Genomic DNA, 56,264 nt, shown 5'->3' with positions numbered 1-56,264 from the left:
GATGACCGATTCCCGATCCCGCAGGACGATGAGCAGGCGTGGGGCGCTGAGCGGCGCTCTCGCGGGAACGCTCGGCGGCGCGGCGATGGTGGCGGCCGCGCGGGCGACCCCCGCTCGCGCCCAGCAACCTGCGCCTTCGGGCACCTACCGGATCGACCTGCACGCGCACTTCCTCCCGCCGGACTATCGCGCGGCGTTGCTCGACCACGGCCACCTCACAATCGGCGGCTACCCGACCCCGGATTGGTCGCCGGAGCAGGCGCTGGCGTTCATGGACTACTACGGGATCCAGGCGCAGGCGCTGTCGGTGTCCGACCCCGGCGTGTCGTTCCTGCGCGGCAAGGAGGCCGCCGATATGGCCCGATACTGCAACACCTACGCCGCGGGGCTGTTCCGGGCGCATCCCGGACGATTCGGCGCATTCGCGGTGCTGCCGATGCCCGATATGCCCGCTTCCATCGCCGAAGCCGTCTACGCGCTGGACGAACTGCATCTCGACGGTGTGGTCCTGTTGTCGGCCTATGCGGGCGTCTACCTCGGCGATCCCCGCTTCGAGCCGTTGCTGATCGCGCTGAACCAGCGCAACGCCTACGTCTTCGTGCACCCCGCCGCGATCCCCGCCGACGCCAAACCGGAACTGCCGCTGCCGGACTTCCTCGAAGAATTCACCTTCGACACCACCCGCGCGGCGACGTTGATGATGGCCACCGGGGTGACGCAGCGCTACCCGAACATTCGTTTCCAGCTGGCGCACGCGGGCGGAACGCTGCCCTTCCTGTCCCACCGCATCAGCGTCGCCTCGCAAACGGTGATCGGCGAGTTCTGGCCCGAAGATCTGCCGCGGCCGTCGATACTCGATACGCAACGCCAGATCGCGAACTTCTACTACGACACCGCGCTGAGCGGCTCGGCCGCGGCGATGGCGAGTGTGCTGGCCGTCAGCAAGCGCGAGCACGTGGTCTTCGGGTCCGACTGGCCCTTCAGCGCGCTCACGCTTCCGCAGTCCGGCACGCACGATCCGGCACCCGGGCTCAGCGACGTCTTCGACGCGGACCAGCGGATGGAGGTCGAACGGATCAACCCGCTGCGGCAGCTGCCCCGGCTGGCCGCGGCTGTCGACGGGTGAGCGACTGTCGCGCGCCATCGGGTGGGCGCACGGTTCCCGGCGAAACTCCGAACCACGATCCCCGGATGTCCGCGCGCACGGGTGAAGATAACCAAGGATTCGCCGAGTAGTTCTGTGACCACCGCGAGAGGAGCCGGTCCGATGGCAGCGAAACCCACGCGGGTCCGTACCTGGACCCGCCCCATCGTCGTCGTCACGCTGCTCATGGCGTTGCTGTCGGTGATGTACCTCGGTTACGTCGTCGATCCCGAGGAGAATTCGCGCATCCGCGCCATCCTGTACTGCGAAGCCAGCGGTGCGGCGGGCCTGGAACGCGGTGTCTGGATGGCGTTGCTCGGCCTGTGCTTCGGCGCGGCGGTGACGATCTTCTACGACCGGGAAGGGCTGTGGCGCGTGGCAGACCGCGGTCGCGGCGTCGAGACGTAGTCCGGCAGTGCGCGCGCTGCTGCTCTCGCTGTGGGCCTCGGTGTGCTTCGTCGTGCTTTCGCTGGTGTGGGGAATCGCGGCGGGATCGCAGATGATCGTTTTCGACGGTCTCTATTCGCTGGTCAGCGTCGGGCTTTCGGGCCTGGCCGTCATGGCGCACCGGACCGCCGCGAAGGGCGCCGATGCCGTCTATCCGTGGGGCCGGGAGACGTGGGAGCCGGTCGCGGTCGTCGTGAAGTCGGCCGCTCTCGGCGGACTGTGCCTGTACGGATCGGTCAACGCCGTGCGGGAGATCGTGCACGGCGGCCGCGCGGTGTCGGCCGGCTCCGCGCTGGCGTACGCGGTGATCGCGTCGCTGGCGAGTGTCGCCGTCGCGATGGTGCTGTACCGCGCCGCCCGCTCCGACACCGGTCTGGTGCGCGCGGAGGCGGCGGAATGGGCAGGCGACGCGGCGCTGAGCCTGGTCACGATGGGCGGGTTCCTGATCGCTGTCATCCTGAACGCGACCGGGCGCGACTACGCCGCGCGGTACGTGGATCCGAGCCTGGTGATCGTGGTGTCGGTGATCTACCTGTGGGTTCCGGTGAGGCTGTTGCGGGAGGCGTTCCGGGAGATCTTGACCATGGCCGCCGCGGAGCCGGTCGGCTCGGCTATCGAGGAGGTGTGCGAAGAACTTCGCGCCGCGTACGGATTCGACGAATTCTTCGTGCGTGCGTCCAAGGTCGGTAGCAGGCTCGATGTGGAACTGGCCTTCGTCGTCGGTCCGAGCACGCCTCGCCGCGACGTCGACTCGTTCGACCAGGTGCGCGCGGAGATCCAACGGCGTTTCCACGCGCTGGGATTCCGCCACTCGACGTCCGTGCTGTTCACCGCACAGCGCCAGTGGGTGGACCGGGGCTCCTGACGATCTCGCCGCACACTCGCTCAGTTCTCCGCGACGGCGGCCGCGGCCGCGGTCCGGGCGCGGGAAACTGCCTCCGGTACCGGAATCCGGCCCAGATACATTTCGGCGAGAATCGGATCGATGGCGCGGAGCGCGGCCGGAAAGCCCGGTCCGCCACCGGAGGAGATGCGCGGGCCGCGCAGCACGTCGAAGAAGGGGGAAACGTCTATTCCCCGCGCGGCCCAGTAGTCGCGATAGCGTCGCTGTTCGGCGACGACTGCCGGGATGGCGCCGCCGCCCTCGGCCAGGTAGCGATTGCCCGCCCCGCTGCCCAGCCAGGCCAGCACCCGGCGCACCGCGTGCGGATGCCGAGTTGCCGCGTTGCCTGCGACGCCGATCGCGTTGTTCGTGCTCACCCGCCCGGCCGGGCCCTCGGGCAACAGCGCCACGCCCCACGCGAAGCGGGCTCGCTCGGAGATCTGTGCGAGATTGAACGTCCCGGACTGAAACAGCGTCGATTTGCCTTGCAGAAAGGCATTCTTCGCGAAGTCGGGATTGGTGTTGGTGTCCGCGGGCGAGGGCGTGAGCCGATCGGCGATCAACCGCGTCAGATAGTCGAACGCCGCCACGCCTTGCGGGCTGTCGAAGACGAAGCGGTCGTTGTCGTCCTGCAAGCGTGCTCCCGCCGAGCCCAGATAGGGCAGCTCGATGGACTGGAAGTCGTGGCCGGCGTTGTACGCCCACGGGGCGGCCGTGGCCAGCCTGCGCAGCACCGGCCGCAAGGTGTCGTCGCCGCCCGGACTCCATCGCAGCGCATTCAGCTCCGCGGGATCCACCTGTGCGGCCGCGAGCAATTCCCGGTTGTAATAGACCGCGGTACCGGCGTCGACGAATTGCGGGACAGCCCACAACTTTCCGTGGCGTGTGTACTGCGCTACCGCCGAAGGATCCCAGACTGTCGCGGCCTCGGGGCCGAGTGCCGCCCCGATGTCGATCAGCCGCCCGGTATCGGCGTAGTCCTCGTACAAGTTGGTCCAGAACAGATCGTCGGCGGTGCCTCCGGCGACGTCCAAGCGCAGCTTCTGCTGATAGGAGGACCAGGGCACCACCGTGATCCGTACTTCGATGTCCGGGTTCGCCCGCTCGAACTCCGCGAGGGAGGCACGGTAGGCGGGAACGAGACTCTCGTCCCAGATGCGCAGCCCCAGCACGGTGCGCCCGGACGCGTCGCCGCTGCGTCCGAGCCACAAGACGGCCGTGACCAACAGCGCCGCCGCCAGCGCGAGGGCGAGTACGACGCGGGTCGAAGTCCTCATTTCACTCCAGTCCACGCGATCGAGCGCAGCACTTGGCGCTGGAATATCACGAACAGCACCACCAGCGGCGCGATGGCCAGCGTCGTGGCCGCCATCACCAGGGTCCACTGCGCGTTGTAGCGAGTCTGGAGGTTCGCCGTCGCCACGGTCAGCACCTGCCACGAGCGGCCGCTGCTCGCCACCAGCGGCCACATGAAGTTGTTCCATTGCGAGACGATCGTGATGAGCGTCAAGGTCGCCAGCACCGGCCGGCTCATCGGCACCATCACGTGCACGATGATGTCGAGGGTGTTGGCGCCGTCGAGCCGCGCCGCACCGATCAACTCCTGCGGGATCGCGCGAAAGTATTGGCGCAGCAAGAAAATCGCGTAGGGCGATCCGAACACGAAGGGCAACACCAGCGCCCAGAACGTGTTCAACAGGCCCAGTTGCGCGAACATCAGATACAGGGGGATGAGGGTTACCATCGGCGGCACCATCATGGTGCCCAGATAAACCCAGAACAACGCGTCGCGGCCGGGGAATTCGGTGCGGGCGAACGCGTATGCCGCCAGCACCGAGGTGATCAACTGGCCACCGGTGACGAACACCGTCATCAGCGCCGTCACCAGCACCGCACGTCCGAACCCGTAGTCCAGCACGGTCCCGAAGTTGTCCGCCGTGGCCGGATGCGGCACGGCCAGCGGTGACCCGCTCGCGAACTGGTCGGGCGTCTTGACCGCGGTGAGGGCGCTGAGCAGCAGGGGCGTCACGGTAAGCAGGGCTCCGGCCGAGAGCACCGCGTAGGCGGCGGCCGAACGTAGGCGATCAGAACTCATAGGTGGTCCGATTCCGGAAGTAGCGGTGCTGCGCCACGGTGATCGCGAACATGACCGCGAACACCACGAGCGCCATGACGGCGGCGCGGCCCGGACGCGCCGCGTCGAATGCCTCGGAGAAGATGCGCATCGCGAGCACATCGGTGCGATCGCCCGGCCCGCCCTTGGTCAACGCGTACACGGTGTCGAAGGTTTGGAACGCGGTCAACACACCGGTGACCAGGACGAAGAACATGGTAGGGCGCAGCAGCGGCAGGATCAGCCAGCGAATCCGGCGCCAGCCGGTAGCGCCGTCCAGCGCTCCCGCGTCGAGGATCTCGCTCGGTATCGCGCGGATCCCGGCCACGAAGAACAGCGCCACGTACCCGAAGTTCGCCCACACGCTCACCGCGGCCACCGACGGCAGCGCCAGCGCCGGATCCGACAGCCATTCGACGCGTCTGCCGAGTACGGCGTTGACGGCGCCCCCGGTGGGGGCGAACATCCACTGCCACACCACGCCTACCGCCACCGGCGCGCACATCCACGGCAGCGCGTACATGATTCGCAAGCTCGTCGCGCCGCGCCGTCGAGCCAGCAACGCCGCGACCGTGAAACCCAGCACGGTCTGCGCGGGCACCACGATCGCGGTCAACGCCAGCGTCACCAGCATGGCATGGCCGAACGCGGCGTCCCCGAGCACCGAGCGCCAGTTGCGCAGTCCCACGAATTCTCTGGGCCCCAACAGATTCCAGCTGTGCAGGCTGAGCCAGGCCACTACCAGGATCGGCAGCAACAGGAACGCGCCGACGCCGATCAGGCTGGGCAGCAAGAGGACATAGCTCGTCACGATACGACGAGCCGCACGCCGGTTCATGTGCTGCGACGTTACCGCCCCCGCCCGCACCCGCACGGCGGGCGGGGCCGCGCGGTCAGTCGGTCGGGCCGCCCGCCACGTAGATCACCTGTCCGGAGACGAAACCGGCGCCCTCGCTCACGAGGAACGAGGCGGTGTGCGCGATGTCCTCGGGAGTACCGACCCGCTGCACGGGAATCTGCGAAGCGGCGGCCTTCTGGAAGTCCTCGAACGAGACGCCGACGCGCTCGGCGGTGGCGGCGGTCATGTCGGTGACGATGAAGCCGGGAGCGATGGCGTTGGCCGTGACGCCGAATTTGCCCAGCTCGAATGCCAGAGTCTTGGTGAAGCCTTGCAGGCCTGCCTTCGCCGCCGAGTAGTTCACCTGGCCGCGATTGCCGAGGGCGGAGGTGCTGGACATGTTGACGATCCGCCCCCACTTCTGATCGACCATGTACTTCTGCACCGCCCGGGTGAGCAGGAACGCGCCACGCAGGTGCACGTTCAGCACGGCGTCCCAGTCGGCGACGCTCATCTTGAACAGCAGGTTGTCGCGCAGGATGCCGGCATTGTTCACCACGACGGTCGGCGCGCCCAACTCCTTCTCCAGTTGCTGGATGGCGGCGGCGACCGACTCCTCGTTCGACACGTCGGCGCCGAGTGCGACGGCTTGCCCACCCGTCTCGGTGATGGCGCGGACCGTGCCGGCGCAGGCGGCCGCATCGAGGTCCAGCACGCCGACACGAAGCCCGTCCGCCGCCAAGCGCCCGGCGATCGCCGCACCGATCCCTCGTGCGGCGCCGGAAACCACTGCCACTCGCTCGCCCATGAGCGCGTCCCTTCGTCGGTCGGATGTCGAATCAGTCATACCGCACCGGCCTGCCGCCGGGGCGAGGACCGGCCGCCGAGCGCGCCGCTCGAATCGGCGCGGGGTGAATTAGCACAACTCTCGAGTAGAAGGCTTGCTCCGCTCCCGGCCCGATGTTTCGATCGGCACGTGACCGACCAGAACGAGCCTCCTCGTATCGTCAGCGCCAGCCGTGAGATCAACGCGGGTCCGGCGGACATCTTCGAGCTCATCGCCGATCCCGCCGAGCAGCCGCGCTGGGATGGCAACGACAACCTGGCCGAGGCCGCGACAGGGCAGCGGGTGCGGGAATCGGGGGCGGTGTTCAGCACCACCCTGACCAACGGCGCCGTCCGCGACAACCACGTGGTGGAGTTCGCCGAGGGCAGCCGCATCGCGTGGCGCCCGTCGGAACCAGGCAATCAACCGCCCGGCCACCTTTGGCGCTGGGAGCTGGAGCCGGTGGATGCCGACCGCACCCGAGTCACCCACACCTATGACTGGACCTCGCTCACCGACGAGAAGCGTCAGGTCCGCGCCCGCGCGACCACCGCGGACAAACTGTCGGCCTCCCTCGACCGCCTCGCCGAACTCGTCGAGCGGCAAGCGATTCCGCCGCGGCAGTGACCGTCGTCGTCCGGTAGCGGAGTTCCTCTCGCCGCTTGTCCGGTCACCTTCGGTAGTCGCCGTCGGTTCCCCGCGCCGCGTCGATGGTGCGTCGTTCACACCTCCTCGATGCGGATGCGGGGCCGGGCGTTCGGTGGGGCACGCACGTCCACAATGGTCCGGTAATCTTGCCCGAATGACCTCGCCACGCCGTGCGAACAGGGGGCCGAAGGCGGCGGCCGGCAACCGGGCGGCCTTGATCCAGGCGGCACGCGAGGTTTTCGCGGACAGTGGATTCGACGCGCCGTTCAGTTCCATCGCGCGGGCCGCCGGAGTCGGGCAGGGCGTGCTCTACCGGCACTTCCCGACGCGGGAGAGCATCGCGCTCGCGGTGTTCGAGGAGAACATCGACGGTATCGAAGCGGTGGCCGCCGATCCCGCGGTCACCGTCGACGACCTCCTGTCGATCATGGTCGAGCAGATCACCACCTCGGCGGCGTTCATCGCCATGATCCACCCCACCGATACCGACGATATGCGCCTGTTCGAGGTGGCGCGACGGCTGATCACCCTCATCGCGGAGAAGCTGGAGGATCCGGATCAGCGCGGCACGATCAGTGCGGACATCACCACCGCGGACGTGGTCCTGGCGCTGGCGATGCTGGCCGCCGTCCTGTCGAAGACCGACGCGCTGTCGAAGAAGGAGACCGCCCGGCAGGCATGGGCGTTGCTGGACCGCGCTCTGCGCGGCTGAGGCACGCCCGCGGGTTACGGCAACCGATCGATCGACGCCAGTTCATCGGCGACGCGCTCGAACGACCGGATGATGTGCATGAGCCCGTTGGCGAATTCGCGTTGCCCGAAATCTATTCCGGTTTCCGCCGACCAGCGAGCGAGCAACCGGTGTAGCGTGGCGTCGGCGCCGCGGGTACGCAGTCGCACCGCGGCGGCGTGTGCGTGTCGTTGTGCCGAATCGGCAACGGCGACAATGCCTTCGGCGGTGAAGACGGCGGAGTCATCGATGATATCGACCAGTTCGACGAGTTCGTCGGCGAGCCCGATCAGATCGTGGATCTGCGCGATCTCCGCGGCGATCGCCATGTGGTCGATGCAGCAGCGCAGCAGAATGCCGAGCTTGTGCAGGTGCCCGGGAAGCGGGCGGATAGGCGCACCGAGGGGCGTGAGGTCCGCCAAGCGGTGCCGGATACTGAACGGATCGGCCGGGGGAGCGCCGAATTCGGCGAGCACGATGGCGCCCGCGCGCAGATCCAGGGCTGTCGCGGTGAGCGGGTCGGCGGGATCGGCACGCCTCGTGAGCGTTCGCATACGTCTCCTGGTGATCGTTGCCGACACGCCGACTTGCCCATGCCGCCCCCCTCGGTCGCAGATGGAATCGTCGCATGGCGACACCCTCGACATGGGTTGCCGAGTGATTGCCAGAGTTATGTTCCGGACCTTTCGATGATCCGGATAGGTTTGTCCGGTAGGTAATCAGTTTGAACTATGAGCGCGGTGTCGTCAAGCTGCCATCGCAGTGCGGTTCCGGTCGGCGCGGGACTGGTATGCCGACTGTGATTCACCTGCTTGCCGGGCTGAAACAGCTGGTGTGGTGGGTTCTCGAATAGTTGCGACTGGCGGCGTTCGCTCGCGTTCCGGGTGTGGTGGGCAGGGTTCGTTCGCCCGTTCGCCGATGCGGTGCAGCCGAAAACGCGTCGTGCGGCGGTGCCGTATATGGGCTGCGGTAGGCGAACGGATGGTCTCGACCAGGCGATTGCTGGATCGGTGATATAGGTCACAATCAAGCTCGTCCGAAGTGGTGTCATCGGATCGTGGACCGCCTTAGTGTGTGTGCGGCAGAACCTTCCGGCGAGGGGCCCGGCGATCCGCTCTCACCCGCCGTCTCCGCTCTCCGGATCCTTTGTTGGTTCGGCACGCGGCCGCCCATCGGCCGCGCGGCTCGCTGATGGGATGGGAACCATGGCTCTACGATCTGTCGATTCCGTTGACCGAGGCGCTCCAGTATCGCCCTCCTTCGCTCGCTGGCGAGACCGGACGCGCCGGTGCCCGCATCGGTATCGCCTGGCGGTGGTCGCGCCGAACATCGCGGACGTCGTGCGCTGGACCGGCGGGTGGCTGTTCGATCGAACAGTCGCGGGATGGGAGGTGACGGTGCTGGTCGCCGACCCGGGAGACACCCGCCCGCTGCGCATTCTCGGGGCGACGGTGCTCGATCTCGAGCAGTTCTCGGCCGCGCCGGTGCGGGAGGCGTGGCCGCAGGCGGTCGCCGTCGCCTCCGCAACGTATCTGTCCGACAGCCGGGTTCGCGACGGCGTGCTCGAGTGTCTCGACCGGGGGCGCACCGAGGTGACGATGTGGGGCGAGGTTCTTCCTGCGGAACTCGACCATCGAGTCGGTTCGGTGCAGCACCGGGTCAGCGTTGCCGGGCGGGCCTTCAAGGGGTGCGCGTTGCGAGCGGCGGGGCTCGCGACCGAGGTGGCCGGTTCCGTCGAGGTGTTCCGGACGGGGGAGGCAGCGCGGATGTATCCGAGATACGGCCTCGATCTCGTGCCCGCGGGGTGATCGGGAGGCCGGGACGGACGGGAACCCGCCGAGACTGGGAAGGGCTTATTTCAAGTTAGCCTAACCTTATGAACGTGACCGCGGTGGTGCACGAGTCCGGCAAGCGGATCGTTCGCTCGCGCAGACGATCTCGGAAACCGATGCGGCGTGGACTGATCTCGATCCACCGCTGGTCGGCGTTGATCCTCGGCTCGGTCCTCGTGGTGCAGTCGACATCGGGCGCGATCCTGCTCTACCACGCCGAACTGTTCCGGGCCCAGCACAGCTCCTTCTACCGGCATACGGACGTGCCGCCGGTGATCGACGCCGAGCGAGCCGTCGCGCTGGTGCGTGCGACCGATCCCGATTTCGCCGTCGGCTGGGTCGGTGTGGACGGCGGTGTGATCGCGATCGGGAACACGCGATACACCGCCGCCTACTCCGTCGATCCCGGTACCGGACGCATCAACGAGCGGGTGAACCTGACCGACGGCATCCTCGGTTGGCTGGCCAATCTGCACAACTGCGCATTCGGCTGCGCGCGCTACTCGGGCGCGATCCCGATCATGGAGAACCAAGCTCCCCTCATCGACATCAAATGGGGCGCGGTCATTTTGGGCTCGCTCGGCACGCTGTTGGTAGCGCTCGCGGTGTCCGGTGTGGTCATCTGGTGGCCCTCGCTCAGGCGGGTGCGCAACGGGTTCCGAGTCCGCCTGCGGAAGGGACGCTTCGCCCGGGACCGCGACCTGCACGACGTCATCGGTGTTCTCGCTGTGCCGTTCCTACTGGTGTGGGGCATCACCGGGACCACCATCGAGTGGCCCGCCGTCCAGCGCGCTTGGCTCGTCGCCACCGGCGGCAACACCACTCTCGAACGAACCGAGAGATCCTTCGTGCCGCGCTCGGACGGCCCGGGCCGGGCCCCGCTGTCCATCGGCGAGGCGGACGCGATCGCGCGCCGAGCCGCGCCGGGCCGACTCGCCTACCTGTTGCTGCCCACCGCCGACGCCCCGTATTACCGCGCCGCCGTCGCCGGCGCCTATTCGCCCCGTGAGCACCGCCTCTTCTACAGCGGTGACGTCTTGGTCTACGTGAACGCCTACGACGGCGCCGACATCAAGGTGGTCGACGCCAGTCACGACCGGCCGCTGGCAAACACCTTCTACGCCAAAGTCTTCGAGCCGGCCCACTTCGGCTGGCTGGTGAACGGCTGGTGGCGACTGGTCTGGCTGGCCTTCGGCCTAACTCCGCTCGCGTTGGCCGTCACCGGGCTGTCGACCTGGCTGTTCCGGCGCAGAACCGAACGCCGCCGCAACGGCGCGAGGACATAGCCGTCATCCGGTCACGACGGGAAGTGGATCACCTGCCGGGAGAAGATCGCATCGGGGTTTGCGAGATGATTCGCCGCTGCGACAACTTCGACCCTGGTGTCCAGATCCGCGGGGCCGTACTCGTGGTGGCACATTGTCCGCAGCGTGTCGCCGGCGACGCTGCGGCGGCGATTCAGGCCGGGCACGATGAGTACGTGGCCGGGAGCTGGTTCGGTGCCGGAGGGCAGGTGGTTCGCCCGTTCGATCAGCAGGGCGAGGTGGTCGTCGCCGTACCAGCGCTCGGCGAGTACCGCGAGAGTCTCGCCTTCGACCACCGTGTGGTGGCCGACATCGGCCAGCTCCGGGATGTGCAGCCACGCGCCTTGCTGTATTTGGCGTTGTGCCACACCGTTGACCACTTCCCAGATCAATTGGACGCCGGGGTCATCGTGGCCGTAGTAGCGCTGGGTGATCTGCTTTCGCGCCGCGGTGGAGTCGGCGGTGGTGACGAGGTGCCGCCGCGTGATGTAGGGAATCAGGAGTTGTTGTCCGACGTCGATCGCATTCGGATCGGCGAGATGGTTCTGGCGCGCGATCGCCGGGAACAGACTGCTGTCGCCGTACTCGCGCTGCGCGATCGCGGAGAGGGTGTCGCCAGGTCGAACCTCGTACTTCTTCATCTCTTCCGCCTTTCTGAGAGTGCAGGCATTGGGAGCCGCGGACCCCGCGGGATCCGTCGTCGCCGCTGATCTCGACTCGAGCCGACTCCGGAGATCTACCGGTCACGAAGGGTTTCGCGGTATCGAATGCTCGTCGCCGATGGTCGCCTGATCGCGAGTAGGCGACTACTCGATTTCACCGGCGCTGTTGCCACTGCGATGGAGGCGAGAGCCGAACACCCGAATTCTTCAGGTGAAGCCGATCGAGTCGGGTAGGGCCGAGGGGATCACGGGGCATCCGTGCCGGGTACTGCGAGCGCGACGTTCCCGCGTGGAACACCAACTCGACCGGCGCCGGCCCGACCAGAACGCCGCCGACGACCTCATCGTCGAACACGCCGTCCTGCGGATTCAGGCCGAAATCGAGTGGCACGAAAGGGTGCTCGCCGACATCGACAAACTCGACGCACCCTTCGCGAATCGTGAACGGTGAAGTAATCATCCTGACCGGCGCGAGGCCGTTTCCGGACGGGTCCTCGGTCGGCCGACGAGGAACCGCACGTCAGCGGGCGCCGATGCGCTCTAGAGCGCGCTGGCGATAGCTTGTAAGTTACTGATTATTCTTTGTAGTACATTGCCGTGATGAGGAGTTTCGCGCCATAAGTACCAGTAGTGCGGCTGGGCACTGCGGGAGGAGCGGTGCGTTCCGTCCTAAGTTTTGAGGAGTTCGTCAACCATGAGCCATAGGACGCTCGGTCCGCCGCATGGCTCGACCGCGATGCGATCGATGTCCGGAGGTGGAGCGGGGTATGTCGTGCCGGTGCCTCCTACGCATCGAACAGTGCTGTGGATATGACAAGCCCCCAGCACGTCCGGCATATCCACATCGAATCCGGAGCCTTGGTCCTGGACTACCAAGCGTGTGCGGAACAGGCCAGCAGCGTGGCCGCCAACTTGGCGCAGAGCCATCCGGAGCTGATCGTCACCATCGACGACGACGTCCACGTCGAGTTACCCGTGCTGCCCTGCGGCGATCTGTGGAAGTGAATCCGGCCGACGCGGACACGGCCGAGCGGCGGGCCTGACGGCGTCCAGCTGCGACACGGGAGGATCGCTCGGGGCCTCGACCACGCCTTGCCCGCCCCGCGTGCCGCGGCAGCGAGCCGCCGCGGGAGACGCTGTCTACGTGAATGCGCGTACGGAAATCGCGATCGGCTGCGTCGATCGACGTAGCCGATCGCGCACCCGGGCGGAAGCGCCGGAACTCGGGGATGCCGTATTCTCACGGCATGGTTCTGCGGGCGGTGTCGCAACGGCTGTCCGCCTGGATCTCCCGTCGGCCCGCCTGGTTCCCGGATGTCCTGCTGGCGTTGTTCGTCACCGTGATCCAGGTGCAGAGCGCCGCGATCCCGGTGCCGCTCGAGCCGGCCTACACACCGGTATCGGCTTTCGGATATGCCCTGCTGATCGTCAGCGGCCTGGCCGTCGCCGCCCGTCGCAGCCGGCCGGTCGCGGTGTTCGTGGTCACGGGGCTGGCCAGCGTTGTCTATTTCGGTCTCGGCTTCCCCGACCGGCTTTCCTACCTGGGACTCTTCGTCGCCCTGTACACCCTCGCCGCCTACGGTGACGGGCGGCGGTCGCTGCTGATCGCCGGTGCGGGCATCACGGTGCTCTCCCTCGGCTGGCTGATCGCCGCGGCCGATATCGAGCCGCTGGTGGCCATCGGCTGGGTGTTCTTCCGGATCGGCGCGTCGGTGATCAGCACGATTCTCGGTGAGTCCGTCCGATCCCGCCGGGTCATCGCCGCCGACGCGCAACAACGGGCGGAACTGGCCGAAAGGTCTCGCGACGAGGAAGCCAGGGCGCGGGTCGACGCCGAACGGCTGCGGATCGCTCGCGAAGTCCACGACACCGTCGCCCACGCGATCGCCATCATCAACGTGCAGTCCGGCGTCACCGCCCACGTGCTCGACAAGCGACCGGAGCAGGCCCGCGAAGCATTGCGCACCATCGAGCAGACCAGTTCGCGGGCGTTGCGGGAGATGCGGGCCATTCTCGGCGTGCTGCGCGATGGCGACGAACGCGAGCCCTACCCCGGTCTCGGCCAGATCGATGAACTCGTCGGCAAGGCCCGCGATGCCGGGCTCGACATCGCTTTCGAACAGACCTCCCCGGTGACGCCGCTCCCGAGCGCGGTGGGCAGCGCCGCGTACCGCATCGTGCAGGAATCGATCACCAATGTGATCCGGCACGTCGGCCCGACCCGGGTGACGGTGGCGCTCGAACCCGGTGTGGACGCCCTGCGGATACGGGTGATCGATGAGGGGCGCGACGATGGGCGCGTCCCGGCGCGCGCGGGCGGCCCACCCTCGACCGGCCGCGGCATCGTCGGGATGCGGGAGCGCTGCCGGTTGCTCGGCGGTGAACTCGACGCGACGCCGCGACCCGGCGGCGGGTTCGAGGTCACGGCCCGCCTGCCCCTGACCCCGGTCGGATCGCGCTTGTGAATTCCACGATTCCGATCAAGGTTCTGCTCGCCGACGACGAACGCCTGGTCCGCTCCGGATTCAAGGTCCTGCTCGACCTGGAAGACGACATCACGGTGGTCGGGGAGGCCACCACCGGTGCGGAAGCTGTCGAACTCGCCCGTGCCACGCGCCCCGACGTCGTCCTCATGGACATTCGCATGCCGCGGCTGGACGGGATAAAGGCCACCGCCCAGATCGCGCAGGCCACCGGGATGGAGCGGGTCAAGGTACTCATCCTCACCACCTACGACACCGACGAGAACGTCTTCGACGCCTTACAAGCGGGCGCGAGCGGATTCCTGCTCAAGGACGCGGGCCCCGCCGAGCTCTTGCACGCCATCCGGGTGATCGCCGCTGGTGACGCGTTGCTCGCACCCCGGATCACCCGCCGCCTCATCAGCCAGTTCACCGCGCAGCGCAGGGCTGCCAAATCCGGGGAGGACCGGCTCGCCGTGCTGACCGACCGGGAGCGCGAAGTGCTGGCGTTGGTGGGGCAGGGCATGAGCAATGACGAGATCGGCGCCGCACTGTTCCTCAGCCCCGCCACCGCGCGCACCCATGTCAGCCGCGCGATGGTGAAACTCGGTGCGCGCGACCGCGCGCAGCTGGTCGTGATCGCCTACCAGACCGGACTGAGCGATCTCACCTCTTAACGACGAGCGGTTCCTCCTTGTCCTGGCGTCAGAGGAATCACGGTCACCGGGCAATGTGAAGTGCTGCGCGAAATCTCGCAGTTCGTCGGATGTACCTCATTGCCTCGGTGCGTGATTCGTGGACCGAATGCGCGATCGGCTACGACGACCGACGCAGCCGATCGCGATTCTCCTACGCGTATTCACGTAGACGGTGACTCCCGTGGCCGGAAGCCGAACAAGCCCGGCGAGCGCGACGATCGACGGCATGATCTTGGATCCCGAACTCGAAGCGGCTGTCCCGTTCTTCCCCCCGGCCGACCTCAGCGACCCGCTCACCGCCCGGAAACACCTCGCCGAGTTGGCCGCGATGATCCCGGCACCGGCCACCGCGCACCTGGAGGTCGAAGATCGCACGGTGCCCGGCGATGTCGATGTGCCGGTACGAATCTATCGGCCACGCGGGGCGCGGGGCGCGATCATCTGGCTGCACGGCGGCGGGTTCGTCATGGGCGATCTGGACACCGAACATCCGTGGGCCACGATGCTCGCCGAGAATTCCGGCGCGGCGGTGATCTCGGTGGGCTTCCGCTTGGCTCCCGAGCAACCTTTCCCCGCCGCCCACGACGACGTCTACGCGGCGCTGGCCTGGACGGCCGAGCACGCGGGCGAGCTCGGCATCGACCCGGCGCGGATCGCGATCGGCGGCCACAGCGCCGGCGCGGGACTCGCGGCCGCGGTCGCGTTGCGGGCGCGTGACCAGCAAGGGCCGCCGATCGCGTTCCAGCTGCTCAATCAACCCGTTCTCGATGATCGCCAGCAGGCATGGTCGGCGCGCAATTTCACCGACACACCCTTCGTGACTCATGCGAAGGTGGCTCAGATGTGGCAGCACTACCTGGGTTCCACGCCTGCCACGCCGTACGCCGCGCCGGCACGGGCCACCGATCTGTCCGGTCTGCCGCCCGCCTACATCGCCACCGCCGAATTCTGCCCGAACCGCGACGAGGACATCGACTACGCGCTGCGCCTGCTGCAAGCGGGCGTGCCGGTCGAGCTGCACCAGTGGCCCGGCACGTTCCACGGGTCGCAGGCGATCCTGTCCGCCGAGGTGTCCCAGCGCCAGAGCGCCGAACTCGCCGCCGTCCTGCGTCGTGCCCTGGCCGGGGACAGGGTTACCGGCTCGGAAAATAATTCAGCCGCAGAGTGATCGACGAAGGCCGGAGAACGATGACCACCATCGACCTCGCCGAGGCGAGGAAACCACCCACCCGACTCCCACCGGATGCCGATCCCGTGGCGCGGCGCGGCGCGACGGCGTTGCTGCGCCCTTACCTGGGCGGTTTCGCCGCCGTCGTCATCCTGCAGATCGTCGGCGCTGTCGCTGGTCTTGCGCCATTGCTGGCGGTAGTGGAACTGGGCCGAACGCTGTTGTCGCCGAACCCGATCGATCACGGCCATGTTCGGATGATCGTGCTCGCGGGTGCCGCCGGGCTGTTCGTCCGGCTGCTGTGCACGGTCGCGTCGTCCGGAATCGGGCATCTTCTCGACAGCCGGGTACAGCTGTCGTTCCGCAGGCAACTGGCCGCGCGACTGGGGCGGGCGCCGATCGGATGGTTCTCCCGCCGCCGCACCGGAGAACTGGCGAAGATCGTCGGCAAGGACGTCGATGCCGTGCACCCGCTCATCGCTCACACCCCTGGCGAGCTGGTCGCCGCATTCGTCGTGCCGCTGGTGTCGCTGATCTACTTGGGCACCGTCGACTGGCGAATGACCTTGATCACGCTGATACCGGTGGTGTTGGCCGTCGCGCTGGTCCCGCTCATGATGACCCCCACCCGGCTGCGCGAGCAGAAGGAGTTCGACGCGGGGATGGGCCGGATCGCGAGTGCGACCGTCGAGTTCGTGCAGGGCATCTCGGTGGTCAAGGCGTTCGGCTCCGGCGAACGCGCCCACCGGAGATTTCGCACGGCCACCGACGATTTCGCGGACTCCTTTCTCCGCATGGTGCACGGTCTCGCCGGGATCGGCGCGGCGATGCAGGTGGTGCTGTCGCCGCCGTTCGTGCTGCTGGTCGTGCTGATCGGCGGCACGGTGCTGATCCCGGGCGGTTCCCTGGCACCTGCGGATCTACTGCCGTTCCTGCTGCTGGGACTCGGCCTCACCGCGCCGGTCGCGGCGCTGGGCCACGGCTTCGACGATCTGCAGGCCGCGCGGCGCGCCGTCGGCCGGATCCAAGATGTGCTCGCGGTGCCGTCGTTACCGGAGCCTGCGCATCCGGTCGCACCGCAGGGTCACCGGGTGGAACTGCGTGACGTTCGGTTCGGCTACGACGCCGATCACGAGGTGCTGCGCGGGATCGACCTGGTACTCGAGCCGGGGACGGTCACCGCGATCGTCGGGCCGTCGGGGAGCGGAAAATCCACGCTGGTTCAGCTGTTGCCCCGCTTCTTCGACCCCACCCACGGTTCGGTCCTGCTGGGCGGGGTCGACCTGCGCCGACTCGGCAGCCGGGAGCTCTACCGGATGGTCTCCTTCGTCTTCCAGGACGTCCGGCTGCTGCGGGCGTCGGTCGCGGACAACATCGCGCTGGCGGTACCGCGAGCCGACCTCGAGGACGTGGTGCGCGCGGCCCGGCTGGCGAACATCCATGATCGGATTCTCGAGCTGCCGCGTGGCTACGAGACCATCATCGGCGACGATGCCGGACTGTCCGGTGGCGAGGCACAACGGATCTCGATCGCCCGCGCCCTGCTGGCCGAAGCGCCCGTTCTCGTGCTCGACGAGGCGACCGCCTTCGCCGACCCGCAGACCGAACAGGCCGTGCGCCGAGCCCTGACGACGCTGAAGGGGGATCGGACGATCCTGGTCATCGCGCATCGTCTCGAGACCATCGCCGACGCCGACACCGTGGCGCTGCTGGAGAACGGATCGATCGTCGAACGCGGCAAGCCCGCCGAACTGCAGGCCCAGAACGGGAAGTTCGCCGAATTCCGGCGATCCCACCGATCCGCGCGCACCGATGCGAACCAGACCCTCGGTGGCGTGCTGCGGCGCGAACTCGGGCCATGGAGCAGGCAGCGGAACGCGACCACGCGCCGGCCCGCGAGCGCCGTCGACCAGACCTCGCAAGGAGACGAGTCCCGATGATTCGAACGCTGCTGAGCGTGCTGGGACGCGAGTACGCCCAGCCCGTACGTCGCACCGTGGCCATGATGACGGCCACCTCGATAGCAGAAGGCCTGTCCTACGCGCTTCTGGTTCCGTTGATGCGGGCGCTGTTCGGCGATACACCCACCGACGCCTGGCCCTGGCTGATCGCCTTCGGTGCGGTGATCGCGGGTTATGCGGCGCTGCGCTATCGCAGCGATCTGTCCGGTTTCCTCGTCGGGACCACGCTGCTGCGCGGTGTCTATCGCCGTTTCGGCGAGCGCCTGGCCCGATTGCCGCTCGGCTGGTTCACCGCCCGCCGCGTCGGAGAGGTGTCGGTTCTCGCGAGCGAGGGTGTGTTGCAAGCGATGAGTGTGATCGCGCATCTGCTCGCACCGATGATCTCCGCGAGTGTGACCCCGCTGACGATCCTCGCCGTGCTGCTCGCTTACGACTGGCGTATGGGGCTGGCCGCGCTGGCCGCCGTACCGGTCGTGGCGGCGATCCAGATCTGGACGGGCCGCTCGATGGCCGCCGCCGATGCGGAACGTGCCGAACGCGTGCAGGAGGCGACGGGGAGAGTCATCGAATTCCTCCAGGCACAGCCGGTACTACGAGCCGGCGGCCGGACTGCCGAACGATTCCGGTTGCTCGACGACTCGTTGTCCGGACTCGAACGCGCCTCCCGCCGTGCGATGCTGTCGGCGCTGCCCGGCATGGTGGGCCTGACGGTCACGGTCCAGGCGATGTTCACCGTGCTACTGGCCCTGGGCGCCTACCTGGCGCTCGGTGGCCACGCCGGTGCGGCGGAGATCCTGACCATCCTGGTGCTGGCCGCCCGCTGCGCGGATCCGCTGCTGTCGCTGTCGGAAATCGGCGGCCGGCTCCGCAGCGCGCGTTCCGTGCTGACCGGACTCGACACGGTCTTGCGCACCGAGCCGCTGCCGGAACCTCGCGAGCCGATCCGGCCGGTAGGCCACGACCTGGCGTTCGAGTCCGTCGTGTTCCGGCACGGCGGTCGTACCGTGATCGACGACGTGTCGCTGTCCGTACCCGAGGGACAGCGGGTCGCCGTCGTCGGACCATCCGGTGCGGGCAAGAGCACCTTGCTGCAATTGCTCGCACGGTTCTACGACGTGGACGCGGGCGCCGTGCGCGTCGGCGGGGCCGACGTGCGCGCGATCAGCACCGACGTGTTGATGCAGCGGTTCGCCATCGTCTTCCAGGACGTCTATCTCTTCGACGGCACGATCGAGGAGAACGTGCGCCTCGGACGTCCCGATGCCGACGACACCGAGGTGCGGGCCGCGGCCGCCGCGGCGCGGCTGGACGAGGTGATCGAGCGGCTGCCCGGCGGCTGGTCGACGAAGGTCGGCGAGGGTGGCGCGCTGCTGTCCGGCGGTGAGCGGCAACGGGTTTCGATCGCGCGAGCGCTGCTGAAGGACGCGCCCATCGTGCTGCTGGACGAGGTGACCTCCGCCCTGGACCCGGTGAACGAGGCGGCCGTGCACGACGGCATCGAGCGTCTGATGGCGGGCCGGACGGTGGTGCTGGTCGCGCATCGGCTGCGGACCGTCCAGCGCGCCGATCACATCGTCTTCCTGGACAACGGCCGGATCGTCGAAGCGGGCAGCCATGAGCAGTTGTTGCGCCAGGGTGGCCGATACGCCGACTTCTGGGCGATGTCCATGGCGACGGCAGCGAGCGAATGAGCCGTATTGTCGTCACCGCGGCCGAAATCAGCCACGGTGACGACGATCCGGCTCCGCCCCGAGCGGCCCGGTCACGCGGTCCGCTGCGGGGCCGGGCCGCGCGTGTGCTTCGCCCAGCGGCGCAATCCTCCCGGCCTGCGCAGCATCAGAACGCCGATGGCGGCCACGGCGATGCCGCGCGGTGCCTCGTAGATGAATCCGGACACGCCCTGGGTGGCGGGAATCGGGAGGAAGAAGCCGACCATGCCGAGCAGCGTGAGCACCGCGATCCAGCGGGGAACCGTGTCGTGGCGCAGCATGCTCGCGCCCAGCAGGCCCATCCCGGCGAGCATGACCACACCGCCGATCGAGTTGAACAGCGCGAACGCGGTCGTGTCGATCATGTTGTCGTTGGTCGCGATCAGGTGCGCGGTCGCGGGGTCGGATGCGAACGGGTAGGCGACGAACAGTTCGACGGTGAGATGGCCGGTGGCGGTGACGATATTGCCGAGCAGGTAGGCGACCGTGCCGATGAATCCGGCCGTGCCCAGTCGCGACCGCAGCCACGCGTACATACCGGGTAGGCCGAGCACCAGCAGGATGGTTCCGATGCCGAGCAGGCTCTGCGCGATCGGCGTGCCGGGACCGGTGAGCGCCTCGACCGAATGGCCCTTGCCCGCGACGATCGGGTGCAGTGTGCCGCCCGCGATGCACAGGGTGCCGCCGATGGTCAGCGCGGCGCCGCACATCCGCAGTACAGTCTCGCGAGAGGGGCCGACGGTCCCATCGGCGCCGGTGGCCGGGGTTGGCAGGAGTGCTTGCGTGTGTGTCATGAGCCAAGAGTCGACGAGGGCGCTGGTGTGACGCTGGTGCGCGGCGGGTCCGGCGACGGCTCACCCGCCATCGCGGTGCTCGGTCCGCTGGAAGTGCGCGGCCCGGACGGCGCCCGCATCGCCGTCCCGGCACGTAAACACGCCGATCTGCTGGTCATCCTCGCCGTCGAGCGCACCGCCCGCAGCGCGCACTATCTGTGCGAATTGCTGTGGCGCGGAAGGCCGCCGGAGAGCGCTCTGGTCACTCTCCAGGGTTATGTGTCACGGTTGCGCCGGGCGCTGCGGCCACTGCCCGACGTGCGGATCGAGACGGGCCCGAACGGCTACGCGCTGCGGTGCGGCGGCTCGGGCACCGACCTGGACCTGCTCGATGTGCTGTCCAGGGACGCGCGGGCGGCACACGCCGATGGTGACGTCGGACGAACCGTGGATCTGCTCGAGCGCGCGTTGTGCCTGTGGCGCGGCGACGCGCTGCCGGATGTCGGCGACATCGCCGAACTCGCGCCCGAACGGGCGCGTCTGGACGAGTTGCGGTCGGAACTGGCCGAGCTGTGCGCCGAGGGATTGATCGTGCTCGGCCGGGCCCGGCACGCGGTCACCCTGCTCACCGACGAACGTGAGCGGCATCCGCATCGGGAAGGCACGGCGCGGCTGCTGGCGCTGGCGCTGCGCGACTGCGGACGGATCTCGGAGGCGCTCGACGTGCTCACCCGGTTGCGGCGCTCGCTGCGCGAAGAGTTCGGGCTCGATCCCGCGCCCGACACCGTCCGGGTCGAGAACGAGATCCGCAACCCGCCGAAGGCGTCGCCGCCCCTGCCGCCGGGGCGGTCCACCCTCGTGGGACGGGACGACGTCACCGCGCTCCTCGACCGCGCCCGCGACCGTTCGCAACGGGGGCTGACCGTCGTGACGGTGCGCGGCGCACCCGGCATCGGCAAGACGGCGGTCGTCGAGGACACCGTTCGACGCCACGGCGACGCGGCCTTCTTCACCGGGGGTAGCAGCGGGGTGGGTTCCTCGGCCCTGGCGACGCTCACGCCCTGGCTGGATCAGGCGGCGCTGGCCGGGCGCGCCGTCCCCGACATCCCGACTCCGCGCTCGCTCGCCGCGCTCTTCGCGGACGTGGTGCGGGAGACCGGCCGGATGGTGGCGATCATCGATGACGTGCAGTGGGCCGACCACGACTCGGTGCGGATGATCGCGGCGGCCATGCGCGTGCTGCGCGCCCATCCGGTGCTGCTGTTGCTCACGGTGCGGCCCGGACCGCTGCCGGCCGAGGTGGACGCCGCGGTGCGGTTACTGTGCTCCGCGGGCGCCCATGTCGCAGTGGACCTGCCGCCGTTGTCCGACGCCGCGGTGGAGGAGCTGGTGCGCGCCGAAGCGCGTTCGGCCGGGCCGCGGGTGCGCGCCCAGATCGTCGAGGTGAGCGGCGGCAGCCCGTTCGTCGCGGCGCAACTGTGCGATCTCGTCCGGACCGGTCGCCGGTTGGATGTCGGCGGCGCGGCGGCCGAGATCACGGCGGCGAAGCTGGGCGCTGTGTCGCCGGCGGCACGAGCGCTCGCCGAGGTGCTGGCCGTCATCGGTCCACACGCCCCGATCGGACTTGCCGCCGCCGCCGACGGCGCGCCACGGTTCGACGATAGGATCGGCGAACTCGTCGCCGCGCGAGTCGTCTCGGTCGAGGACGGCGCCGTCGCCTTCGGGCACGAACTCGTGCGCGCCGCCGTGCTGGCCACGATCGGTGCGGTACGGACAGCCCTGCTGCACAAGCGGATCGCGGACGCGCTGGCCGACCTGGGGCCCGATGCGCTCGCGGCGCAGGCATCGCATCGCAGTGCCGCAGCGCTCGATGCACTGGATTCCGCCGCGGCGCACGCCTGTGCCGCCGCGGCACGGGACGCGCTGCGGCGGGACGCGGCCACCGAATGCGCCGAACTCGCCGCGCGCGGGGTCCGGCACGCGGACCCAGGCGACGTGGAGTTATCGATCGAGTTCGACCGGCTCGCCGGACAGGCGCACAACCGTCTCGGCCATTACGCCGCGGCCGCCGCGTGTTTCGACCGGGCCGGGCGGCGATGCGGTGAACGCGGCGATTGGGCCGAGCTGGCGCGGACCGCGCTGCTGGCCGCGCCGCGCGGCGTCGCGGGATACTTCTCCGGATACGGTGTGGTACAAGCAGGTTCGTCGGGGCTGCGATCGCAGGCCTCGGCCCATCGCCTCGATCTCGACGCCGATCTGGTCGCCGAAGTGGAAGCGATCGAGGCCGCCGACCGCGCGATCCACGGTCTCGCGGGCGATCTCGACGCTTTGGCCGACGCGCGGGCGCGCAGCGTACCGGGCAGCCGGTCGTGGCCGCAGGTGTTGCTGGCCGAGTTCGTGTGCACCTGGGAGCCGACGACCGTCGCCGACCGGCGCAAGATCGCCGAAGAACTCGAGGAACTCGCGGGCCACGACCGTGCGGCGCGGGCGACGGCGGTCCATCTGCGCCGTGTCTGTGCCCTCGAAGCGGGGGACATGCGGCTGGTGCGCAGACTGTCGGCCGAATTCGCCCGGCTCGCTTCCGACGGCGGCACCGACCTCGCGGCCACCCAGCTGTGGTGGCAGGTGATGCTCGCCGTGCTGCGTGGCGACTACCCGCGCTCCCGCGCGCTGATGACGCGCTTCGCCGCCGATCTGGGGACGGTCGACGATCAGGCCCGGCTGCTCGCCGAGGCCTCGATGCTGACGAGCAGGTCGATCGAGCTGTGGCACCAGGGACGCCTCGGGGAGGTGCTGGCCGAAGCGGACCGCATGGCCGAGGACTTCGACGAGGATTTCGCGCTGGTGGTCGCGATGGCCGCGGCGGAGATGGGGGACTACGACCGGGCGATGTCCTCGATCGAGTCGGTCGTCGCCCTGCCGGGGCGGTGGCACGGCCCGCGCGTCGTCGTGCGGGTGCCGCTGCTGCTCGAGGCGCTGCTCGCGGTGGGGCAGCGCGCGCCGCGGCGGCGCGACCGGGTAACCGAGCTCACCGCCGAAATCGAACCGCTGACCCAGGGGTGGGGAGAGACGCTGCTCGTGCAATGGCCTGGACTGGTGTGTCTCGGGCCGTCCGGACTCTATCGCGGCACCGCCCGCGGCATCCTCGGCCTCCAGGGCGCGCACGACGAGGTGGTCGCGGCGCGGCAGCGGGCGCGCGCACTCGGCGCACGGCCCTACGAGTCGCGCGCCGAGGACCGCCTGGTCCGCTGGCCGTTCGCCTGATCGCCACCGCTCCTGTGCGAGGAGTGGTGCTGGGCAGCCAGGGTGAGCCTGCCGAGTTCGTCGAGCGTGAAGAAGTCCGGGCCCGCCGCCGGATTCGTGGCCCGATCCGGCTCACCCGTCGCCGAGCCGACCGGCGCGGATGTGATGGTGCCCGATCACTCCTCGGTTTCCATGTGCGAATCCATCCGCGAGAGGATCTCCTCGATGCGGTCGCGCACCCATGATGCCAGCCGGTCGCTGCCCATGGCGGTGGCGACCGGGGCCGGGTGATCCAGGGGCATCACGTAGCGTCCGTCGTCGGGGAGGTCCCGCCACAACAGGCCCGCTTCGACACGTCCGCGTGGTCCGTACTTCGAGCGGCCTTGCAGCACTTTGACGATCCCGGTGCTGACGGCGGGGATGTCGAAGAACGTGGCGCTGCGGAACGCGTCGTCGTTCGGATCGTCGTCGTTGTCCGAGATCGTGGCGGCGGGGCGCTCGCGCGCGGGCTCGGGTTCGGCGGCCGGAAGGGAGAGGCGGATGTCGTCGAGCCGGCCCGCCCGGCAGCGCGGAAGGAGACCGACCACGGTGTCGGCCAGGGCATGCGGATCGCACTCGAAGGCGTCGAAACCGCCACTGTGCGCGAGTGTTTCGCCCGGGCGCTGGGTGATCACGTAACCGCGCGCCCGGTGCCGTACCGCGTGCACCCGGGTACGCGCTTCGGGATTGCCGAAATCCTGGTCGTTCCAGGCGTGCGCGACGAGGAAGACGTCCGGTTTGGCGAGCGCGCCGGCCAGGGCGTCCAGATCGTGGTCGAGCCGCTGCCGCAGCTGCTGCCGGACCTGTAGCTTCTCCTGCTCGTAATCGGCTTCCAGCCGGGTGCGGCTGGTGAAGACGAACGGGGCGGGCAATTCGCCCTGCCGGACATCTTCGCAGAGCAGATTGAACTCCAGATCAGTGAATTCCCAACTGCCGCTCACGATTCGATCACCGGCTTCACCCGGTCGGGCACGGTGCCGATGGCGTCATCGAGGTGGGCCTTCGACTGCAGGAACTTGGCGGGTTTGTGGGCGGTATTGCCCTGTCCGGCGCCACCGGCGGCACCAGGTGCTCCCATCATCGGCGCGCCCGCGGGCACACCGTCCTGACGCGCGCCTGCCGCCGCGGCGGGATACAGCGGCGCTTCGGCGCCGGGCAGCGACGCACGCGGAAACAGGTGTGCGGCACGGGATTGCTGGGTCGGGTGCTCCGACAACCCGGGCTCCGCTCCCGCGCCCCCGGGACCGGAGCCCGCGCCACCGCCGCCCGCGGGATCGACGGGGGCGTGCCCGGCCGCGGCTGCCAGCGCATTCGGATCGAACTGCCGCAACAGGTCCTGCAACCTCTCCGCACCCGGCAGCGTGCTCCCGAACTGCGTAAGACTTTCCAGCCCCTGGGTCAACGCCTTGCCCAACTGCCCGAGGAACTCCCGGCCCGCCGAGGCGAGTGAACCGGCGCCCTGCGCGCTCGCGGCGCCCGCCGCCGCGTCCTGCTGGGCCACACCGGCCCCGGTGGCCGGCGGTCCGTCCGTGCGGGTCGCCGCCGCGAGCGCCTGCTCGTCCAGTGCGCGGGGTAGGTTCGCCAAGACCGAGCGCACTCCCGCCGGGTCCACACCGCTGAGTTTCGACAGCGCGTTCTCGTCGACGACGTCCGGGATGCTGTCCAGAATCGAACGTACCTGCTCCGGCGGTAGCCCGGTGAGCTGTGACAGGGTGTCCTCGTTCAGCAGGCCCGGGAGATTGTCGAGAACCGACCGCACCTGGGCGGGGTCCGCGCCCGTCGCCCGTGCGAGCGCGTCCTCGAGGGATCCGGGGTTCGCGCCGGGAGCGGTGCCGCGCGATCCCGGCGGTGCGCCGCCGGGCGAGCCGCCCGCTCCGGAGGACATGCGCGGCAGCGGGACCGAGCCGAGCGAGGGAACATCCGGCATGCCGCTGCTCGTGCCGGTCTCGGGCTGTCCGCCCGGTGACCCACTGCCGCGGGGAGAGGAAGAACTTCCCGATCCGCCGGACGAACGCGCGGGCGCCGCGCTGCCCTGGGACCCAGCGGCCCCGCCGAACAGGCCGGCGGGCACGGAACCGGATCCGCTGCCCGTGGGGCCACCCTCTGCCTGCGAGCCGGTTCCGGTTCCGGCGGCGTCATAGCCCGCGGGCAGGGAGCCGCCCCCACGGCTCTCGGGCGCGGAATTCGCGGTCTGGGTATCACCTCCGGGCAGACCGGCGCCGGAGCCCGCGGGTCCGGAGCCACCCTGTCCTTGTCCGGCCTCCAAGCCCTCCCGGTAGCCCTCCTGGTAACCGGCTCGATAGTCCGCGCTGGGGCTTTGATTGCCGCTGTCCTGGTCTCCGTAGCCGGATTGCTGCCCCCCCGCCCCCGGCTGCTGCCGGCCCTGCCGGTCCGTATCGTTCCCGGGTGCGTTCTGGTTGTTGCCCGGTTGATTCTGTCCTTGGCCGCCGGAGGGCTGCGGTGCGGCGATGGGCCCGTTCACCACCGGCATCACCGACACCGTGTTCTTCATGCCCTCGCCGTAGTGCTTCTGCCATTCGTCGCGGTAGCGCCGGGTCACCCGACCCGGGCAGCAGTCACCGGGATCCGAGGTCGCGGGCATGCTGAGCTTGGTGAGATGCAGCCACTGCGCCGTGTAGTCCAGGTTCTGACTCATCGCGATCATGGAGGTGATCAGCGGCTGCACTCCGTCGGAGTAACTGCGGACCGCTTCGGCGGCCGCGGTCGCGCCCTGTCCCTCCCATGCCTCGGTTCCCGCGGAGATCACGGTCACGAAACTGTTCAATCTGCCCAGCAGATCGTTGGCCAGGCTGTGCCAGGTGCCCGCGGCGGCGAGTACCGGCTGCGGATCGAGATCCCGCCCCAGCTCGTACATTTCGGTGAAGCTGAGACTGTCTTTGTTCTCGATGTTGGCCGTGACACCGGGATCCTTCGCACCCTGGTAGTCCTTCAACGACGAGGGGAAGCTCTCGGCGTTCGCCTTTTCGACGTGCAGGTGCCCGTCTTTGTCCTTCCAGCTGAAACCGCCGCTCGGCTTGTCGAATTCGGCGTCCGGAGCGCCGGGCGCCTTCTGTCCCGGCGTATAGGGCGTTGCTCGGGTCGGCATCTTCAACGCGCTCAGCGCCTTGAAGGTATCGCCGGAGTCCCCATCGGTCTTGGTGTACGACTTCCCCGCGGCGATGTAGGTCTCGCCCATGTCGGTGACGATCTTCGCGTGGTCGTTCAGGATGGTGTGCAGGCGAGAACCCTTGGTGGTGAACGCCATCGCCAACTGTGCGCCGGAGGTCAGCGTGCCGATCGGCGCGAAATTGTTCAGGCGCAGGTCGGTCACCGCGGCGGCCATCCCCAGCAGGTCGTCGACCAGATCGGCGCAGGCTTCGGCCGCGGCCAGGGCGTCGGCCGGGTCGAACTTCAGATACCCCGCCTTCGCCTGATTCTCCAGTCCGGACCACGTGTTCGATTCGAGGGCCATCGTCACTTTCCTCCGCCGGGGATCGGGTCCCCGCTCCTTCGGGTGTCCACTGCCGGTGCGGCGTCAGTCGTCGTTGTCCGCGACCACCGACCGCGGCCCCGCGGCGCCGGAATCGTCGACGGGCCAGCGCGCCGGATCGGGCGGCGCCAGCGGCGGCGCGGGCGCGGTCGGCATCAGCGAGCCGAGATCCGGTGCGCCCTCCACGATCTCGGAGAGCCTCGGCAACGCGTTCTTTCGTTCCAGCAGCGGCGTCATCAGTTCCCTGCCGCGCGCGGCGACCTCGGCGGCCGCCGCCTGCACGGCCGCCGTGATGTTCTCGGCGATCTCGTCGAGACTCAGATCGAGGACGTCGTCGGCGAATCGGGTCGCGATCAGAACGCCGTCGGCGTTCACCGTCACCTCGATGCGTTTGTCGCACACGGTCACCGTGGCCGTGAGCAGCGAACGCTGCTTCTGCAAATCGGCGATCCCGCGGAACTGCTCGCCGAGGCCCTCCAGCATCGTCGCCATATCCGCGCGCAGGCGTTCGTTCACCATGTGCCGCTCACTTTCCCAACTGCCCGCCGGAGGCGTGGTCGGTGCCGGTCAGCGAGTCCGCGGCCTCCCGCTGCCCCTCCGACATGTCGTGCAAGGTCTGCGCGGCACCGGTCGCGCCGTCGAGCAGGTTCTTGCGTGCCGCCTGGTAACCCTTCTCGCCCTGCGCGAACTTCTTGCCCCGTTTGTCGTTTCCCCACGGCATTACGGTGGCGTCGGATTCGATGCCCGCCAGAGTGTTCCGAAGTTTCTCGGCGGTCGCGGTGACCTTCGTCGACAACTCCGCGGTCAGCTCCGATGCCCGGCGCAGCATCTGCGGATCGACCTCCACGTGGTCGGCGGCCATGGCACTCCCTTCGGTATCGGCGGTCTAGAGGGTGAAAGGAACATCGACTTGCTCGGGATCCGCGGCGGCGGCCTGCGCACCGGATCCGGGAAAGGGGGCTCCGGGCAGCCAGTCCTTCGGTTCCGACGCGCCGACGGCAGGGGGCGTGTAGGGGCCGGGTAGCGGCTCCACCGACGGCCACTGTTTCGGGCGGGGTTTGCCGCGCACGTCCTTGCCTTCACCCAGGAACGGTTCGTCGGCGCCGGTGGCGATCGGGTTCCCGTGCGTGCCGGACGCACCGGTCATCTGCGATCCGGCGGGGCGTAGGCCACCGGGCGGCGCAGGCGGCGTGTGCCCGCTGGGGGTGGGCGTCGAACCGGTGGCCGGTGGGAGCGGCGCACCCCCGGGAAGCCCCGATCCCGTATTGCCGGGCGGCGGGCCGCCGGTCGACCCCCACCCGTCCACCGACGACTCCCAAGACGTGGGAGGGCGACCGGTGAAGTGGCCGGACTGGCCCGCGCCCGAACCAATGGAGTGGCCGGAGGTCGACTGTGCGGAGGAGGAAGAGGAACTCGAAGAGGTGCCGGCCGGATCGTGATACACCGTCTGGCCCGAGCCCGTGGAAACGCTGTCGGCTGTGGCAGGCCGCGGGGTCTGGCTGTTTCCGCTGTATTGGCTGGTGGCGTCGTGGTACACGCTGTGGCCGGAGCCGCCCGAGGAATAGACGCTGTCGGGGGTAGCGGGTCGCGGGGTCTGGCTGTTTCCGCTGTATTGGCTGGTGGCGTCGTGGTACACGCTATGGCCGGAGCCGCCCGAGGACGAGACGCCGTCGCCGCGGCCCGAGTGGGTCGACGCCGCGCCGCCGCCGGCGACCTCGGAGGGCGGGCGCGAGCCGCCGGACGTGGTGGCGGTGGGGTGCGGCGCGGGACCGGGCGGAGTACCGGTGGAACCGGCGACCGCGGACGGTGCCGGCGACGGGCGCCCGGAAGGCGCGTTCGCCGACGCGCTGGTGGTCCTCGACTCGGGCCTGCTGCCACCCGTACCGGTGGTCGTCGACGCTGGTCTGCTCCCGCCCGTGCCGGCGGACGAGCCGTCCTGGACCGGTGGGCGTCCGGTGTTGCCGGTCGACGATTTCGGCATCCACACGTAAGAGCGGATGTCCCCGCGCCCCGGCGGAATCGGGGTGCCCAGGGCGAATCCGCCCCGCGCCCCGCCGACCAGGCCACCGCGCGCGATGCCGCCGACCCAGCCCGCACCCGACGAGAACGACGACCAGTCACCGGTGACCGCGCCCGCCGCTACGTTCCCGAACGCGGTGCCGACGGCGCCGGAGACACCACCGATCACGACGCCGCGGCCCACCCGGCCGAACACGTTGTCCAGGTTCTTGCCCGCGGCCTTGTCGATGGCCTTCCCGAGATACCGGCCCACTTCGCGGCCGGGGATCATGCCCGCGACACCGGCGAGGATGGACAGTCCGAACTCCCCGCCGTTGAAGTGGCGGCGTTTGCCTGCCGCGAGCTGGCCGACCTGCACCGCTCCATTGATCGTTCCGGTGATGGCGGCGGCCTCGATCGCTCGCGCGCCGTAGACGCCGTACCCCTTCGCCGTGGGCAGCACCGGCCGCAGCCGCACCGCGTGGCTCCAGAAGTGTCGCTTGACCGTCGGGGCGCCGAGGCGTGCGGCGATATTCGTGATGATCTTCTGGACGAAGTCCTCGAACACCTTGAGAAAGGACCGGGTGGTGGTGATCGCGGCCGCCTCCACCGCGGGCGCGGTCGGTGGGAACAGCCATGCCCACAGGATCTCCAGCGCGAGCCAGGCCAGGGTCACGATGACGGTGATCTTGGTCGCCTGGATCTCGGTGCCCATGTCGAACGCGCTGTCACCGACCGTGCTCATCAACTGCGCCAGCGCCTCCAGAGATTGATCCCCGGTGCGCAGGACGTCGTAGCGCGCCCCCATGGCGGCGCCGCCTTCCCCTTGCGGATAAGCCGACACCGTGACCCGCTCGGCCTCATCGATGCCGGCGAGCAGCGCTTCGAGTTCCTTGCTCGCCGTCTTCCACGCCTCCGACGCCGCCCAGGCCGCGTCCTCGTCGCCCTCCGGCCAGGTCGTGCCCGCCACCCAGGCCAGCCACCGCAACCCGTCCGGCATGTAGAGGGTCACCGCGGCTCCGCGGTGGCTCCGAAGCGCCCTCTCGGATTGCTCCCCACAGCTCGCCTCCTCGGCGGTCGACGTCATCGGATTACACCGCAGCAAGTTGAACCTTCATCGACGCGCAAGCGAATTCTGCTCCCGCGCATGACCGGTCGATCGGGCGAAGATGAAAACCTGTTGTCGGCAACACCGTTCGTTTCCCTTCCGGTGGTAGCCTGCGCCGCGATCGAGGAGGTGCCACGTCGTGACCGAGCCGTCCGCGGGCGGACCAACGCCGCCGGATGCGGTGAGCCGCCGGATCGCCGACCTGCTGACCGCACTCGGGCCGCGGGGCGGCCACGAGATCCACGCGGTTTTCGTCCTGACGGTCGGCGCCGAGCTGGCCTCGGTCGTCGCCACCGACGAGCAGGGCCGTCCGGTCCAGATCCTGCCGCCGGAGGAGGTGCTGGCGCTGGTTCGCCGCCACCGGGAGGCGTCGGCCGCGCTGCCCGAAGGTCCCTGGTGGCGGTACCTGCTACTGGTGGCGCCGTCCGGCGAAGTGCGCACCGACTACGACTTCGGCGAGGAACCGTTCCCCGACGACCACCTCTTCCCGCCCGAGGTCTATCGAGCGGATCTCGAGGCATTCCCGCGCGATCGGCTGCCGGTGTGGCTCGCCGCCCACATCGGGCATGCCGACCGGCAGTCGCGGCCCGCCGAGACGGCGGCGCGGGCCGAGCCGGGCGCGGCGGTGGTGGAGGACGGGCTGCCCGCGCTGCCGGTGATGGTGGCGCGCTGGGCGGTGCTGTCCGCGGCGTTCGTGGCGGTCGGCTCCCCGCTCGGGCCGCGAGTCCTGCCCGCGCTCGGCTTGTTCGAGGGGGCCGAGCGCAGCGGCTCGTCGCTCTGGCTCGTGCCCGGCGACCGGGCGGTGCTGTCCGGCGGTGTGTGGAACGATCCCGTCCTCGACGCCGTCTACAACGCCGCGGCGCCCATGCCGGACCTCTACGCGGGCGCGCCCGCATGGGTGGCGAATCCGCTGCTGAACCCACGAGCCGGTATCGGTCTGCTGTCCTTCTGCTACTGGTGGGATCGGGGTAGGTGGTACCGCGGGGCAGCACCGGCCGCCGGCGAGGTCGCTGCGGCCATACCCGGTGTGTGGAGCGGAGAGAGCGCCGCCGCCATCGTCGCCGCGCTGGTCGAAGACGAACCAGGCCCCGGGGTCCGCGAGGCGGCGCTCGGCCTGGTGCACGCCGCCGAACGCGCAGAGATCGAACGCGCCACGCTCACCGAATTCTTCGGCGGGGGCGAGATCGACGATGCCTACCTCCAGCTGGTCATGGCGGGAGTGGCCGACCCGTGAAACGCCGGCGGCGCGCACTGATCCCGCGGACGGCGCAGCACCAGGAGCGCGAAACAGCCGAGCGTTCGGAACCTTTGCGTCGTCAACGGCACAGGGCGGTCTCGTGCTGCATACGGGAGAGCTTCTCGGGATTGCGCACGGCGTAGAGCCCGGTGACGAGTCCGTCGTCGATGCGCAGCGCCAAGACGGTGTCGATCTCGCCGTCCTGCCGGACGATCAGCGCGGGATACCCGTTGACCTGCGCAGGCTGCCTTGCCGACGCAGCGAGCCTGCCCAATCCGGCAGCCAGCACGCGGGCCACGCTGCCTGCTCCCACGACGGGCGACAGCGTGGCCTGCACAACGCCGCCGCCGTCACCGAGCAGGACCACATCCGGCGCGAGGATATCGAGCAGGTTCTGCAAATCGCCCGTTTCGACCGCTCGCTGGAATGCTTCGAGTGCGTTGCGGGTCTCGGCCGCCGACACGACTCCGCGCGGTCGGCGTGCGGCGACGTGCGCCCGCGCGCGGTAGGCGAGCTGGCGGACCGCGGCCGGGCTCTTGTCGACGGCCTCGGCGATCTCGGCGTACGCCAGATCGAACACTTCGCGCAAGACGAACACCGCCCGCTCGAGCGGCGCCAAAGTCTCCAGTACCAGCAGCATCGCCATCGACACGCTCTCTGCCAGTTCGGCATCCTCGGCCACATCGGGCGCGGTGAGCAGCGGCTCGGGCAGCCACGGCCCGACGTAGGACTCCTTGCGCCTGCCGAGCGTGCGCAGCCGGTCGAGCGCCTGGCGGGTGACGATCCGAACCAGGTATGCGCGCTGATCCTGGACGGTGCCGAGGTCGACGCCCGCCCACCGCAGCCAGCTCTCCTGCAGGACGTCCTCGGCGTCGGCGGCGGAGCCGAGCATCTCGTAGGCGACAGTGAACAGCAGGTTCCGATGGGCGACGAACGCCTCGGTAGCGGGGCCGGGCGCGCTTGTCGCGACTACTGGTGTCGCCGGGCGTGTTCTGCGATGTACCGGCCATGGTGGCTCCTGTTCCCTCTCGATCGGCTCACCCACCAGACGTCTGGCCGCGCCGTTTCGTAACACCGGAGCACGGTGGCGCATGTCACATCGGTGCGTTGTGACAAGGCTCGGGCAGCTTACGTCTGATGTTCGTTCGGTGCGGGAGCACACAACATCACGAGTGAGGACCAGGTCATGTCATTCCGTTTCGATCTCAACGACAACGAACTCGGCGCCGCGATCGGCAGGCGGTTCGCCGGCACCAGTCTGGCGATCGTGCAGTCGACGCTGCCGAAATCCACGGTGGAAATGGTGGAGCTGCGCGCCAGCCAGATCAACGGTTGCGGTTGGTGCACCGACGTACACACGAAGGAGCTGGCGGCAGCGGGTGAAACCGCGGTCCGGATCAACCTGGTCGCCGCGTGGCGGGAGTCCAGCGTGTTCACCGAGGCCGAGCGGGCCGCGCTGGCACTGGCCGAGGAGGGCACCCGGCTCGCCGACGCCCACCAGGGCGTCTCCGACGAGACCTGGGCCCAGGTGCGCGAGCACTACGACGACGACCAGGTCGCCGCGCTGATCTACCTGGTCGCCATGATCAACGCGGCCAACCGGCTCGGTGTGATCACGCGCATGCCGGGAGGTTCCTACCAGCCCGGCATGTTCGACGCGATCACGAACTGATCGAAACGGCCTCGGCGACCATCGACGCCGAGCCGGAGAGGGTCGCGGCGATCGTTCGGCTCCCTGAGTCGGTGTGTCGGTGCGTCCGGTTAATCTGCCGACATGGTCGAACCGGACGCGGCGCTGCGCCGACTCACACGCGACGCGCGAAAGCTCGTGCAGCCGTATGGTTTCGAGGGATCGGAGGCCAAGTGGGTGCGGGTGGCGCCGGGCGGTGTGGCCTCGGTCGGCCGTAGCCGGACACTGCGTACCTGGACCGATGGCCGCCAGGAGTTGAAGTTCGGCTTGACTCTGAGTGCCACACCCACCGCGTGGTGGGAGTTCTGTACCTGGCGCAACGCTCAGCGGGGCCTCCCCTCCGCGCCGCTCGAGCGGGCGACCGGACCCGGCCTGATCGACGAGTACGGTATGGCGGACGACCTGACCGAGTTGTGGTCCCTCCGAGTCGACCCGGCACAACCCGGCCAGGTGCGGCAAGCAGATGTCGATGCCGTCCGCGCCGCACTGCCCCGGCGCGTGCACGCCTATGCGCGCCGTGCGCTGCGGCTGCTGGAACCGGGCCGCTACCTGGAGGAACTGCTGGCCTTCGCGGACCCGCAAATCGGAACCCGGGAGGCGATCGTCGTCCTGCTCGCCGACGGCGAGCCCGGACCGCAACTGGAAGAAGCAATCATCCGATTCCGGTCGTGCTTCGCGGAAGGCGACGAGGCAGCCTACGCGGAGAATGTCATCGGGTACGTGCGAGGCCGCGCGGCTCGGGTTCGAGCAGGCACGACTATGGTCGTTCCCTTCGGCTGATCAGTGTGGCTCGCCGATGAGTTCGGCGCTCATGGTGCTCGCGAAGTCGATTCGGCGGCAAGGATGGCCGGTCGCGGGCCAACTTGGAGCGAACCCTGGTCGGGGGTCGGTGCCGAGATTTAGAGTTATCGGCTATGGGTGGTAGGCATCGGAAAGATCGGGGCCGGAGCAGCATGGACTTCGCGGCGGTCGCCCGCGTCACCGCCGCGGCGCGGCGTGATCCGGAAAGCGCGGCCCGGCGTGCAGGATTCGCTGTTCGTGCGCTGGCTGCGCAGCCGCAGGTACCGGGGTGGATCGTGTGGCTGTACGAGCACGCGGGTGAGCAGTTGGCGCGGTTGGAGTATCAGATGCATTACCCGCTGGACTACGGCGGCCCGGGAGCTCGCACGAGCGAGGAGTGGCTGATCACCCAGCGCGCCTACCTCGCCGAGCGGTCGGCTCGCGCGGTCGAGCGCGCCCGTCGCTTCCACGGTGACCATCCCGGTGTCGTCTACGCCCACGGCCCGGAATTGCCCGACGACGAGGATTTCTACGAGGCCCTCGAGTCGGGCAGGGAATGGACCGGGCATTGGTATTCCCGCGAACCGGTCGAAGCGTGGGATTGTCCGGGCGTGCCGGCCTGACCGAATCGGTGCAGGCCGGCCCACATGAGCCCCTTGTGGGGCCCCGGGGGGTGGAGGGCGCCCACCCCCCGGGTGGGTGGGGCGCCCTCAGGGGGTGGGCACCCGCATCCACCTCGGACCGTAGCGGCTCGCGGCTCGGCTATGAGGTGATTCGGCACCTGCGTCAAGCGGGGCACGACGTTGTCCTCACCTGGCGGACGAGCTCCCACCCTCACCACGCCATCCTGATCCACTTCGGTGCGCTGCCGTTGATCGCGATCGGCGTGCCGCATGTCGATCAGGAATCGAGAAGCGCCGATCTCCGGGCACTGACTAGCGTCATTGCCATGGATACCACCACCGAGCAGCCCACTATCGACTCCGTCATCCTCGAAATGCCCGATCCCACGGCCGCCGCGGACTTCTACGCCGCCGCGTTCGGTCTCGGCGACAAGGTGCGCGTGCGCGCCTCGGAGGCGCCGACGAACGGGTTCCGCGGCTTCATCCTCTCGCTCGTGGTGTCGCAGCCGAGCACCGTCGACAGCCTCATCGGCACCGCGCTCGACGCGGGGGCGACGACGCTGAAGCCGGCCAAGAAGAGCTTCTGGGGGTACGGCGGCGTCGTCCAGGCTCCGGACGGGGCGATCTGGAAGATCGCGACGTCGTCGAAGAAGGACACCGGCCCGGCCACCCGGGAGGTCGACGACTTCGTGGTGCTCCTCGGGGTCGACAACGTCAAGGCGACCAAGCAGTTCTATGTCGATCGCGGCTTGACCGTGGCGAAGAGCTTCGGCAGCAAATACGTCGAGTTCGAGGCCCCGTCGTCGTCGGTCAAGCTGGCGCTCTACGGGCGTCGTGCCGCCGCCAAGGACGCCGGCGTCGCTCCGGAGGGCGCCGGGTCGCACCGGATCGCCATCGGCAGCGCTGTCGGGCCCTTCGCCGACCCCGATGGGTTCGCGTGGGAGGCCGTGGCCTGAGCCCGGCCGGTGCCGTGCGGGTGGGTCCCCGGAGGACGTCGAGAACGTTCACCGGCCGGTGGGGAAGTCGATGAGGAGCCGTTCGCGAAGGAAGTCGAGTACCCGGTCGAGTGCGGCTCGGGTCGGCTGGCCCGGTTCGTCGATGAGGTGCTCGGTCAGGACCGAGTGTGGGCTCAGAACGGCATTCGGATTCGCATCGGCGTCATCGAGTTCGATCGCCGTGAACGCGTCGCCGAGTTGCTCGCGCAGAAAGTCGAATCGTTCGGCGGGAGAGCGCCGGTCACCACGGAATCGAAGTCCCATCACCGACAGTCCCTCGGCGCAGCGCTGCTTGACCCGGGCCAGGTCGGCGGGGGAGAGATCGATGGAGCACTTCTGCCGGGCGGTGAGTGCAAGTGGCAGGCCCGGCTGCGACATCACGGGGGCGACGAGCCGGTCGTCGACCGCCATCGCCAGCGCGAATCCGCCGGTGAAGCACATGCCGACCGCGCCGACGCCCGGCCCGCCGCAACGTCGGTGCTCGTGTTCGGCCAATGCCCGCAGCCAGTGCACGACCGGTGACGTGCGACCGGTCGCGAACACCACGAATTCCCGGCTGACGCAGATCGGCCCGATCTGGCCGACGACGTTCGCCAGTGCAGCGGCGCGACCGTGCGCGGCGGGACTCGGATCGCGGCCGGGGTTGCCGTAGAGGTGCGGAACCACCGCCGTGCACCCCGAGGCCGACACCCGCCGGGCGAAGTCGAACACTTCTGGTGAGATGCCGGGGAATTCCGCCATGACGATCACGGCGGGCCCGCGACCTCGGCGAAAGATGGTGCGGGTCTTGCCTGCATAGGTGAACGTGTTGTGCTGGAAGTCGGTGAGATCATCGTCGGACATCTGTGGGCCTCCTCGGGGATGGGCCCTCACTATCGACCGGTCGGCCTGCCTCGGTATTGGAAGAATGTTCCCCACGCCCGGTAGCGGTGTGCGGAGATGGCGGTGAGCGGCCACGCGGCCAGCGCCCCCGGGGTGACCTGCGCGAAGCTCGACACATCCCGGGACAGGTGGGATTGGTCGGTGTAGCCGCAGATCGCGGCGACTTCGGCGGCGGGGCGGCCTGCCACCAGCCCTTCGACGGCGTGACGGAAGCGGACCAGCATCGCCGCACGCTTGGGAGTCAGACCGATCTGGGACTCGAACCTCGCCCACAGCCGCTTACGGCTCCATCCGCACGATTCGGCGAGTGCGCCGACCATGACCTGTCCACGGCAGGCGACGATGCGATCCCAGCCGGCGACCACTTCCGGGTCCGGTATCCGTGCCGGGTCGGCATATCGCATCAGAAACGATCGCGTCAGCGCGAAGCGCTGCTCCCATGTCGCCGCGTGCGCGAGCTGCTCGCGCAGCCACTGTGCCCGGCGTCCGAAGAGGTCTTCCACGCCGACGACTGTGCGGCCCAGCTCCGTCGGGTCGATATTCAGCAACGAATAGGCCCGCACCGGTGACAACCGCACCTCGACGCACTCGGTCCGCGGACCGCGGATGCGCATCGTGCCCGGGGAACAGCCCACGACGAAGCCTGCGAAGGCCTGCCTGCCGACATTGCTCTCGACGACCAGTTCGTTGCCGCCGAACTCGAAAAGCACCGTGACCGCCGGTATCCCGGTGACCCGCAGGTCCAGCTCGTCACCCCCGCGATCACGGAACCCGATCATCGCCGCGCCACCCGCGTGCCCGCCACCGGCCGCACGCCCGAAATCCCACCCGGCGCCACGATCCCGCTCCAGCCCGACCACTCCCACCCACCCAGGTTAATCATCTTCGGCACCGCGTCGACCCGCCGGAGGAGTCCGTCCACTTGATGCGGACCCTGCTCGCCACGCTGCTCCGTGAAGTGAACGCGGGCCCCACCTACGGCGCGGACGATGCCGCCCAGATCGACGCTCGTCGAACGGCGCTCGCGCAGTCCGGCCTGCCCGCGGTCGTCGAGGCCGCCCCCTACCTCGCCCGATACGACCCCGAGGCGGGATACGACTACACCATGAACCGCGCGGTGGACGCGGCGCTCACCCGCGTTCGCGTCGGCATCGTATCCAGGTGAGGGACGCGCGAATCGGTCACCGGGAAGCCGCTCGGGCAGGGATCGCCGGTAAGTGGAGGTGAGCGCAAAGCGTCCATCCTGTCGTGCCGGGTGGGCTCCCGGATGGATACCACCACTCAGCAGTCCGTTCAGGTGTGATTGTTCCCGTTTGCGGGGTATACGCGGGCTGGGTGAACGGAGGTGGCTCATGCCTGAGATCAACGGCCGTGCCGACCGGGAGTGGTCTGCGACGGAGTGGACGCGTGCGCGGTTCGCGCAACAAATGTTGCAGTCGGTCGCTCGTCCGGAGCGCGTCGCGGAAGTCATCGAAAAGATCGTCGGTGACCGGATCGAGGTAGGGCCGGTTCATGCCGGTCCCGGCGGGCTGGTCTGTGTCACCGCTACCGGTCGGCCCGGTAAGGTCCGGGCCGAAGTTTGCGACGGCGAGGGCTGGGACGTTGCCGTGGAGGTGCCGATCGCGCTGCGGCTGCGGACGGACTTCGCCGGAGTCATCGGGCGGTTCGCCGCGGCGGTACGGGTGCGCATGCGAGTCGAGCTGGTGTTGGAGGACCCGTGCGCGGTCTTCGTCCGTGTCGAGGAGATAAGCGAGCAGCAGGTGGACATCAGGGTCCGCGCGGTGGATGCCCCGGCTCGGCTACTCGGGCGGCTCGGTGACGTGCGTTCCCTGCTCGCGGAGCATGTCATCGCCTATATCGGCAACCTGCTGACGAGTCCGGAGATCCGTGAGGTGCGGCGCATCGATGTCGCGCGAGTCATCGAGCGCGCTTGGGAGGCGGGACTGATCATCGATCCGGCAGCTCGGCCGATGCCCCGCAGCGCCTGAGCCCGCCGCACCTGTCACGGTGGCCCGTGGGCGGTCGGCGTCGCCAGAACACGTGATGCGCCACTCCGCTCGGGCTCGGGATTCGCGATTGCAATCTGCAATCTGCAATCGGATGAGAATCCAGCCGCACCGATCGCGCAGTGCAACCAGCCCGGATCCGTTCCAAGCCCTCCGGGCGACGGCTGCGAATCTGATCCGGCTGCTGGAAGATCAGCCTTCCACGCTGGCTCGGTTCCCGCAGGAGCAGGAGTACCTGCGCGAGTAGGCGCCACCCGCTCTCATCCTATGGGTGTCCATGACGGGTACATGCCCGAGCAGTCGGCCCGCGCGTATACGCGTGATCTTCCAGAAGCTCCTGTGCATCTGTTCGACGGCGGGCACTGGCTGCTGGCCAACGACATCTGGCCGAGGTCCGTCCCGTTGGCGGACGAGTTCCTGGCAGAGGTAGGTTTACCCCGTCACTTGACGGCCATCCGGGAAAGGCACTGCGACCCAGTCGATCCGGGGTGTTTCCGGCGGAAGCTATCCGGGCCCCGTTTTCACCTCGTTCTTATGGGTAGCTCGGATTGACGCGCGTAAGTTCGCGTGGGTCCCAGACTTCGGTGGCCGGAGGCGATGCGTATGCCGGGTTCGACGGCTGCGGGTGCGGCTCCGGCCGGGTCGCTGGGAATCCGCTCGGCCCGCTTGGAGGAACAATGACCCATTCACTGATGAAGGTTGTCGCCGCGGCGGCGGTGGCTTGCGGCCCGGTCTCGGCCGGCGCCGGGACGGCCGCCGGAGCTCCGCAGTTACCGCTGCCGCCGATAGGCGGTGGGTCGGGAATCGTGATCGATGACGAAGCCGAATGCACGCTCACCACCATCGGTCACGATGCGCACGGCCGGTTGGTCGGTCTGACGGCGGGCCATTGCGGCGAACCCGGGGCGCGCGTCACGTCCGTGACCTATCCCGGTTACGGGGTGCTGGGGCGATTCGTCTACGCCGATCACGAACTGGACTACGCGATCATCGAATTCGATACCGCACGAGTGGTTCCCGCTCGGGAGGTCGGTGGGTTCCGCATCGACGGTCTCGGCGCTCCCGCGCAGTTTCCCGACGTCGTCTGCAAGAAGGGCCGGACCACCGGTCAGACCTGCGGCGTCGCCTGGGGCGACATGATGGGCGACAGCAGCGACACCTGGACCCAGATGTGCGTGCTCAAAGGCGACTCCGGCGCGCCGGTGGTGATCGGTTCGACCCTGGTCGGAATGGTCAACGCCTACCTGGGCATGGGATGTCTCGGGCCCGAAGTGGGAACCGATATCAACGCCATTCTCACCGACATCGACTCCCGCGACGACGTAGGCGCCGGATTCCGGCCCATCTGAGCGGCCCGCCGCGAGGTCTCCCGGCCAGAACCTTCCGCCGACTCGCTCGAGGCGTCAGGGAAGCACCGAAGGTGGCATGGCGGCGGCGATCTCGCATCGCGACCGGAGGCCGAGTTTGGCCAGGATGTTCGATACGTGTGACTGAATCGTGCGGCGCGACAGAAACATCTGCGCTGCTATATCGGAGTTGGAGCAGCCTTCGGTGACCAGCGCGGCAACCTTGCGCTCGGTGTCCGTCAGCGCCGCCCATCCGGATTTGGGTCGGTTGCGCCGACCGCGGACGCCCAGTCGAATGCCGTGCGGTCGTACGCGTGCGGCCGCGCGTGCGCTGTCCCACGACGCACCCAGGCGGCCGTAGAGCCCTAGCGCTGAGTCCAGCGCGCCGCGGGCCTCGGCCTCTCGTCCCGAAGCGGCGAGCAGCACGGCGGCGTTCTCGTTGGCCTGCGCTTCGTGCAGTGGCCACCCGGACTGCCGGAACGCCTGGGCGGCGGCAAAGAGCGTTTCGGGGTCGCCGTCCGCCAGCGCCCGGCACAGCAGGGCCGTCCCGCTTCGGCCCGCGGTCTTCTGCCGCGCCAGCAGTTCGTCCGCGCTCGCTACCACCGACCTGGCCGCGGCTCGATCACCGACCTCCGCGGCCAGCCGGGCGATGTCCGGGTAGATGTAGTGCAGGGTGGACGCGGTCAAGCCATCGGCGAGCCGCCCATGGGTGTCGACGAGCAGTTCGAGCGCCAGCTCTGGATGGCCGCGGGCTTCGTACGTCAGCGCCTTGACCCACGGGTGGAACTGCGCATAACCGGTACTTCCCAGTCGGTCGTCCGGCACGGGAAGAGCATCGGGGTCCGGCAGGAACGTGCCGCGGTGGATGCCGATGAGGGCCGCCAGGCTGTGTGCGACGGGCGCGTACCCGAGGACATCGGGCGCCGCAAGGCTCGCCGCGCATTCGGCCAGCGCATCGTCCCAGCGGCCATCGAGCAGATACAGCCGCGCCTTGGCGAGCAGGTTGGGGGAGAGGTAGACACCGTGCATCCGGCGGTTGTGTCCGATGGCCGTCTGTAGCGTCTGTTCGGCGTCGGCGAGCCGATCGAGCTCTATCAGGCAGTGCGCGTACAGCACATACGGATCGAACTGGTCGGATCCGGTGCCGTCCTCGAAGATGGTGAGGATTCGAGTACTCAGATCCAGCGCCTCGTCGAGATAGCCCTCGGTGTAGCGCACCGCGCCCAGAGCCATGAGTCCGTATCCGGTGGCGAGCGGGGTGCCACTGCTCTGTCCCGTCGACACGGCCCGCCGGCCGGCTCGCTCCGCCGCCTCGAACCGCCCGAGGAAGAAATTGTCCAGTGCGCACATTCCCACGAGACGGCCCGCGTCCTCGGCGCCGAGCTCCATCGTGGACAATGCGGTCTCGGCGACCGCGACGGCGTCGGCCAAGCGGCCCTGTGCTTGGCACGCCTGGACGAGCAGCCACGTCAGTTCGACATCGTGGTCGTGTTCCGGCCGAGTACGCAGTGCGGTGCGCACCACGGCTTCGGCTTCGGCGGCACGGCCGTTCCACAGCAGCGCCCGAGTCTGCCAGCGGACCAGAACAGAACGCGAGGCGCCGTCGAGGTCGGTCGCGGTCGCCGCGCGGCTCAGCAGCGCAACCGCGAGTTCGGGGGCCCGCACGATCAGCTTGCCTGCCACCGACATCAACCAGTCGAGACTGGTCCGGTCCAACTCGTGACCGCCCGCCGACAGGTAGTACGCGACTCGCTCGAGCGGCGCGCCGGTCGCTTGCAGGACCTGCCCGGCCCTGCGGAGCAGGTCGGAGCGCAACGAATCGGGTAGTTGGTCCGCCAGCACGTCCCGCAACAGATCGTGGCGGAACACCAGTTCGGCATCGACCCGCGTGAGCAGCCCGCCGTCCAGCGCTTCGGTGACGGCCCGCCAGACCTCCAGCAGCGGGCTGTCCAGCACGGCCGACAGTTCCCCCACATTGATGACGGGCCCCAGGGCCGCGGCCATCGGCAGCATGTCCCGCGTGGGACGTGACAGGAGCCCGAGCCGCTGGACGATCGCCGTCGACAGTGAGGCGAGCGACGGTTGGCCGGCCTCCGGTATCGAAGGCGCGGCGGTTTCGGCGACCAATGTGATCGCCTCCGCGCGGAGCAACGCGGCCACCGATTCGGTGATGTGGAGCGGGTTTCCACGCGCACCGGCCACGATTCGCAGCAAACCCGGGCCAGGAGGCGCGCCGACCGAATACTCCACGAGCGCCGCCGCGGCCGAGTCGGGCAGTGCGCCGAGCCGTATCGCCGGGGCCTGCCGTTCGACGAGTTCGGCCGACAGCTCCGCGAACGCCCGGTCCGGAGGCAGCGGGCGGGTCGCGAGCACCAGCAGCAGTGGCACCCCGTCGACCAATGCGCAGAGTCGCCGCAGTACCGACAGGCTCGACGCATCCGCCCAGTGGAGGTCGTCCATGATCAGTGCCACCGGAGTGGAAGCACACCATGCGTCCACCCGCTCCAGGATCGCCTCGCTGACCGCGAACTCGTGTGTCGCCGCGGCGTCGCCCGCACGATCCCCGCTGTGCAGCAGCGGGCGACTCGGATCCGAGCCGCCGCCGGGCGCGGTGTCATCGGCCGCCGGCCAGGAACGCACCGCGGCGAACGGTACGTCACGTTGCAATTCTTTGGCCGCGCCGACGTGAACGCGCAGGCCCGCTGCCGTGAAGCGGATAGCGGCTGCCTCCAGCAGCGACGTCTTGCCGATACCGGGCTCACCTTCCACCAGCACAACCGCCCCCCGTCCTGTCGCGACCCGGCGCGCGAGCGCCTCCAGGTTCTCGATCTCGGCGTCACGACCGAGGAAGACCGTCGCGGGAGACTTCTGCATGCGGGTGAGCTTAGGCATCGCGGGCGATCAGAGCCGATCGAGCTTCCGGGCCGGGCCATACGGATATTTCTCTCGCATTCGACGGATGTTCCCTCGGCCCAGCTGCCATACCGTCCGTGAGGCGTGCCCGATGGCGCGGAACCCGGTTGAGAGCAGCAGCCGAACCCAGCGAGCGGAAAGGGTGTGTATTGGCATCGAGTGCTTCCCGGCCCGTGCCGGAGATCTTGCGGGGGATCGCCCGCATCGGTGGTCATGTCGCCAAGGAAACGTTGACCCGGCAGCGGGCTCGTATACCGAGGGACGTGCCGGTGACCGGTCGTGAAGTGACAGCGCAATGGCTGACCGCCGTGCTGTGCGGTGGACACCCCGATGCGGAAGTCGCCTCCTTCGAGACCCAGGACGTGAGCGCGGGCACGTCCACCCGCTGGAAGCTCAGCGTGGCCTATAACGCCGCAGGCCGAGCGGCAGGCCTGCCGGAGGAGTTGTTCGCGAAGACCACCGCGGACTTCAAACAGCGCCTCACCTTGGACCTGGCCGGAATCATCGGCGGTGAGCCGGGATTCTTCACCCACCTACGGCCTGCCCTGGACATCGAAGCGCCGCGCGGCTACCACAGTGCTGTCGACTACCGGTCGGGCCGCACGATCTCTTTGCTCGAGGACATCGTCAGTACGAAAGGCGCCACCTTCTGCACACCGCAGACACCGATCGATCGCACTCAGATCGAGGATTTGCTGCGTACGATGGCGACTTGGCACGCCCGCTTCTGGAACGATGCCGAGCTGGAGCGCCATCGGTGGCTGAAGCCACCGCGGGCGCATTTCGCCAATCTCGACCGATTGATCGGCATGTCGAAACGCGCGCAGGTCGGAGCCCGGCGAGCGGCTGCGGTGATACCGGAAACGCTTGCGCACGACCACGACCGGCTCTATCAGGCGCTGCAACGATCGCTGGAGATTGCCAGCACTGGTGCGCAGACTTTCCTGCACGGCGACAGCCACATCGGCAACACCTACCGAACCTCCAGCGGTCGAATGGGTTTCACCGACTGGCAAGTTGTCCTGCGTGGCAGCTGGGCGTATGACGTCGCCTATGTGGTGGGCTCCGGTCTGGCCGTGCACGACCGGCGGGATTGGGAGCGCGAGCTGCTGGCCGTCTACCTCGACCGCCTCGCGGCATGCGGCGCGCAGGCGCCCGATTTCGACACGGCGTGGCTGGCCTACCGGCAGCAGGCGTTGTACCCGTATTTCATCTGGTTGGCGACCATCGGCCACAGCGCTATCCAGCCGAGATACCAACCGGACGAGATCTGCCTCGGCATCATCGAGCGCACCGCCAACGCGGTGCTGGACCTCGACGCCGTGAAAGCATTGGAGGAGGGGTAGGCCGTGCAGATCATCAGTACTCGTTGCCGGACCTTCGAGTACACAGTGACGGCCGAGGGCCCGGGGGCGGTCGATATGGAGTGGGGGGTTGGGGTACGCAAATGTTTCCACGAGTGCTTGCGCGTGTCCGTCGGCGTGGATCACGGGGATCTCACTCTGGCGGGTGCGGCCGTGCGGACCGTCCTGCGGATCGTCGACGAGACCGATGCGGGGGAGGTCGTCATCGACGGTGTCGCCCATGTGCCGGGTGATCGCCTGAGGGCCGTCGCGGAAGTGGATGTGCTTTCGGTACTTGCCGACACTCTGGATGTACTGGTGGAGATCGCCGAACGTCTGCAACAGCGCGGCGAACGAGTTCATCTCATGCCGTTCGGCTGGCGCAAGGCCTGCCGTGCGGAGGCGGTGACAGGGCCCGGAGCACGGCGGATCATCCAGCTTTCGGCGGACGGCAACGTTTCTGCGGATCCGGGGTTCCGCGGCATACACCCCTTGGCCGGGTGGCGGCTCCGTGATCGTTGGGTGAGCGGTTCCTGCTGATCACAAAGCTACTTATAGCTGGGTTCGCGAGGCGAACCCAGCGACCTGGTCGGCCGGGTGCGGCGTTGGACTCTCCCGTCACGGGAGGGTCCACCATGTCTGCAACGCTTCCTCCGCGGCCATCCGCATCCGCGGCCTGCGCCCGTACGTGCAGATGTCTCGGAGCGGAGCCGCAAGCACAACTGCTGATCTGCGCCCAGGAAGGCATGGCATGACCACGGTGACAGACATCGACGCCCGCGGTACGCAGCACTGCGAGACGACCGCTCTGGGAGTGCTGCTGCGGCATCTGGGAATCGATCTGTCCGAGCCGATGCTCTTCGGTCTCGGTTCCGGCCTGTCCTTCATCTACTGGGACAGTAAGAACTTGGGCTTCCCCTTCCTCGGGGGACGGATCAAGCCTTTCGATCTCACCAGGAACCTGGCCACCGGACTCGGACTGGAGCTCTCGGTCCGGGAGACCACATCCCCCCGCAAGGCCTGGGAGAACGTGGCTGCCCCCATCGCCGCAGGCCACCCCGTAGGACTACAACTCGACAGCTACTACCTGGACTACTTCACGGCGAAAGTGCACTTCGGTGGTCATGTCGTCGCTCTGTACGGCTACGACGACCACGACGCCTACCTGATCGACACCGACCAGCAAGGCGGCGCGGTATCCACCAGCCGCACCAGCCTCGCCCAGGCCAGGGCCGCGCGCGGCCCGATGACCGCCGCGCACCGGTCCTTCACCCTCGCCGCTGCGCGCGACATGCCCTCCCCACGCAGCCGGATCATCCCCGCCATCACCGCCTGCGCCGACGCCTTCCTCAACCCGCCCATCGCCAATCTCGGCTACCGAGGTATCGAGAAGGCGGGCAAGCTGGTGCCCACCTGGCTCCGGCGGACCGACCACCCGCGGCGTGATCTGGCGCAGGCTGCTCTCCTGATGGAGAAGGCGGGCACCGGCGGCGCTCTGTTCCGCACTTTCTACCGCGACTTCCTCGCCGAATGCGCCCGGACACTCGACAGTCGCCACCTGCGCACCGGCCATGGGCTGTACACCGAGGCAGCCACCCTATGGACGGAAGTCGCAGCATTGATCACACGAGCCGGTGAATCAGGCGATGCGCATCACCTCGTGCAGGCAGGCTCCCTCCTCGGCGATCTTTCACGCATAGAGTGCGCGGCCATGCGGGCGCTGAGCTGCCTAGGACAGTAGGGCTTCGAACGCGAAGGATGGCACGACTCCGTCCGCGGCTGATTGCCCGCTTTCACCAGGATCCGGTCAGGTCGTGACGCTCCGGCTCGCCCACCGGGGAGAACCGGCTCAACAGTTCACGCGAGCCCCAGACGGTGGAGCGCGGGTACCGAAGCTGCCATCGGCGAACCCTCGGATGCCACGGCGCTCGCGTGCCGAGCCGCGGCCAACCGCGCGAGCGCGGCTTCGGTGAACACCGACAAACCGAGGTCGGGGTTGTATCCGTGAATTTCCTTGACATCCAGGTCGGCCAGGAAATACAGGATCTCCGTCGAGATCACCTGCCCCGGGACCAGCACCGGGAAACCCGGTGGGTAGGGGACCACGAAGGTGGCGGACACCAGGTGCCTGCCCTTGGCGAGCTGTCGCCCGGCATCGCCGAGCAGCACGTGTTCGCGGTCGGATTCCTCATATCCGGCGTAGAAGGCCGATCGCATGTCGCCGAACGAGCTGGCCCCGTCGGGACGAAACGCGCTGTCGAACTCGCTGAAGTCGGGCAGCGCGGGCAGATCTTTGGTGATCTCGTCGACCCGGCGCTGTTGCAGGGCGCGATCGGCCTTACCGCCCGCGCTCCGGCTGCTCTCGAAGTCGGTGGCCACCCGGCGCAGCACGTCGAGCAGGTAGTGCACGCTCGACCAGGTGACGCCGATCGTGAAGATCAACAGCACACTGTTGATCGAGGTCTTGTTGATCTGAATCCCGAACCGGTCCATCAGGATCTTCTCGCGGAAGTCGTACCCGTTCATGCCGGTCTCGCCGATGAACAGGGTGACCCGAGTCGGGTCGAGCACGAACTGATCGGACCGCCACGCCTCGTTCCACGCTGCCAGTCCACCCTGCCTGACCTGCCGGTACGAGCTGACCGCGGAGAGCCGGAACTCGTCGGGCACCAGGTCGGCCTCGTCGAGGATGCGGAACCACTTGCCGATCAGCCGGTCTTTGCGGACGCGGTGACGGAACACCAGCGCCATGTCGTAGGCGTGCCGGACCAGCTGGAAGCCCTCGATGTCGACCTGCCGACGCGCCAAGTCCAACGACGCCAGCAACTGCTGGTTCGGCGACGTCGAGGTGTGGGTCAAAAACGCCTCGGCGAACGCCTCGCGGACGAGCGCTTTGAAATCCTGGTCGCGCACGTGGATCATCGACGCCTGCCGGAGCGCGGACAGCGACTTGTGGGTGGAATGCGTCGCGTACACGCGGACCCGCGCACGCTCGGGGTCGGGGAGCAGCCGGTGGTTGCTCCACTCCGCACGGTCGACTCCCTGCATCGACGCACGCCATCGGCGGTACTCCTCGGCGTATCCGGACGACGACAATGCCGATTTCAGTTGCTCGGCGGCAACCATCGCGGTCCGCTGCCGTGCCCACGGCACCGCGGTCGCGAACGCGTACCATGCCTCGTCCCACAGGAAGCAGATATCCGGCTTGATCGCCAGGACCTCCTCCATCACCCGCCGGGGGTTGTAGACGATGCCGTCGAAAGTGCAGTTGGTCAGCAGAAGCATGCGCACTCGGTCCAGTTGACCGGCCGCCTCGAGGTCCAGCAGCGCCTTCTTGATGGTGTGCAGGGACACGGCTCCGTAGATCGCGAACGGCGCGAGAGGGTAGGCGTCCAGGTACATCGGGTACGCCCCGGCGAGCACCAGACCGTAGTGGTGCGACTTATGGCAATTGCGGTCGATCAGAACGATGTCGCCCGGCCGGGTCAGGGCCTGTACGACGATCTTGTTCGCGGTGGATGTCCCATTGGTCACGAAGTACGTCTGATCGGCACGCCACGTCCTGGCGGCTTTGTCCATCGCCGCCCTGATCGTGCCGTGCGGGTCGAGCAGGGAGTCCAGCCCGCCGGAGGTGGACGAGGTCTCGGCCATGAAGATGTTGCGGCCGTAGAACTCGCCCATGTCCTGTAGCGACTTGGAGTTGAAGATGCTGGCGCCGCGCGCGACGGGAAGGGCATGGAACTGGCCGACCGGCGCCGCCGCGTAGGCACGCAGGGCGTCGAAGAACGGTGTGGCGAACCGGCTGCGGATGCCGGCGAGCACCGTGCTGTACAGGTCGGTGGCGTCGTTGAGCCGATAGAACGTGCGATCGTAGACGCTCGGCTCTTCCTCGGTCTCCGCGGCGATCGACTCGTCGGTGAGCAGATACAGGTCGATATGAGGCCGCAGCGCCTTGATCCACTCGCCGCATTCGACCCAGTCGTAGGTGCGGTCGGTCACGACCACGTTGTCGCAGGCGCCGAGCAATGTGGTCATCAACGGCACCCGGTCGCTGGAACGAAGCGGCAGGTCATGCCGGATGATCGCCGCCTGGATCTCGCCGTTCAACGCGACGGCGGTGATGGCGTCCTCGATGCTCCCCACGACGAGCAGTTCGAACTGCACGTCGTCGGACGGGTCGCGAAGCGTCCGCAGGCTCTGCGCCAGGCCCTCGGGAGCCTCGGGCGGGGAATCGTCGCCGAGTAGAACGGTGTAGAACCGCTGTTGTTTGGCCCGCGCTACGAGTTCCTGCTCGGCCAACGGCGCGGAGGTGTCGAACACCGCCGCGCGGTCGCCGTACTCGGAGAGCAGGCGCACGGCCAGCGACACTTCCTCGGCGAGCCGCACTGTGGCGAGATCGGCGACATACCCGCGGAACGCCGTCAGCCCGGCCGCGCCCGGGTACAGCCAGTACCGCTCATACGTGCCGAGACGATCGAGGAGACGCCGCACCAGGGCGGCTTCGTGGGTGGTATCCAGGCCGGCACTGTTGACATCGGCGAGCCGGCGGCACGCGTCATCGAGCAGATTCCACGTGTCGATCCGCGAATACGACGGGTTCGCTACCGCCGCCAGCGCGGAAACACTGAGCCCTTTCGGGCGCTCGCCGTCTCGGTGCATGTCGTCAGTTTCGCCCCTCCATCGGTGGGCGAAGTGATCTGCCGAATACGGCAGACCATTTCGGAAACTCGATCCCTCCGAATATTGTGCCCCGCCGAAGATCGAATTCCTAGCCGGCGTTCTGGGCGGCGGCTCCCGGCTCGGGCGGTGGCGCTGCCCACACCGGGGGCCTGAGCCCGCCAGTATGTCGGTGGGGCGGAGTAGGCAGAGGCTATGACTCGATTCGCCGCAGCTCCGGACCCCTTCCGGCCCACCTCGGGCCCCCGCCTGCTGGACGTCCGTAGGCTGTGGGCCGAACCGGACGCGCTGGCGAGCCCGCGCGGGCAGCAGGTGCGCGCGCGTTTCCCCGACGCCGAGATCATCACCGTCGCCTCCCACTGGAATATCGACCAGTTGCACGGCAACGAGGGCAACATCGACCGCTGGATCCGGGTCAAGACCGAGGACCTCGTGCTCGGGGTCAAGAAGTCGCTGACGGCCCGGCCGAACGGCCGTTCGGCCGATTGGATCGCACCCTCGACATCCAACGGCTGCGCGATGGCGTGTGCCTACTGCTACGTCCCCCGCCGCAAGGGCTACGCCAACCCGATCACGGTCTTCACGAACATCGACAAGATCGTCGGCTACCTCGAACGTCACGTGCGCAGGCAGGGGCCCAAGACCGTGCCGAACCAGTGTGACCCTGACGCGTGGGTGTACGACCTGGGCGAGAACAGCGACTGCTCGGTCGACGCCCTGGTCAGCGACAACGTCGCCGATCTGATCACCGCGTTCGGCGCGTGGCCCACCGCGAAGGCATCCTTCGCCACCAAGTACGTCAACCGTGACCTGCTCGACCTCGACCCCCGCGGGCGGACCCGGATCCGGTTCTCGCTCATGCCCGAGGCCGACTCCCAGCTGCTCGACCTGCGCACCACGCCGATCCGGCAGCGCATCGCCGCAATCGACGACTTCGTGGCAGCGGGCTATGAGGTGCAGGTCAACTTCTCCCCCGTCGTCGTCCGCCCCGGCTGGGAGGAGGACTGGGCGGAGCTGCTGGAGCAGCTCTCGGACGGCACGGGCTCGGCTTTCAAGGCCCAGGCCGCCGCGGAGATCATCATGCTCACCCACAACGAGCAGTTGCACGAGCTCAACCTCGGCTGGCACCCGAAGTCCGAGGACCTGTTGTGGCAGCCGCCGATCCAGCAGGCCAAGCGTTCCCAGTCGGGCATGTGGAACGTGCGCTACCGCAACAACGTCAAGGCCGCCGGTGTCGAAACTCTGACCGGCCTCATCGCCGAGCGGACGCCCTGGTTGACGGTGCGCTACGCGTTCTGAGCCGCAGGGGACATGCCGGAGGCCGGGCGCTGGAGTGTCTTCGCCTGGGCTCCCGTTGCTCGACGAGCGGGCGCCCGCCGACCCGATCCTGAGACGCAGCGATAAGCCGCTGCTGGGCAACGCGATTGACGGCCGACGTCCGGGGTATGGCGAGGACAGACAGCTCGCTCGACCAGTATGCGGGCTCAACTCGACGAATCGGAGAAAATGATGCTCGGTCTCGGAATCCTCGGTTGGATCATCATCGGCGGTGTGGCCGGCTGGATCGCCAGCAAGATCATGAAAACTGATGCGCAGCAGGGAATTCTGCTCAACATCGTGGTGGGAATTGTCGGCGGCCTGCTCGGCGGGTTCCTGCTGAAGCTTCTGGGTGTCGATGTCGAGGGCGGCGGACTGTGGTTCAGTTTCTTCACCTGCCTCGGCGGCGCGGTTGTCCTGCTGTTCTTGGTCGGATTGGTGACCGGCCGTCGCGGCGCACTGCGTTGAGACCGCGATCGGTAGCGGCACAGGTGCCCACGCGCACACCGATCTGTTTCGAGCGGCTGCGAAAGCTCGTTGTCGGCGGGTGATTTGCGATTTCGTCATCTGATACCGCACCGATGTGAACGGCCCGAACCTTTCGAGGTTCGGGCCGTTTCCATCGACTTGCTTTCACCCGCGCGCGAACTTGTCCCCACGCACCGCTCGGCTCAACCGGTGGTGAGTGGCCGATGCCACCCGAATCCCTCCGGGCAGGGCGCGTTCTGGGCGTCCGCGGCGACACCGGGGCCGACGGCCGAACTGTCTGCCTCGGCGAATGGTTTCACTCCGTGTCGGGTTCGGAGGTCCGAGGGGGTGCGTCGGTGCTGTCGGTGCTGTCGGAAAGAGTGAAGGTGAAGCGCGCGCCGTCGGTGTAGTCGGTGTCGATCCAGATCCGGCCGCCGTGGAACTCGACGATCTTGCGACAGATGGCCAGTCCGATGCCGGTCCCGGTGTACTCGTCGCGCCCGTGCAGGCGCTGGAAGATGACGAACACCTTCTCGGCGAATTCGGCACCGATGCCGATACCGTTGTCGGCCACGGAGATCCGATGTTCGGTATCGGTGCGGGTGTAGTCGATGTCGATGACCGGGGCTGTGTCGGGTTCGGTGAACTTGATGGCGTTGGCCAGCAGATTCTGCCACAACTGGGTGAGCAGAGTCGCATCCCCGACTACCTGCGGCAGGTGCTCGGGACGGTGGACGACGGCGCCGGAAACCTCTCGTGCGGCGGCGATGTTGTGCAGGGCACGGTCGAGGGTGTCGTCGAGGGAGACGGGGCTGGCGGACTGGTTCACTCGCCCGACGCGGGAGAAGGCGAGCAGGTCGTTGATCAGTACCTGCATGCGGTGGGCGCCGTCGACGGCGAATTCGATGTACTGGCGGCCACGGTCGTCGAGGGAGTCGTTGTAGCGTTTCTCGATCAGCTGGCAGAACGAGGCCACCTTGCGCAACGGTTCCTGCAGGTCGTGGGAGGCAACGTAGGCGAACTGCTCGAGTTCCTGGTTCGAGCGCCGCAACTCCTCGGCCTGGGCATCCAGGTCCGCGGCCTGGCGGACGAGCGCGGCTTCGGTGGCGCGGGACGATTCCAGATCGGCGACCACGCGCCGCCGCATCAGTTCGACCGCCTCGGCGACGGTGAACAGGTCCGCGGGCCCGGTGACGTCGATGTGGTGGTCGAAATCGCCGTCGGCGACCCGCAGCGACGCCGCCGTCAGCTGCGCCAGCGGACGGGTCACCAGCCGCCGCACCACCAACGTCAGCACCAGCGAGGTCGCCACGAACATCGCCACCATCGCCGTCAGCACCGTGTCCCGCGACTGGCGGGTGCGCACCAAATCCGCGCGTGCGCTGTCACGGGCTTGTTCCAGGTGAGCGTTCTGCGCGACGAACCGCGCCCGCAGTACATCGAAGGCGGCCTCGCCGGCATCGAGTCCGTCCCGAGCGCGCCGCGCCGCGCCGGCCGTGTCGGGGGCGGTGATGACCGGGTCGGCGTGGTCGCGGCGCCACTCCTGCGCGGCAGCGAGCACCCCATCCAGATCCGTCAGCAGGGCTGGGTGGTCGGCGAGCAGGGTGCGCAGCCTGTCCGCGGCTCGGCGTTCCTCGTCGCGGCCGACCTCGTAGGGGGCGAGAAATCCCGGTTCAGCGGCGATGGCGTAGCCCCGCACGCCGGTCTCCTGGCTGATCAATGCGCCCTGCAGTCGGTAGGTCTGCGTCACAGCCGGTTGCAGCTGGTCGATCAACCGGTTGGAGCTGTCTTTGGTCTGGCTTATCATTCCCGCGCCCGTACCCGCGCCGGCGAGGACGAACACCACCATCACACCCAGGACCAGCAGGAACCAGCCCTGCACCGTCAAACGTCCTACCCACGACGGCTCAGGCCGGGAATCCATCACAGTCCTGCTTCCGAAACGAATTCCACACCCTGCACCGGTACCGACCCGCCGATGCGCAACCGGATCGGTCGCCGCGGCCCGCCGAATTCGTGCTGGATGGCGTGGCCGAGAACCGGGCACGCCCGGCCAACTGTGCCACACCGATCATGCAATCGCCGAAGCAGCCGATTTCCAGCGCGAAACGCGCTTTGCCTCTCCGGTGGGCCGGTAGCCGGCCGCCCTTCGGTGCGCTACGGCAGATCGTGATCGAAGTCGAAGTGGAGCTGAATGGTGGTGCCGTCGCGGCCGGTGTGGATGCGCACGAGGTCGGTGAGTTGGTTGACCAGCAGTAGACCGCGGCCGCCCGGACGATAGTTCTGTGCGGGTAGGCGGCCTGCGAGTGGGTTGGTGATGTGTCCGTTGTCGCTGATCTGGAAGCGCAGCTGGTGGCCGTCGGTCCACATCCGCAGCGTGCCGTGTCCGCCGCCGTGGACGACAGAGTTGGTAGTGGTTTCCGCGACGACCAGTTCCAGGTCGATCAGCCGGTGCTCGGGCAGGCCTGCTTTGCGGGCGTGTTCTGTGGCGACGTGCCGGACATCGGCCAGGGATGTGGCGTCGAAGCCCATGGCGGTGGCGGTGGCGGGTGCGGAGGGCAGCGGTTGATTGTAGAGGTCGACGATATGGTCGGGGTTGTAGTCGTCGCTGGTTCGCCGACCGGTGTTGTCGATGAGGACGGGGTGGGTGGCGTGCGCGTCGGCCAGGACCTGCGGCGACAGACGTGTGGTGTCGTAGGGACACAGGATGCTCACTTCGCGCCCGGTGAATGCCGCGTTGATCAGCGCCTCGTGCTGCACGCACGCTGGATACTCGAGCGACGAGCGGCCGGCCCAGATGGGTTCGCCGATGATTCGCACGCGTCCGGACCGATGCCGGTCGGCGAAGTCGCGCAGCACTCCCGGGATGATGCGGCCGGGATTGCGGCCCTCCACGGTCATGTCCATCAGGTGTACCGAGTCGGCGTCGGAGCCGAGCTCGGCGCGTAGGAGGGTCAGGTTCGGGCCGGGGACCGCGACCGCGACCGGCTCGTCGTTCGCGAGTCCTTCGCGAATGAATCCGATGGTGCCTGCGAGGTATTCCTCGGTGTCGCGGTAGAACAGCGCGGGATGCACAAACGGATCGGTGGATTGCGAAGCGGCCGACGCAGCGCCAACAGAGCTCATGTGTGCACTACCTCGATGGTGTGTAGGGAGGGCCAGAACACTCCGAGGATCCGAAGCATCATCGGTGGGGGCCGGTGCAGCACGATTCGTGGTGCTTGCGGCGCGTGGGTGGCGGCTTCCACCAGCATGGTTGTTCCGTGGACGTCGATGAATGTCAGCTCCGACAGGTCCAAGTGGACGTCGCGGCCGGTGGCGGCCAGTTCCGCCAGAGCCGAGCGCCACGCATCCCGGGTCGTGAAATCTACCGTGCCGGCGCATCGCAGACCGGAAGGACTGTTGGTCCGAGAGGTTCGGAAGGTCGGAGGATCAGAGGGCGCCGGACTACGCCGAGGTGTGGCCGAGGGCGCGGGCTCCACTGCTCACCGACCTTCCCTTGGACAACACGAAACGACGCATCGGATCTTACGCCCGCCTACGCCGCCGCCCGAGCGGCCCCGGACAGTCGGTGCCCGACCTGGCAGTTCACCGGTCGCGACCCCGGGGCCAGGGAGAAGATCGCAAGGATTCCGCCACATGCGCCGGATCCGCGACGAGATCGGCATCGAGTCCCGATCCGAGCGTGGAACGGGGGAGGGGCAGTGCGGTAGGCGCACCGGATTGACCCTGACCCTGCGTCAGGGTTGCAGGCTTGTCCCATGACGTATGACATCACTTCCTCGGCTCGGCTCGCTCCGCCGATCGGAAGGTTCCAGGTAGTCGACGGCCGCCGTCTTTTCGTGCATCGGTCGGGCAGCGGCGGACCGGCAGTCGTGTTCCTGCCCGGCGCGAGCGCGGTCGGCCTGGACTACTTCGGTGTCCAGCAACAGGTTTCGCGATTCACCACCGCTGTGGTCTACGACCGTGGCGGCACGGGCTACAGCGCTTCCCTGCCCTTGCCGCGCACCGCCGCCGCTGTCGCCACGGAACTGCGCGAGCTGCTGCGCGCCCAGAACATCGCCGCTCCTTACGTTCTCGCCGCACACTCGCTCGGCGGCTTCTACGCGCATCGGTTCGCGCAGTTGTACCCGCGGGAGGTGGCGGGACTGGTCTGGTTGGACGGCCTGCACCGCGACTGGGACGATTACATGCCACCCACAGCGAGTCTGGCCGCGGCCGAGCAGATGGCATCCGATCAGGATCAGCTCCGACAGATGCGCTCGGCCCTGCGCGAGATGCGCGGCGAATTGCTCGCGGATTACCCGGAGCACATTCGGCAACCACTGATCGATGCCAAGGTGAGCGATGAATGGATGAGGGTCGGTATCGCCGAGCGTGCCGCTTTGACCGGCCTCGCCACCGAACTGCGAGCGGGGCCGAACATTCCCGATGTCCCGGTGGTCGCGCTCACGGTGGTGGGCATCGACCCTGCCCAGCAATCGCTTACTGCGCAGGAGGTGAACGACGCCAAGACGCGAATGGACGCGGCCCTGGTGAGTGGGGTCTCGAACGGCGAACAACGCATTCTGTCCGACACCCTCCACCACCGGCTCTGCTTCGACCGCCCCGATGCCGTGGTTCAGGCGATTCGCGACGTCATCGACCGGGCGGCGGGTCTCTAGACTCGGCACAATCGTGTTTCACGAAGACCCGAGGAGGACGGTGCTCACGATCAGCCAACTCGCGGCAACCGCGGGCGTGACCGTGCGCACTGTTCGTCACTATCACCACGTCGGCCTGTTGCCCGAGCCCGAGCGCTCTGCCTCCGGCTACCGCCGCTACAGCGCGCAGGCCGCCGTGGACCTCATCCGGATCAGGACCCTCGCCGACGCCGGCGTTCCACTGGCCCGTATCGACGCGCTGCTCCACGCCCAGCCGGCCGCCTTCGCCGCGGCCGTCACCGACATCGACGCCGAATTGCAGCGCAAGATCGACCAGCTCACCGAGTACCGCCGCCGCATCGCCGACCTGGCAAGCGGTGAAAATCTTGTCCTGCCTCCCGAGGTGGTCGCCATCCTGAACCGGATGCGGAGTCTCGGCGTCAGCGAACGGAGGGTACGACTCGAGCGCGACTCGTGGATCCTGCTGCAAGCTCTGGATCCGCGCGTCATACCGCAGCGGATACGGGACAAGACCGCGGGCCTCGACGACCCCGAGACGATTCGCCTGTATCTCGCCTGTGATCGATCAGTCGACTGGGATCCGGACGATCCACGCCTGGACCGGCTCATCGACGACCTGGACGCATGGGAAATCGAACACGAACGAGACCGGCCGGAGAGCCCGCAGCTGATCTCTTCCCGGATCTCCGAGGCGTCCCCGGCATGGCAACGCATCATCGGTGCGCTCGCTTACCGCGCCGAGCGGCGCCGAACCGCCGAGCGTTCGGCGGAGCCGCAGTAGCGGCGGCTTCTCCTGTGGCCGATACCTCAGGTCCAGGACACCAACAAGGACGATGAGCACAGCCTGTCACGGGACAAGGGCTGTCGCCGCAAGGCTCCGGCCGAGGGCGTTCAGTCGTGCTTCTGATTCAGCGTGGCGTTGCGTTCCAGTGCTTCGGCGAGTTGATCTTCGAGGATGATGATCCGGCACGCCGCCTCGAGCGGTGTGCCCTGGTCGACGAGTTCGCGGGCGCGCGCGGCGATGCGCAGCTGGTAGCGGGAGTAGCGGCGGTGGCCGCCTGCGGAGCGTTGCGGGGTGATCAGGTTCGCCTCGTCCAGGCTGCGCAGGAAGGCCTGGGTGGTGCCGAGCAGGTCCGCGGCCCGGCCCATCGTGTAGGCGGGGTAGTCCTCGTCGTCGAACTTCTCGTTCGCGGTCGTGGGTTCAGAAATCGTGATGCCTCCATACGACGAGTGCCCCGGTGCCAGAT

Annotated in this window: 52 protein-coding genes; 31 read left to right on the top strand and 21 right to left on the bottom strand. The window is 68.4% G+C overall.

Annotation, left to right across the window (positions count from 1 at the left end; all coding sequences use genetic code 11):
* Position 1: 1 nt before the first annotated feature.
* From ACFU5M_RS14960 to ACFU5M_RS14950, 3 genes are all read left to right on the top strand, one after another.
* Positions 2 to 1,126, top strand: coding sequence for an amidohydrolase family protein (locus ACFU5M_RS14960; protein ID WP_379049016.1), 1,125 nt, complete (start codon positions 2 to 4; stop codon positions 1,124 to 1,126).
* 141 nt (positions 1,127 to 1,267) lie between these two features.
* Positions 1,268 to 1,552 (top strand): hypothetical protein, encoded by a 285-nt coding sequence (locus ACFU5M_RS14955; protein ID WP_379049015.1) that lies wholly within the window; start codon positions 1,268 to 1,270, stop codon positions 1,550 to 1,552.
* Between the two features lie 7 nt (positions 1,553 to 1,559).
* Entirely contained in the window at positions 1,560 to 2,456 is an 897-nt protein-coding gene (locus ACFU5M_RS14950; protein WP_379049014.1) for a cation diffusion facilitator family transporter, read from the top strand.
* Positions 2,457 to 2,476: 20 nt separating this feature from the next.
* On the opposite strand, the gene ACFU5M_RS14945 is transcribed toward ACFU5M_RS14950, so the two are convergent.
* From ACFU5M_RS14945 to fabG, 4 genes are read right to left on the bottom strand one after another with little or no spacing between them, the layout of a single operon-like run.
* A complete protein-coding gene (locus ACFU5M_RS14945; RefSeq protein WP_379049013.1) occupies positions 2,477 to 3,751 on the bottom strand; it encodes an extracellular solute-binding protein in 1,275 nt (424 codons plus the stop codon).
* Complete coding sequence (locus ACFU5M_RS14940; RefSeq protein WP_379049012.1) at positions 3,748 to 4,569, bottom strand: carbohydrate ABC transporter permease; 822 nt, start codon at positions 4,567 to 4,569, stop codon at positions 3,748 to 3,750. Before ACFU5M_RS14940 ends, ACFU5M_RS14945 begins: the two co-directional genes overlap by 4 nt.
* On the bottom strand, positions 4,559 to 5,425 hold the full coding sequence (locus ACFU5M_RS14935; RefSeq protein WP_379049011.1) for a carbohydrate ABC transporter permease: 867 nt from the start codon (positions 5,423 to 5,425) through the stop codon (positions 4,559 to 4,561). The genes ACFU5M_RS14940 and ACFU5M_RS14935 overlap by 11 nt, the downstream gene beginning before the upstream one ends.
* Before the next feature lie 55 nt (positions 5,426 to 5,480).
* Positions 5,481 to 6,233 (bottom strand): 3-oxoacyl-ACP reductase FabG, encoded by a 753-nt coding sequence (gene fabG / locus ACFU5M_RS14930; RefSeq protein WP_379049010.1) that lies wholly within the window; start codon positions 6,231 to 6,233, stop codon positions 5,481 to 5,483.
* Positions 6,234 to 6,401: 168 nt separating this feature from the next.
* On the opposite strand from fabG, the gene ACFU5M_RS14925 reads away from it, so the two are divergent.
* The gene (locus tag ACFU5M_RS14925; protein ID WP_379049009.1) at positions 6,402 to 6,878 is read left to right on the top strand and encodes an SRPBCC family protein; all 477 of its coding nucleotides are present in this window, start codon (positions 6,402 to 6,404) and stop codon (positions 6,876 to 6,878) included.
* A gap of 175 nt (positions 6,879 to 7,053) precedes the next feature.
* Positions 7,054 to 7,611 carry a TetR/AcrR family transcriptional regulator gene (locus tag ACFU5M_RS14920; protein ID WP_379049008.1) on the top strand — a complete coding sequence of 186 codons (558 nt, stop codon included), beginning with the start codon at positions 7,054 to 7,056 and terminating at the stop codon, positions 7,609 to 7,611.
* 14 nt (positions 7,612 to 7,625) lie between these two features.
* Here the strand turns inward: ACFU5M_RS14920 and ACFU5M_RS14915 are convergent, their stop codons facing one another.
* A complete protein-coding gene (locus ACFU5M_RS14915; protein WP_379049007.1) occupies positions 7,626 to 8,183 on the bottom strand; it encodes a hypothetical protein in 558 nt (185 codons plus the stop codon).
* A gap of 759 nt (positions 8,184 to 8,942) precedes the next feature.
* Between ACFU5M_RS14915 and ACFU5M_RS14910 the strand changes: the two genes are divergently transcribed.
* Positions 8,943 to 9,437, top strand: coding sequence for a hypothetical protein (locus ACFU5M_RS14910; protein ID WP_379049006.1), 495 nt, complete (start codon positions 8,943 to 8,945; stop codon positions 9,435 to 9,437).
* A 68-nt stretch (positions 9,438 to 9,505) separates the two neighbouring features.
* Positions 9,506 to 10,747 (top strand): PepSY-associated TM helix domain-containing protein, encoded by a 1,242-nt coding sequence (locus tag ACFU5M_RS14905; RefSeq protein WP_379049005.1) that lies wholly within the window; start codon positions 9,506 to 9,508, stop codon positions 10,745 to 10,747.
* 11 nt (positions 10,748 to 10,758) lie between these two features.
* On the opposite strand, the gene ACFU5M_RS14900 is transcribed toward ACFU5M_RS14905, so the two are convergent.
* Complete coding sequence (locus tag ACFU5M_RS14900) at positions 10,759 to 11,406, bottom strand: LysM peptidoglycan-binding domain-containing protein (protein ID WP_379049004.1); 648 nt, start codon at positions 11,404 to 11,406, stop codon at positions 10,759 to 10,761.
* 310 nt (positions 11,407 to 11,716) lie between these two features.
* On the opposite strand from ACFU5M_RS14900, the gene ACFU5M_RS14895 reads away from it, so the two are divergent.
* The 7 genes from ACFU5M_RS14895 to ACFU5M_RS14865 all read left to right on the top strand — a co-directional run bounded on the left by ACFU5M_RS14895 (position 11,717) and on the right by ACFU5M_RS14865 (position 19,407).
* On the top strand, positions 11,717 to 11,878 hold the full coding sequence (locus tag ACFU5M_RS14895; protein WP_379049003.1) for a hypothetical protein: 162 nt from the start codon (positions 11,717 to 11,719) through the stop codon (positions 11,876 to 11,878).
* 359 nt (positions 11,879 to 12,237) lie between these two features.
* Positions 12,238 to 12,432, top strand: coding sequence for a hypothetical protein (locus ACFU5M_RS14890; RefSeq protein ID WP_379049002.1), 195 nt, complete (start codon positions 12,238 to 12,240; stop codon positions 12,430 to 12,432).
* A gap of 242 nt (positions 12,433 to 12,674) precedes the next feature.
* On the top strand, positions 12,675 to 13,892 hold the full coding sequence (locus tag ACFU5M_RS14885) for a sensor histidine kinase (RefSeq protein ID WP_379049001.1): 1,218 nt from the start codon (positions 12,675 to 12,677) through the stop codon (positions 13,890 to 13,892).
* Entirely contained in the window at positions 13,889 to 14,566 is a 678-nt protein-coding gene (locus ACFU5M_RS14880; RefSeq protein WP_379049000.1) for a response regulator, read from the top strand. The genes ACFU5M_RS14885 and ACFU5M_RS14880 overlap by 4 nt, the downstream gene beginning before the upstream one ends.
* A gap of 247 nt (positions 14,567 to 14,813) precedes the next feature.
* Positions 14,814 to 15,755 (top strand): alpha/beta hydrolase, encoded by a 942-nt coding sequence (locus ACFU5M_RS14875; RefSeq protein ID WP_379048999.1) that lies wholly within the window; start codon positions 14,814 to 14,816, stop codon positions 15,753 to 15,755.
* A 20-nt stretch (positions 15,756 to 15,775) separates the two neighbouring features.
* Entirely contained in the window at positions 15,776 to 17,695 is a 1,920-nt protein-coding gene (locus tag ACFU5M_RS14870) for an ABC transporter ATP-binding protein (protein WP_379048998.1), read from the top strand.
* Positions 17,692 to 19,407: an ABC transporter ATP-binding protein gene (locus ACFU5M_RS14865; RefSeq protein WP_379048997.1), complete on the top strand. Its 1,716-nt coding sequence runs from the start codon at positions 17,692 to 17,694 to the stop codon at positions 19,405 to 19,407. Before ACFU5M_RS14870 ends, ACFU5M_RS14865 begins: the two co-directional genes overlap by 4 nt.
* 71 nt (positions 19,408 to 19,478) lie before the next feature.
* Here the strand turns inward: ACFU5M_RS14865 and ACFU5M_RS14860 are convergent, their stop codons facing one another.
* Entirely contained in the window at positions 19,479 to 20,219 is a 741-nt protein-coding gene (locus ACFU5M_RS14860) for a hypothetical protein (RefSeq protein ID WP_379048996.1), read from the bottom strand.
* Positions 20,220 to 20,246: 27 nt separating this feature from the next.
* Between ACFU5M_RS14860 and ACFU5M_RS14855 the strand changes: the two genes are divergently transcribed.
* Positions 20,247 to 23,462, top strand: a complete 3,216-nt coding sequence (locus tag ACFU5M_RS14855) for a BTAD domain-containing putative transcriptional regulator (RefSeq protein ID WP_379048995.1) — start codon at positions 20,247 to 20,249, stop codon at positions 23,460 to 23,462.
* Between the two features lie 155 nt (positions 23,463 to 23,617).
* Here the strand turns inward: ACFU5M_RS14855 and ACFU5M_RS14850 are convergent, their stop codons facing one another.
* The 5 genes from ACFU5M_RS14850 to ACFU5M_RS14830 form a co-directional block, all read right to left on the bottom strand.
* Positions 23,618 to 24,421 carry an ESX secretion-associated protein EspG gene (locus ACFU5M_RS14850; protein WP_379048994.1) on the bottom strand — a complete coding sequence of 268 codons (804 nt, stop codon included), beginning with the start codon at positions 24,419 to 24,421 and terminating at the stop codon, positions 23,618 to 23,620.
* A complete protein-coding gene (locus ACFU5M_RS14845; protein ID WP_379048993.1) occupies positions 24,418 to 26,952 on the bottom strand; it encodes a WXG100 family type VII secretion target in 2,535 nt (844 codons plus the stop codon). Before ACFU5M_RS14845 ends, ACFU5M_RS14850 begins: the two co-directional genes overlap by 4 nt.
* Before the next feature lie 63 nt (positions 26,953 to 27,015).
* Complete coding sequence (locus ACFU5M_RS14840; protein ID WP_379048992.1) at positions 27,016 to 27,489, bottom strand: YbaB/EbfC family nucleoid-associated protein; 474 nt, start codon at positions 27,487 to 27,489, stop codon at positions 27,016 to 27,018.
* A 7-nt stretch (positions 27,490 to 27,496) separates the two neighbouring features.
* Positions 27,497 to 27,832 (bottom strand): hypothetical protein, encoded by a 336-nt coding sequence (locus ACFU5M_RS14835; RefSeq protein ID WP_379048991.1) that lies wholly within the window; start codon positions 27,830 to 27,832, stop codon positions 27,497 to 27,499.
* A gap of 24 nt (positions 27,833 to 27,856) precedes the next feature.
* Positions 27,857 to 29,980, bottom strand: coding sequence for a hypothetical protein (locus ACFU5M_RS14830; RefSeq protein ID WP_379048990.1), 2,124 nt, complete (start codon positions 29,978 to 29,980; stop codon positions 27,857 to 27,859).
* Positions 29,981 to 30,215: 235 nt separating this feature from the next.
* Between ACFU5M_RS14830 and ACFU5M_RS14825 the strand changes: the two genes are divergently transcribed.
* Positions 30,216 to 31,310, top strand: a complete 1,095-nt coding sequence (locus ACFU5M_RS14825) for a hypothetical protein (RefSeq protein ID WP_379048989.1) — start codon at positions 30,216 to 30,218, stop codon at positions 31,308 to 31,310.
* Between the two features lie 82 nt (positions 31,311 to 31,392).
* Here ACFU5M_RS14825 and ACFU5M_RS14820 read toward each other — a convergent pair whose 3' ends face one another.
* Positions 31,393 to 32,229: an RNA polymerase sigma-70 factor gene (locus ACFU5M_RS14820; RefSeq protein ID WP_379049039.1), complete on the bottom strand. Its 837-nt coding sequence runs from the start codon at positions 32,227 to 32,229 to the stop codon at positions 31,393 to 31,395.
* Positions 32,230 to 32,499: 270 nt separating this feature from the next.
* Between ACFU5M_RS14820 and ACFU5M_RS14815 the strand changes: the two genes are divergently transcribed.
* From ACFU5M_RS14815 to ACFU5M_RS14800, 4 genes are all read left to right on the top strand, one after another.
* On the top strand, positions 32,500 to 32,985 hold the full coding sequence (locus ACFU5M_RS14815) for a carboxymuconolactone decarboxylase family protein (RefSeq protein WP_379048988.1): 486 nt from the start codon (positions 32,500 to 32,502) through the stop codon (positions 32,983 to 32,985).
* A gap of 102 nt (positions 32,986 to 33,087) precedes the next feature.
* The gene (locus tag ACFU5M_RS14810; RefSeq protein ID WP_379048987.1) at positions 33,088 to 33,783 is read left to right on the top strand and encodes a hypothetical protein; all 696 of its coding nucleotides are present in this window, start codon (positions 33,088 to 33,090) and stop codon (positions 33,781 to 33,783) included.
* Between the two features lie 173 nt (positions 33,784 to 33,956).
* A complete protein-coding gene (locus ACFU5M_RS14805; RefSeq protein WP_379048986.1) occupies positions 33,957 to 34,406 on the top strand; it encodes a hypothetical protein in 450 nt (149 codons plus the stop codon).
* 326 nt (positions 34,407 to 34,732) lie between these two features.
* Positions 34,733 to 35,362, top strand: a complete 630-nt coding sequence (locus tag ACFU5M_RS14800; RefSeq protein ID WP_379049038.1) for a glyoxalase — start codon at positions 34,733 to 34,735, stop codon at positions 35,360 to 35,362.
* 48 nt (positions 35,363 to 35,410) lie between these two features.
* Here the strand turns inward: ACFU5M_RS14800 and ACFU5M_RS14795 are convergent, their stop codons facing one another.
* Positions 35,411 to 36,244 (bottom strand): dienelactone hydrolase family protein, encoded by an 834-nt coding sequence (locus ACFU5M_RS14795; RefSeq protein WP_379048985.1) that lies wholly within the window; start codon positions 36,242 to 36,244, stop codon positions 35,411 to 35,413.
* Between the two features lie 29 nt (positions 36,245 to 36,273).
* Positions 36,274 to 37,149: a helix-turn-helix domain-containing protein gene (locus ACFU5M_RS14790; protein ID WP_379048984.1), complete on the bottom strand. Its 876-nt coding sequence runs from the start codon at positions 37,147 to 37,149 to the stop codon at positions 36,274 to 36,276.
* 59 nt (positions 37,150 to 37,208) lie between these two features.
* Here ACFU5M_RS14790 and ACFU5M_RS14785 point away from each other — a divergent pair, with 59 nt between their 5' ends.
* The 4 genes from ACFU5M_RS14785 (at position 37,209) to ACFU5M_RS14770 (ending at position 39,638) form a co-directional block, all read left to right on the top strand.
* Positions 37,209 to 37,448, top strand: coding sequence for a hypothetical protein (locus ACFU5M_RS14785; RefSeq protein WP_379048983.1), 240 nt, complete (start codon positions 37,209 to 37,211; stop codon positions 37,446 to 37,448).
* A gap of 187 nt (positions 37,449 to 37,635) precedes the next feature.
* Complete coding sequence (locus ACFU5M_RS14780) at positions 37,636 to 38,271, top strand: hypothetical protein (RefSeq protein ID WP_379048982.1); 636 nt, start codon at positions 37,636 to 37,638, stop codon at positions 38,269 to 38,271.
* A 112-nt stretch (positions 38,272 to 38,383) separates the two neighbouring features.
* Complete coding sequence (locus tag ACFU5M_RS14775; RefSeq protein ID WP_379048981.1) at positions 38,384 to 38,536, top strand: hypothetical protein; 153 nt, start codon at positions 38,384 to 38,386, stop codon at positions 38,534 to 38,536.
* Between the two features lie 430 nt (positions 38,537 to 38,966).
* On the top strand, positions 38,967 to 39,638 hold the full coding sequence (locus tag ACFU5M_RS14770; protein ID WP_379048980.1) for a serine protease: 672 nt from the start codon (positions 38,967 to 38,969) through the stop codon (positions 39,636 to 39,638).
* Positions 39,639 to 39,692: 54 nt separating this feature from the next.
* Here ACFU5M_RS14770 and ACFU5M_RS14765 read toward each other — a convergent pair whose 3' ends face one another.
* On the bottom strand, positions 39,693 to 42,509 hold the full coding sequence (locus tag ACFU5M_RS14765) for an AAA family ATPase (protein ID WP_379048979.1): 2,817 nt from the start codon (positions 42,507 to 42,509) through the stop codon (positions 39,693 to 39,695).
* A gap of 308 nt (positions 42,510 to 42,817) precedes the next feature.
* Here ACFU5M_RS14765 and ACFU5M_RS14760 point away from each other — a divergent pair, with 308 nt between their 5' ends.
* The 3 genes from ACFU5M_RS14760 (at position 42,818) to ACFU5M_RS14750 (ending at position 45,632) form a co-directional block, all read left to right on the top strand.
* Positions 42,818 to 43,894, top strand: a complete 1,077-nt coding sequence (locus ACFU5M_RS14760) for an aminoglycoside phosphotransferase family protein (protein ID WP_379048978.1) — start codon at positions 42,818 to 42,820, stop codon at positions 43,892 to 43,894.
* A gap of 171 nt (positions 43,895 to 44,065) precedes the next feature.
* Positions 44,066 to 44,431 carry a hypothetical protein gene (locus ACFU5M_RS14755; protein WP_379048977.1) on the top strand — a complete coding sequence of 122 codons (366 nt, stop codon included), beginning with the start codon at positions 44,066 to 44,068 and terminating at the stop codon, positions 44,429 to 44,431.
* A gap of 211 nt (positions 44,432 to 44,642) precedes the next feature.
* On the top strand, positions 44,643 to 45,632 hold the full coding sequence (locus ACFU5M_RS14750) for a BtrH N-terminal domain-containing protein (RefSeq protein WP_379048976.1): 990 nt from the start codon (positions 44,643 to 44,645) through the stop codon (positions 45,630 to 45,632).
* A gap of 116 nt (positions 45,633 to 45,748) precedes the next feature.
* On the opposite strand, the gene ACFU5M_RS14745 is transcribed toward ACFU5M_RS14750, so the two are convergent.
* The gene (locus ACFU5M_RS14745) at positions 45,749 to 48,550 is read right to left on the bottom strand and encodes an aminotransferase class I/II-fold pyridoxal phosphate-dependent enzyme (RefSeq protein ID WP_379048975.1); all 2,802 of its coding nucleotides are present in this window, start codon (positions 48,548 to 48,550) and stop codon (positions 45,749 to 45,751) included.
* Between the two features lie 213 nt (positions 48,551 to 48,763).
* Between ACFU5M_RS14745 and ACFU5M_RS14740 the strand changes: the two genes are divergently transcribed.
* A complete protein-coding gene (locus ACFU5M_RS14740; protein WP_379048974.1) occupies positions 48,764 to 49,867 on the top strand; it encodes a spore photoproduct lyase family protein in 1,104 nt (367 codons plus the stop codon).
* Between the two features lie 210 nt (positions 49,868 to 50,077).
* Positions 50,078 to 50,353: a GlsB/YeaQ/YmgE family stress response membrane protein gene (locus ACFU5M_RS14735; protein ID WP_379048973.1), complete on the top strand. Its 276-nt coding sequence runs from the start codon at positions 50,078 to 50,080 to the stop codon at positions 50,351 to 50,353.
* Positions 50,354 to 50,669: 316 nt separating this feature from the next.
* Here the strand turns inward: ACFU5M_RS14735 and ACFU5M_RS14730 are convergent, their stop codons facing one another.
* The 3 genes from ACFU5M_RS14730 to ACFU5M_RS14720 all read right to left on the bottom strand — a co-directional run bounded on the left by ACFU5M_RS14730 (position 50,670) and on the right by ACFU5M_RS14720 (position 53,835).
* A complete protein-coding gene (locus ACFU5M_RS14730) occupies positions 50,670 to 52,277 on the bottom strand; it encodes an ATP-binding protein (protein ID WP_379048972.1) in 1,608 nt (535 codons plus the stop codon).
* Between the two features lie 233 nt (positions 52,278 to 52,510).
* Positions 52,511 to 53,479 (bottom strand): anti-sigma factor RsbA family regulatory protein, encoded by a 969-nt coding sequence (locus ACFU5M_RS14725; protein ID WP_379048971.1) that lies wholly within the window; start codon positions 53,477 to 53,479, stop codon positions 52,511 to 52,513.
* A complete protein-coding gene (locus tag ACFU5M_RS14720) occupies positions 53,476 to 53,835 on the bottom strand; it encodes an STAS domain-containing protein (RefSeq protein WP_379048970.1) in 360 nt (119 codons plus the stop codon). Before ACFU5M_RS14720 ends, ACFU5M_RS14725 begins: the two co-directional genes overlap by 4 nt.
* Before the next feature lie 279 nt (positions 53,836 to 54,114).
* On the opposite strand from ACFU5M_RS14720, the gene ACFU5M_RS14715 reads away from it, so the two are divergent.
* Both ACFU5M_RS14715 and ACFU5M_RS14710 read left to right on the top strand, forming a co-directional pair.
* A complete protein-coding gene (locus ACFU5M_RS14715) occupies positions 54,115 to 55,017 on the top strand; it encodes an alpha/beta fold hydrolase (RefSeq protein WP_379048969.1) in 903 nt (300 codons plus the stop codon).
* Entirely contained in the window at positions 54,965 to 55,798 is an 834-nt protein-coding gene (locus ACFU5M_RS14710) for a MerR family transcriptional regulator (RefSeq protein ID WP_379048968.1), read from the top strand. The genes ACFU5M_RS14715 and ACFU5M_RS14710 overlap by 53 nt, the downstream gene beginning before the upstream one ends.
* 110 nt (positions 55,799 to 55,908) lie before the next feature.
* Here ACFU5M_RS14710 and ACFU5M_RS14705 read toward each other — a convergent pair whose 3' ends face one another.
* Positions 55,909 to 56,232: a MerR family transcriptional regulator gene (locus tag ACFU5M_RS14705; protein WP_379049037.1), complete on the bottom strand. Its 324-nt coding sequence runs from the start codon at positions 56,230 to 56,232 to the stop codon at positions 55,909 to 55,911.
* Positions 56,233 to 56,264: the final 32 nt, after the last annotated feature.

It is taken from the genome of Nocardia sp. NPDC057455 (assembly GCF_042802775.1).
Taxonomy (GTDB): Bacteria; Actinomycetota; Actinomycetes; order Mycobacteriales; family Mycobacteriaceae; genus Nocardia.
Note: the sequence above shows the minus strand (reverse complement) of the source record. Positions and strands in the feature narration are given on the sequence as shown.

Bases quoted from the DNA above. Each gene is read 5' to 3' on its own strand.
- ACFU5M_RS14960 (WP_379049016.1), top strand. From the start codon at position 2: ATGACCGATTCCCGATCCCGCAGGACGATGAGCAGGCGTGGGGCGCTG.
- ACFU5M_RS14955 (WP_379049015.1), top strand. From the start codon at position 1,268: ATGGCAGCGAAACCCACGCGGGTCCGTACCTGGACCCGCCCCATCGTC.
- ACFU5M_RS14945 (WP_379049013.1), bottom strand. From the start codon at position 3,751: ATGAGGACTTCGACCCGCGTCGTACTCGCCCTCGCGCTGGCGGCGGCG.
- ACFU5M_RS14940 (WP_379049012.1), bottom strand. From the start codon at position 4,569: ATGAGTTCTGATCGCCTACGTTCGGCCGCCGCCTACGCGGTGCTCTCG.
- ACFU5M_RS14935 (WP_379049011.1), bottom strand. From the start codon at position 5,425: ATGAACCGGCGTGCGGCTCGTCGTATCGTGACGAGCTATGTCCTCTTG.
- fabG (WP_379049010.1), bottom strand. From the start codon at position 6,233: ATGGGCGAGCGAGTGGCAGTGGTTTCCGGCGCCGCACGAGGGATCGGT.
- ACFU5M_RS14920 (WP_379049008.1), top strand. From the start codon at position 7,054: ATGACCTCGCCACGCCGTGCGAACAGGGGGCCGAAGGCGGCGGCCGGC.
- ACFU5M_RS14915 (WP_379049007.1), bottom strand. From the start codon at position 8,183: ATGCGAACGCTCACGAGGCGTGCCGATCCCGCCGACCCGCTCACCGCG.
- ACFU5M_RS14905 (WP_379049005.1), top strand. From the start codon at position 9,506: ATGAACGTGACCGCGGTGGTGCACGAGTCCGGCAAGCGGATCGTTCGC.
- ACFU5M_RS14900 (WP_379049004.1), bottom strand. From the start codon at position 11,406: ATGAAGAAGTACGAGGTTCGACCTGGCGACACCCTCTCCGCGATCGCG.
- ACFU5M_RS14890 (WP_379049002.1), top strand. From the start codon at position 12,238: ATGACAAGCCCCCAGCACGTCCGGCATATCCACATCGAATCCGGAGCC.
- ACFU5M_RS14885 (WP_379049001.1), top strand. From the start codon at position 12,675: ATGGTTCTGCGGGCGGTGTCGCAACGGCTGTCCGCCTGGATCTCCCGT.
- ACFU5M_RS14875 (WP_379048999.1), top strand. From the start codon at position 14,814: ATGATCTTGGATCCCGAACTCGAAGCGGCTGTCCCGTTCTTCCCCCCG.
- ACFU5M_RS14870 (WP_379048998.1), top strand. From the start codon at position 15,776: ATGACCACCATCGACCTCGCCGAGGCGAGGAAACCACCCACCCGACTC.
- ACFU5M_RS14865 (WP_379048997.1), top strand. From the start codon at position 17,692: ATGATTCGAACGCTGCTGAGCGTGCTGGGACGCGAGTACGCCCAGCCC.
- ACFU5M_RS14860 (WP_379048996.1), bottom strand. From the start codon at position 20,219: ATGACACACACGCAAGCACTCCTGCCAACCCCGGCCACCGGCGCCGAT.
- ACFU5M_RS14845 (WP_379048993.1), bottom strand. From the start codon at position 26,952: ATGGCCCTCGAATCGAACACGTGGTCCGGACTGGAGAATCAGGCGAAG.
- ACFU5M_RS14840 (WP_379048992.1), bottom strand. From the start codon at position 27,489: ATGGTGAACGAACGCCTGCGCGCGGATATGGCGACGATGCTGGAGGGC.
- ACFU5M_RS14835 (WP_379048991.1), bottom strand. From the start codon at position 27,832: ATGGCCGCCGACCACGTGGAGGTCGATCCGCAGATGCTGCGCCGGGCA.
- ACFU5M_RS14815 (WP_379048988.1), top strand. From the start codon at position 32,500: ATGTCATTCCGTTTCGATCTCAACGACAACGAACTCGGCGCCGCGATC.
- ACFU5M_RS14810 (WP_379048987.1), top strand. From the start codon at position 33,088: ATGGTCGAACCGGACGCGGCGCTGCGCCGACTCACACGCGACGCGCGA.
- ACFU5M_RS14805 (WP_379048986.1), top strand. From the start codon at position 33,957: ATGGACTTCGCGGCGGTCGCCCGCGTCACCGCCGCGGCGCGGCGTGAT.
- ACFU5M_RS14800 (WP_379049038.1), top strand. From the start codon at position 34,733: ATGGATACCACCACCGAGCAGCCCACTATCGACTCCGTCATCCTCGAA.
- ACFU5M_RS14795 (WP_379048985.1), bottom strand. From the start codon at position 36,244: ATGTCCGACGATGATCTCACCGACTTCCAGCACAACACGTTCACCTAT.
- ACFU5M_RS14785 (WP_379048983.1), top strand. From the start codon at position 37,209: ATGCGGACCCTGCTCGCCACGCTGCTCCGTGAAGTGAACGCGGGCCCC.
- ACFU5M_RS14780 (WP_379048982.1), top strand. From the start codon at position 37,636: ATGCCTGAGATCAACGGCCGTGCCGACCGGGAGTGGTCTGCGACGGAG.
- ACFU5M_RS14775 (WP_379048981.1), top strand. From the start codon at position 38,384: ATGAGAATCCAGCCGCACCGATCGCGCAGTGCAACCAGCCCGGATCCG.
- ACFU5M_RS14770 (WP_379048980.1), top strand. From the start codon at position 38,967: ATGACCCATTCACTGATGAAGGTTGTCGCCGCGGCGGCGGTGGCTTGC.
- ACFU5M_RS14765 (WP_379048979.1), bottom strand. From the start codon at position 42,509: ATGCAGAAGTCTCCCGCGACGGTCTTCCTCGGTCGTGACGCCGAGATC.
- ACFU5M_RS14750 (WP_379048976.1), top strand. From the start codon at position 44,643: ATGACCACGGTGACAGACATCGACGCCCGCGGTACGCAGCACTGCGAG.
- ACFU5M_RS14745 (WP_379048975.1), bottom strand. From the start codon at position 48,550: ATGCACCGAGACGGCGAGCGCCCGAAAGGGCTCAGTGTTTCCGCGCTG.
- ACFU5M_RS14740 (WP_379048974.1), top strand. From the start codon at position 48,764: ATGACTCGATTCGCCGCAGCTCCGGACCCCTTCCGGCCCACCTCGGGC.
- ACFU5M_RS14735 (WP_379048973.1), top strand. From the start codon at position 50,078: ATGCTCGGTCTCGGAATCCTCGGTTGGATCATCATCGGCGGTGTGGCC.
- ACFU5M_RS14730 (WP_379048972.1), bottom strand. From the start codon at position 52,277: ATGGATTCCCGGCCTGAGCCGTCGTGGGTAGGACGTTTGACGGTGCAG.
- ACFU5M_RS14725 (WP_379048971.1), bottom strand. From the start codon at position 53,479: ATGAGCTCTGTTGGCGCTGCGTCGGCCGCTTCGCAATCCACCGATCCG.
- ACFU5M_RS14715 (WP_379048969.1), top strand. From the start codon at position 54,115: ATGACGTATGACATCACTTCCTCGGCTCGGCTCGCTCCGCCGATCGGA.
- ACFU5M_RS14710 (WP_379048968.1), top strand. From the start codon at position 54,965: ATGCCGTGGTTCAGGCGATTCGCGACGTCATCGACCGGGCGGCGGGTC.